This is a genomic window from Acinetobacter sp. 2JN-4 (assembly GCF_003687745.1).
In the GTDB taxonomy this organism is placed as follows: domain Bacteria; phylum Pseudomonadota; class Gammaproteobacteria; order Pseudomonadales; family Moraxellaceae; genus Acinetobacter; species Acinetobacter halotolerans.
In genome coordinates this window covers 460,890-518,560 of the sequence record NZ_RDNY01000001.1, presented here as the reverse complement: position 1 = coordinate 518,560, position 57,671 = coordinate 460,890, and the positions used below count along the sequence as shown (strand labels likewise).

The following is a 57,671-nucleotide window of genomic DNA, read 5'->3' as shown; positions in this document are numbered from 1 at the left end:
GGGTGGAACTTTTGTTCATAACTCTCCGAATGCATGGGCACCACTTGCCTATGATGCAAAACTCGATATCGTTTATGTACCGACAGGTGTGGGTACGCCTGATATTTGGGGCGGAGATCGTACTGAGTTAAAAGAGCGTTATGCCAACTCAATGTTAGCAATTAACGCAACCACAGGTAAGTTGGTCTGGCATTTCCAAACCACACATCATGATTTGTGGGATATGGATGTACCGTCGCAACCTTCACTTGCTGATATTCAAGATAAATCTGGTCAAACCGTGCCTGCGATTTATGTCTTGACTAAAACAGGGAATGCCTTTGTTTTAGACCGTCGTACTGGTGAAGCGATTGTTCCAATTAATGAGAAACCAGTACCGCAAACGGTGAAATGGGGTCCACAAACCAAGGGTGAGTTCTACTCAAAAACTCAGCCATTCTCTGACTTTAATTTAGCACCGAAAGACAAATTAACAGATAAAGACATGTGGGGTGCCACGATGTTTGACCAGTTAATGTGTCGTGTGAAATTTAAACGTCTGAATTACGAAGGTATTTATACGCCGCCTTCTGAAAACGGCACTCTAGTTTTCCCAGGTAACTTGGGTGTATTTGAGTGGGGCGGTATGTCTGTGAATGCAGATCGTCAGGTTGCAGTCATGAATCCAATTGGCTTGCCATTTGTCAGTCGTTTAATACCAGCAGACCCAAATCGTCAAGCAGTTGCACGTGGTGCAGGTACAGAGCATGGTGTGCAACCAATGTATGGCACACCATATGGTGTTGATATTAGCCCGTTCCTCTCACCATTTGGTTTGCCATGTAAGCAACCAGCTTGGGGCTTTGTCGCTGGTGTCGACCTGAAGACCCATGATGTGGTTTGGAAGAAACGTATCGGTACGATTCGTGATAGTTTGCCAACGTTATTCCAATTACCACCTGTAAAAATTGGTGTACCGGGACTAGGCGGTCCAATGTCGACTGCGGGTAATGTGATGTTCGTTGCAGCGACACAAGATAATTACATTCGCGCATTTAATGTCAGTAATGGTGATAAGTTATGGGAAGCGCGTTTACCTGCGGGTGGACAAGCAACACCAATGACTTATGAAATTAATGGCAAACAATACGTGGTGATTATGGCTGGTGGACATGGTTCATTTGGTACAAAAATGGGTGATTACCTCGTTGCGTACGCATTGCCAGAGAAAAAATAACTTCTTTCAGAAATAATGTAGGAAAGCCCAGATTCATCTGGGCTTTTTTTTGAGTCGTGATATAGGCTTATCAATAAAACAGTTATTAAATATGCAAAAAAAGCATTTTGTTGATGAAGGAAAGCTGGTTATGCTAGTCGCCTTTATCATGAATTTACTAGCCGTACGCCATGTATTTATATACTGATTTCGATCAACAATTGATTAATCAACGTGTTGCTCAGTTCCGTGATCAAACAGAACGCTATTTAGCGGGAAAATTGACTGAAGATGAGTACCGTCCATTACGTTTGCAAAATGGTTTATATGTGCAACGCTATGCGCCAATGCTGCGTATCGCTGTGCCGTATGGCTTAATGAATTCTAAACAGTTACGTAAACTTGCAGAAATTGCGACTGAATATGATCGTGGTTATGCTCACGTATCAACACGTCAAAATATCCAGTTGAACTGGCCTGCATTAGAAAATGTGCCTGATATTCTTGCTGAACTTGCAACTGTGCAAATGCATGCTGTTCAAACCTCTGGTAACTGTATCCGTAATACCACAACTGACCAATTTGCAGGTGTGGTTGCAGGTGAGGTAGCTGATCCACGTCCGACCTGTGAATTAATTCGCCAGTGGAGTACTTTCCATCCTGAGTTTGCCTTTTTACCTCGTAAATTCAAGATCGCTGTTTCTGCTTTAGAAGAAAAAGATCGCGCGGCAACTGCATTCCACGATATTGGTATTTATCTGGTACATAATGAAGCTGGCGAAATGGGTTATAAAATCATGGTTGGTGGTGGTTTAGGTCGTACACCAATTATTGGTAATGTCATTCGTGAATTTTTACCACGTGAAGATTTGATTGCTTATTTAGAGGCAACCTTACGTGTCTACAACTTACATGGTCGACGTGATAACAAATACAAAGCGCGTATTAAAATTTTAGTTAAAGCATTAACGCCTGAAGTATTTGCACAAAAAGTTGAAGCTGAATTTGAACACACCCGTGACGCATTAAAGATTCAACCTGAAATCTTGAAAAAGTTAGATCAAGAATTCACGCCATTTGATTATCAAGATTTAGAAGACCAAGATTTTACTGCATTGTTTGCTGAGTATCCAAAATTCAAACAATGGTTTAACGTCAACACCAATGCTCATAAGGTTAAAGGTTATCGTATCGTGACGATTTCTTTGAAACGGGCAGGTGTTGCACCAGGTGATGTGACTTCTGAAGAAATGAACTTAATCGCAGATTTAGCGGATAAGTATACTTTTGGTGAGTTCCGTACCACACACGAACAGAATATTTCACTGGTCGATGTTCCCCAAAAAGATTTATTCCAATTGTGGCAAACACTTGACCAAAACGATATGGCGCGTGCGCATATTGGTTTTATTACGGACATTATTTGCTGTCCGGGTGGTGATTTTTGTTCATTGGCTAATGCCAAATCGATTCCAATTTCAGAAGCAATCACACGCCGTTTTGAAGACCTAGATACTGTCTATAATTTAGGTGAGTTGGATCTGAATATTTCGGGCTGTATGAATGCCTGTGGTCATCACCATGTCGGTAATATCGGAATCCTCGGTGTCGATAAAAAAGGTGCAGAATTCTATCAAATCACTTTAGGTGGGCATGCGGATCATGATGCATCGATTGGTGATATTTTAGGACCATCATTCGCTGCTGACGTTGTACCTGATGTGATTGAAGAGATTTTGAATACTTATCTTGATCTACGTACAGAAGGTGAGCGTTTTATCGATACCTATCGCCGTGTTGGGATTCAACCATTTAAGGAGCGTGCTTATGCTTAATACAATGCTACAAGTGCTTTCTAAAGATGGCACGATTGCCGACAATACTTATCAAGTCATCACTGAAGATGGTGTGATTCCTCAAGGTGATGTGGTTGTAACAACTGCGCAAATCGATCATTTGGAAAATGTGCAAGGTAAAAAAGCACTTTATTTGACCGTGAATGATTCTCCTGAAACGCATCAATTTCCATTAAATGACTTTGATGCCATTTTCATTGAGTTTGCTGGCTTTAACGATGGTCGTGGTTATTCATTTGCTGCGTTATTGCGTCGTCAAGGTTACCAAGGTGAATTACGTGCGGTGGGCGATATCTTTAAGGATGTTTTAAATTATTTAAAACGCTCTGGATTTGATACCTTTGTGGTGAAAGAGGGTAAAGATATTCATGAAGCAGCAGCTGGGCTTCAAGATTTTACCAATCCTTATCAAGCTTCGACGGCTGTACCACAAGCAAGTTATCAGACTGGTGCATAAGTCGTCTGAAAAATAAAAAAGCTGAACTACGGTTCAGCTTTTTTTATGGATGGGGATTTTCCATATAGCAATTATTGATTTGACTGGGTTGAATAGGGGTTATTCAATATTTAAATGTGGTTTTTTATGCAAGCAAGGGTGACAGCGATTTTAGAGTTTGTTATAAAAAATATAACACTTGAATCAGAATGAAAATGTTTAAATTCCTTAAAAAGATATTTGGGTATCCTGAACCTTATCGAGATACAGCAGAAATATTGGCAGAACGCCAAGCATTGGATGAGCAAATATGCATAGCAAGTATGCCTACACCAAAAATTGTAGAAATTCCATTTATAACAAAGAGTTTAGATGAGTTGCTATGGTCATTGCGATCTTATGATGGTTACACACGACAACGTACATTAGAGCATTTAAAGGATTGCTATGACCAAACATTATTTCCTGCTTTACTCTTTCGTTTAAGTGATTATGTGGAAATCAATCGAAACTTAGCGGCACAACATATTCAGCGTTGGAGTCAACATCCTGAATTTTCTCAACTGTGTCTCAGTTATTTTTTAGAGATTGCAGCAGTACAACAACGGGTGCGCACTGTTCCTGACATTGAAAATTTGTTACTTAATGAAGTCGCAAAAAATCAAGAGTATTTACAGCGCATATTAATTTCTGAACAAGGTCAGTTGCCTAGAGTATTGTTGGCTTATATTAAAAGATATCAATGGATTGAATCACAACAGTTACTTGAGTTATGCAAAAATGCCAAAGATCAACTGGTGCGCAAATTTTGGTTAGCTCATATTATTAAAAATGAATCGGAGCAAACGTTAGTTTTTGAATTAAAACACAGCAAATTTAGAGAGGTGAAATATCATTTATTTGATGTTCTATATCAACGACAAATTCTGAATTCTGAAGATGTGATTGAACTATGGCATAGTCGTTTTTTATCCGTGATGGATTATGCTTATTTTGTACTTAGACAACAGAAATTTGATTTTCAAGAATATTTTAATCAGCATCCAATTGAGTTGCTTAACTCGCAACAGGCAAAAATTCGAGCCTATCAATGGATCTTATTTAAAGGGGATCAAGCCCAATTTTTTAAGATCATTTCAAAAATTGAAACTCAACAAATTACCAATGCTTTGGTTTTATATGCAGTCAAACAGAAGTTTATTCAGTTTGATCAATATCTATCCTATTTACAATCAACTCAACAAAAGTTATTGCCCTATCAGTTTTTTAAAGCAAAAATATATAGTGGAACGCAACCCACTTTAGATGATTTAGTACAATATATTCAATTGCTTAAAGAGAATATATCACTTGAGCAAAGGTTAAGTTTGACCCAAAATTATGATTTATGGGATCAGGTTTACTGGTTTGTGACACAAGAACCATATATACAAAGTGAACGAGAACAGCAGAACTTTGATTATGAAGTCAAATGCCGTTTACAGTTTTTGCACTATGAAACCTATCCGCCAAGATGGACAGTGGGACAGAAAGGTGAGATGAAACAACATCTGCCGCTCTTTGTGCAAAAGTACCCTGAAATTTTTGAAGAAATGGGCGTAAAGAAAGTACTAGAGAAATATTTAAGTTGATCAAAGAAAAATGATGCAATATGGGGCATATTGCATCAAAAGTTTGGGAAGCCTTAAATGGTTGAGTCAAGTTGACAGTTCACCATCCATTTCACGCCAAATTGATCGGTAAAAGCACCATACAGTGCGCCCCAAAAGGTCTGTTCTAGCGGCATTTCAATTTGGCCATTGACAGAAAGTGCATCAAATAAACGTTTAGCTTCATCCATTTCATCAGCATCTAAATTGATGGATATATAGTGATTATTCCCTTGCGTAAATACACTGTTTGGGGCACAAAATTGATCATTTGTATCTGAAGCCATAAGTACCGTGAAGTCATTGATCGGTAAAGAGACATGGAGAATGGAGTTTTTTTCTTCTTCGGTGAACGTCACACCTTCTTCCGGTGGTAAGTCACCATAGCGGCTGATCATTGCAAATTCACCACCAAAAACTGATTTGTAAAAGTTAAATGCTTGTTCGGTTTGTCCTTGAAAATTTAAATAATGATTCAGTTGCATGGGATAGCTCCACTGTTGTTTTTTTATACAATGCATAACATAGCGGGAATTTAACGATTGGTTGATTATTATTTTGTAATTCTGAAAATAAAAGATCCTGCATTAAGCAGGATCTTTTTTATTGAATCGCTTAGAGCTTAGATCAATTCGATCGCTACAGCCGTTGCTTCACCACCACCGATACACAGTGCCGCAACACCTTTCTTACCGCCAGTGCGTTTAAGCGCATAGATCAGTGTCAGCATGATACGCGAACCTGTAGAACCTACAGGGTGACCAAGTGCACATGCACCACCATTGATATTTACTTTTTCTGCGTCGAGTTTGAAATCATCGATTGGGCACATGGTGACCATCGCAAACGCTTCATTGATTTCCCAAAGGTCAACTTCTTGTGCATCCCAACCTGCCTTTTTCAAGACTTTTTCGATTGCTCCAACTGGCGCAATGGTAAATTCAGATGGATGTTGAGAGTTTGAAGCCGTTGCTACAATTTTTGCTAAAGGTTGTAAACCACGCTGAGCGGCAACATCACTTGATGTTAATACTAAAGCAGATGCGCCATCAGAAATTGAGCTGGCATTTGCTGCTGTGATCGTTCCATCTTTTGCAAAAGCAGGCTTTAAACTTGGAATTTTATCAATTTTTGCATTTAATGGTTGTTCATCTTGATCAACCACAACATCACCTTTGCGGCTCGATACGGTGACTGCAACGATTTCGTCTTTGAAATAGCCTTCAGTAATGGCTTTTTGTGCACGCTTCAATGAACGGATGGCAAAGTCATCCATTTGCTCACGTGTATAACTGCGTTTGTTTGCCATATCTTGCGCAAATGAACCCATCAAACGACCAGTTTCAGCGTCTTCTAAACCATCTAAGAACATGTGATCTTTAATTTCACCATGTCCCATGCGATAACCCGCACGCGCTTTCGGTAAAACATACGGTGCATTGGTCATTGATTCCATACCACCTGCAACCACGATTTCCGCACTGCCAGCTTTAATCATATCGGCTGCTTGCATAACCGCTTTCATGCCAGAACCACACAGCTTATTAATGGTTACTGCACCTGTAGAGTCTGGCAGACCCGCTTTACGCATTGCTTGGCGAGCAGGACCTTGTTTTAAGCCTGCAGGTAAAACACAGCCCATGATGACTTCTTCTACATCAGTGGGTTGTAGGCCTGAGCGAGCAATCGCTTCTTTAATTGTGATTGCACCTAATTCAGGTGCAGTTGCGCTTGATAATGCACCTTGGAAGCCGCCCATTGCTGTACGAGCGCCGTTGACAATTACGATGTCAGTCATTATGTGTCTCCAGACTTTATAGTTTGTAGCAAATAATTCGTTTGCAGAGAATGTTCAAAACCTATGCAGTATAGTAAAAAAAAGCAATGAAGAAAGTGTTTTACATCGCTTAAGCTAGACTGAACAGTTCTTAGCAAGTGGCTAGAGGTTCAGGGGTAATTTGACCCATTTGGCTTAATTTTATTCGCGTATGATATTTGGGTGAATTTGCACAATAAAAGAAACTGCCATTTGAACCTCTCGGTAACCCACTATCGCCTTGGAAAGTAATCGAATTGATTCTTAGTGTACCTCTCCAGTCTAAGCTTCCATATTTATAGTTGAGCGGTGTGGCATAGAGGAGGGGCTCACTGGGATCACGTTGTCGATTGTTATTTGTATCAATGAAGCTTATAAATCCTTTATTCCAATCCTGATCACAGGTCAATAAATCTTGACTTGCGCACAGCGTCACATTTCTTCGATAGGTTTGTGCATCAGATTTTGATTTTTGTATATGAATTGTGAGTGTTCTTTTGAGTTGAATGGCTTCATTTGACATCATTAAGTCATTAAAATGGGGTAGACTGAGACACACTAAAATTGCAAAAATTGCGATACAGGTAATTAATTCACTGATTGTGAGACCTAAAATTTTAAACATTGTTTGACCCATATAATATTTCTGTAATTTTTTTATTAACAAAGTGTTAAGTAACGGCTGTATTTATTCGGTTAAGTTTAGTATGTTAGACAAACTAATGATTACTTCGTACTGCAAAGACTGCTAAAATTAAAGACAGTGAACAATAAGCTATTCTCGCTATCGCTTTGAATTAAAAATTACTGAACTACAACGGAAATTGTAAGAAAATTTGTCAATAATTTACGAGGTTAAGGTTATCAAGCACTTGGAAAATTCATCAAGTGTTTGTATGATTCAAAGTGAAGTGAATAGCTTAAAAAAAATACTGTAGAACATACCTTGTTCTCAGGGGCCAAAAATCATAGGCTGAGCTTGAACAACAAACAATTGTTATCTCTGGAGGATATCCATGAAATTGAGTCGTATCGCACTTGCTATGCTTGTTGCTGCTCCCTTAGCTGCTGCTAATGCGGGCGTAACAATTACTCCATTATTGCTTGGTTACACATTCCAAGACACTAAACACAACAATGGTGGTGATCATTTAACTACTAGCGGTGAATTACAAGACGATTTATTCGTTGGTGCTGCTATCGGTGTGGAATTAACACCTTGGTTAGGTTTTGAAGTTGAATATAACCAAGTTAAAGGCGACGTAGATAGCGCTGCTGCTAACGCTGAATATAAGCAACAACAAATCAACGGTAACTTCTATGTTACTTCTGATTTGATCACTAAAAACTATGACAGCAAAATCAAACCTTATGTTTTATTAGGTGCTGGTCATTATAAATATTCGTTCACTGACGCTAATGAAGCTGAGATTGGTCGTGTTGGACGTGGTATGAAAGAAGAAGGTACTTTGGGTAATGCTGGTATCGGTGCTTTCTGGCGCTTGAACGATGCTTTATCTCTTCGTACTGAAGCTCGTGGTACTTATAACATCGATGAAGACTTCTGGAACTATACAGCACTTGCTGGTTTGAACGTAGTTCTTGGTGGTCACTTGAAGCCTGCTGCGCCAGTCGTAGAAGTTGCTCCAGTTGAACCAACTCCAGTTGCTCCACAGCCACAAGAGTTGACTGAAGATCTTAACATGGAACTTCGTGTATTCTTTGATACAAACAAATCAGACATCAAGCCACAATACAAGTCTGAAATTGCTAAAGTAGCAGAGAAATTAGCTGAGTACCCGAATGCGACAGCTCGTATTGAAGGTCACACAGATAACACCGGTCCACGTGCATTAAACGAACGTTTATCATTGGCTCGTGCTAACTCTGTTAAATCATCACTTGTAAATGAATACAACGTTGATGCATCTCGTTTGTCTACTCAAGGTTTCGCTTGGGATCAACCGATTGCTGACAACAAAACTAAAGAAGGTCGTGCTATGAACCGTCGCGTATTCGCTGCGATTTCTGGTAGCCGTACTGTTTTAGTTCAACCAGGTCAATAATTTCAAGTCATTGAAATTATAAAAAAGCGACTCATTTGAGTCGCTTTTTTTTATTATCAATACGCTGTAAATATTCATTTTATTTCTCCTCAGTTTTAGTCATTTGATCAAAAAATGTGTCTACCAAACACCTTTATTCAACTGTTGTTTCACTTGTTGACGATCACGACGATGTTGTGCGCGTGGCTTTTCTGTTTCGTGAATCCCTCCTTTTGTAAGTAAAGGGGATAAAGCCACTGGATTGCGAACTTTGATTTTTGGCATCTCTTTTAATTTCATTTGGTTATCCTTTGATACATAGAATTTGTTTAAGTGTATGCACGATTTCGATCAGTGCTGATTGGTTTGCCATCACTTGATCAATATCTTTATATGCGCTTGGGATTTCATCAATCACTCCCGCATCTTTACGGCATTCAATGCCTTGGGTTTGTTGAATAAGGTCCTGTTGGCTAAACAGTAACTTCGCTTTATTGCGACTCATTTTTCGTCCAGCACCATGGGAACATGAACAGAATGATTCAGGATTGGCCTTGCCTTTGACAATATAAGAGCGTGCTCCCATCGAACCAGGGATAATGCCTAATTCATCTAAACCTGCTCGAATTGCACCTTTTCGAGTAATGAATAGATCTTCACCAAAGTGATTTTCCCGACTGACGTAGTTGTGGTGGCAATTAATCGCTTCCTTTGTCATTTGAAAGGGTGGTAGAAGCGGACGAATTGCTTCTAAAATCAATCGCATCATTTCGCGACGATTTTCATAAGCGTATTCTTGCGCCCATTGCACAGCTTCTACATAGTCATCAAAGCTATTGGAACCTTCGGCAAAGTAACTCAAATCTTTGTCTGGAACATGACCAAAACGATGCTGAGCTTCTTTCTTCGCCAGTTCAATAAAGTATGTGCCAATCACATTACCTAAACCTCGGCTTCCAGAATGTAACATTACCCAGACGTCCTGATTTTCATCTAAGCACAGTTCAATAAAGTGATTACCTCCACCTAAAGTACCGAGTTGTTTCTGCCACGTCGCGTCAAACTTTCTTAACATCCGCACCAAGCCTGGATGTTTTTTGATAATAGGCTGTAAGCGTTTTTCTAAGGGAATAATACTAGACGCTTTGGCTTTGATTTGTTTGTGTAACTCAAAACCGACAGGAACTTTTCGTTCAATCGCATGTCGTAAGGGTGCAAGATTGTCTGGAAGTTGGGATGCTTTCAAGTTGAGTCGAATCGCATTCATACCGCAGCCAATATCCACTCCGACTGCCGCAGGAATAATGGCGTGCTTGGTTGGAATTACACTGCCCACAGTCGCGCCTTTACCGACATGTACATCTGGCATGACGGCAATATGTGAATACACAAATTGCAGTTGTGCCATTTTTTTCAGTTGGTCAATGCTTTCACTATCAATGTCGTCAGTGAAGATTTTCACTGGAACGCCATATAGAGCATCAGCATTCAGTATTTTTTGTATGCCCATTTTTTTATCTCGGTCAATTTAAATGTTTGTCCGAATAGGCATAAAAAAACCTAGCGAATGCTAGGTTTAAATAGACATTCGGACAAGTGATCATGAAGATGTGCCACTTGTCCGTGAGGTGACAGTGCCAAATCTTACAATGTGTTTCCTAGTTGTAATGGCATGTGTCGTCCTCCTATATAATTGTGCCGTTGAAAATATGAGCAGAGATTCTACTCATATTTAGATTTTGGTCAAGTATAAATGAATTTTTTATTCACCCGCTTTCACGTTCATGTCTTTATAAGCGATCAACTTGCTCTTGTGTTTCCACTTATAACCGAGCCAGATTGCCAAAAATAGGGGAATACTGATATAGGTGGATAAAATTCCAAGCCAATCAATTTTTCCACCCAGAACAGCTTCATAATTTTGACCGAGGATGATGATTGAGCAAAGAATAAATGCAAACCACGGCGCAAATGGAAAGAACTTGGCGCGATAGGCGAGGTCTTCCAGCTTGTAGCCTTGTAAAATATATCCTTTACGAAAACGATAGTGTGAAATTGCAATCCCTAACCAGACAATAAAGCCACACATACCTGACATATTGAGCAACCAGTTAAAGACTTGCTTTTCGCCCATAAAGGTTGTCAAGAAACAAAGTGCAGCAACAGCAGTTGTCGCATACAGCGCATTCATTGGTACGCCACGACGATCCAGTTTGGAGAAAAGTTTAGGGGCACGACCTTCACATGCCATATTCCATAACATACGGGTCGAAGAATACATGCCTGAGTTACCTGCAGACAAAATCGCACTCAGAATGACCGCATTCATCAAACTGGCTGCAAAAGCAAAGCCTGCTTTTTCATACAGTAAGGTGAAAGGTGATAAGGCAATATCTTCACTTGCGGCAGCTTTTAATAGCATTGGATCATCGTAGCTGACCAGTGTACCAATGATGAAAATACATAGAATATAGAATAACAGGATACGCCAAAAAATCTGTTTGATTGCCAAAGGAATGGTTTTCTTCGGATCTTTTGATTCACCCGCAGCGACCCCGACCATTTCTGTACCTTGGAAAGAGAATCCCGCAATCATTGCTACACCAATCATGGCTTGCAGACCACCGACAAAGGGCGCGTCTTGATAGGTCCAATTGGAGAAAGCGGAAACATTTGGCGTGAGCATTATTTTAACAATCATAGCAATACCAATGATAATAAATACGATGATTGCAATCACTTTGATCATGGAGAACCAGAACTCGCTCTCACCAAAGCCTTTGACGGTTAACGAGTTGATCCCAAAAATAATCGCAAGGAAAATCGCACTCCAGTAAAAACCAGGAAGATCTGGGAACCAAAATTTCATGATGAACTGTACAGCGACGAGTTCGAAAGCAACGGTAATGGCCCAGTTATACCAGTAATTCCAACCTAAGGCGAAACCAAAGCCATGCTCAACATAACGACTACCATAAGTGAAAAATGCACCTGATGTTGGGGTGTGTGTTGCCAATTCGCCTAAACTGGTCATCAAGAAATAAATCATCAGACCAATCAGAGCATAAGCCAGCAATGCACCACCAGGGCCAGCATTTGCAATGGTAGAGCCTGAAGCAAGGAATAAGCCAGTACCAATTGATCCACCAATGGCAATCATATTGAGGTGGCGAGCGCCGAGCTTACGCTGAAGGTGTTGGGGAGCAGATGTCTCGCTCATAAAAATTCCTTAAACTTTATATTTCGCACTGGCATACAGCACCTTGAATCCTTGTTGGTCAGTTTTGATGACACATTGACCAAAGCTTTGTTCAATAAGCGGCTGATAATTCAAAAAACGATTTGCGACGATCCACAATTCACCTGAACGTTTTAGGTGTGATTTTGCAAGCTTGCATAGCGTTTCACTGGCATCGTAATCGGTATGAATTCCCTGATGAAAAGGTGGATTGCTAACAATCGCAGCCAAATCTTTGGGTGCATCACCAAAGCCCGTTACAGGCTGAAGGTGTAACTGATCTAAATTCAGCCCATTTCGCTGAAAAGTCATCTCAGTTGATCGCAATGCAAATGCATCAATATCAAGCGCAAAAATTTGTTGCTGTGGATTTAGTTTGGCCAAATACGCACTAATAATCCCAGCACCGCAGCCAAAGTCGGCAATCTTACCTGATTTTACTTGATCGAGGTAAGGGACTAATACGGCCGTTCCAATATCCAAATGATCTTGGCTAAACACACCAGGCAGCGCGCAAACTTCTAAACGATCTTGATTCACTTGCACGGTATAGGTTTTTAACCAGTGATCTAACGGTTTCAATTGTTCAGTTTTTTCAATTTTCATGTGCCAAAGTTGACAGTGACGGGCACTATCCAATTTCTGTGTTTGGCCATACTGTTGTAATTGTTTTGCTGCACGTTCAACCCCACCTTTTTTCTCACCAACGAGAAAAACGTGCTGACCTTGCTCTAAATGGCTCACCACCACATGCAAAATATAGTTCAACAATTCCTTTGATTTAGGCACAAAAATAATGACTTGTTCAAAGACAGCTTGAGGAAATTCAACTGAGAAATGTGATGAAATTCCAGCATTTAAAAAGCCTTGATGCTCAGCAAAGTTCCAAGTCCATACAGAGGCTTGTGCTTGGCTGGGTAGTTCTTTGGCGAGTTGATCATTCGGGGCATTAATCAATAAGATATGCCCATTTAAATAATCTTGTTGACGTAAGACGACTTCACTACGTGGATCCATATTGATCTCTCATCAAAACAAAACCCAGTCGTGAAACTGGGTATTTGTTGTGGTTGGATGATTATTTATGCGTTTCAGGTAAAACAATATTTAAAATTAACGCGGCAATACCGCCTGTTGCGACACCAGAGCTAAAAATATTTTTAAATAATTCAGGTAAGTGTTCAAGAATCTGTGGAACTTGTGCAACCCCTAGACCCAAGGCTAGAGAAATTGAAATGATCAATAGTGCACGACGATCCAAATGAATCCCTGACAGGATGTTGATGCCAGAAGCCGCCACAGCACCGAACATGACCATCACAGCGCCGCCTAAAACGGCTTGAGGAACTGCTTGGATCACAGCCGAAACAGCAGGGAATAGACCTAAAATCACCAGCAGGGCAGCAATCCAAAGACCGACATAGCGACTGGCTACACCTGTGAGCTGAATTACCCCGTTATTTTGGGCAAAGACTGAACTTGGGAAGGTATTGAAGATACCTGCTAAAAATGAATTTGCACCATTGACCAGTACGCCACCTTTAATTCGTTGCATCCAAATCGGGCCATCAACAGATTGATTTGAAATTTTACTGGTTGCAGTGACATCACCAATCGCTTCAAGTGAAGTGACTAAATAGATAAATGCCATTGGAATAAATAAGCTCCAAGAAAAGCTTAAACCAAAATGCATAGGGGTAGGAACTTGCACAAGCGGTGCATCATTTAAAACAGAAAAATCTAAATGCCCCATAAATCCTGCAAGAATATAACCGATCACCAATGCGATCAAAATTGCTGAACTTTTCACCCAAATAATACGAATACGATTCAGCAAAATAATGATGCCAAGTACGGTACATGACATAATTAAATTATCAGCATTGGCAAAAGTTTGATTCTGCATTGCGGTATAACCACCACCCATGCTAATCAAACCCTCTTTGATCAGAGTCAAACCAATCAGGAGCACCACGATACCTGTGACCAAGGGTGTAATTAGTTTTTTGACCCAAGGTAAAATACGTGAAACGCCCATTTCAATAAATGAACCTGCAATCACAACTCCGAAAATGGCAGCCATCACTTGTTCAACAGGCGTGCCAGCAGCGACCATTGCACTACCAATACCGATAATAGGACCAATAAAATTAAAACTTGTCCCCTGAACAATTAATAATCCCGCACCGAAAGGTCCTACTTTTTTACACTGTAAAAAAGTCGCAATGCCTGAAATGATAAGAGACATTGATAAAATCATATTGGTGTCTTCACGAGAGACACCAAGTGCGAGACAGATCAGTAATCCAGGAGTAATAATCGGGACTAAAATGGCTAAAAGATGTTGCAAGGCGGCTAAAAATGCAACAAAAGGTTTCGGGCGATCATTCAGCCCGTAAACAAGATCGAGCTGTTGCTGAGGTAGGGGTTTCGACATGGGAGCATAAAAAAGCGATAAGCATTAGTGGAATATTCTAATAGAGTTGGACTGTTTTACCAACGATTCGATTGCAATTCGTCAGAAAAAAAGTTGTCTGTCAATAAACTGTCACTACTAAAGCGTAATATTTTTCTGTATAATTTGCCCTCAAATTTAAAGCGTATTGAATTATACATGTCAGATATTAAAACTCTCCGTAACATTGCCATTATTGCGCACGTCGATCATGGTAAAACGACTCTTGTAGACAAACTTTTACAACAATCAGGTGCTCTTGGTGATCGCGCAGGCGAGATTGAACGTGTTATGGATTCTAACGCGCTTGAGTCTGAACGTGGTATTACCATTCTTGCAAAAAATACTGCAATCAAATGGTTAGATGCACGCACAAACACCGAGTACCGCATCAACATCGTTGATACCCCGGGACACGCCGATTTCGGTGGAGAAGTAGAACGTGTTTTGTCGATGGTCGATTGCGTATTACTTTTGGTTGATGCACAAGAAGGTCCAATGCCACAAACTCGTTTTGTGACACAAAAAGCCTTTGCGCGTGGTTTGAAGCCAATCGTGATTATCAACAAAGTTGACAAGCCAAGCGCACGTTGTGACTGGGTTATTGATCAAGTTTTTGATTTATTTGATAACCTTGGTGGTTCTGACGAACAGTTAGACTTCCCAATCGTTTATGCATCAGGTCTTCGTGGTGTTGCTGGTCCTTCACCTGAAGAACTTGCTGACGATATGACGCCATTGTTCCAAACCGTTGTAGATATCGTTGAGCCACCAGCAGTAGATGTTGATGGTCCATTCCAAATGCAGATTTCTTCACTTGACTATAACAGTTTTGTTGGTGTAATCGGTGTTGGTCGTATTCAACGTGGTTCAGTTAAATTGAACACACAAGTAACTGTAATTGATAAAGAAGGTAAGACGCGTAATGGTCGTATCTTAAAAATTATGGGTTACCATGGTTTAGAACGTGTTGATATTACCGAAGCAAACGCTGGTGACATCGTTTGTGTAACTGGTATCGATGCACTTAATATTTCTGACACCATTTGTGATCCGAAAGCTGTTGAAGCTTTACCGCCATTGTCTGTCGATGAACCGACTGTTTCGATGACATTCCAAGTAAACAACTCACCGTTTGCTGGTAAAGAAGGTAAGTTTGTAACATCACGTAACATTCGTGAGCGTCTTGATCGTGAATTGATTCATAACGTTGCACTTCGTGTAGAAGATACTGATAGTCCAGACCGTTTTAAAGTGTCTGGTCGTGGTGAGCTTCATCTTTCAGTATTGATTGAAAATATGCGTCGTGAAGGCTTTGAAATGGGCGTATCACGTCCACAAGTGATCATGAAAGAAATCGATGGTGTGAAACAAGAGCCATTCGAAAACGTGACATTTGACGTTGAAGAACAGCATCAAGGTTTCGTTATGGAACAAATGGGTTTCCGTAAAGGCGAAATGACCAATATGGAAGTTGACGGCAAAGGTCGTATGCGTATTGAGGCAACTGTTCCTTCACGCGGTTTGATTGGTTTCCGTTCAGAATACCTAACAATGACTTCTGGTACGGGTATCATGACGTCAAGCTTCTCGCATTATGGCCCTGCAAAACAAGGTACTGTTGCACAACGTCAAAACGGTGTTCTAGTTTCTATGGTTCAAGGCGTATGCTTGGGCTATGCATTGTTCACATTGCAAGATCGTGGTCGTTTATTCGCTAAACCACAGTTAGAAGTCTATGAAGGTATGATCGTAGGTATTAACTCACGTTCTGACGACATGGCTGTTAACCCGACTAAAGCGAAACAGTTAACCAACGTACGTGCATCTGGTACAGACGAAGCGTTAACGTTAGTTCCTGCAATTGAATTCACGCTTGAACAGGCACTTGAATTCATTGAAGATGATGAATTAGTCGAAGTAACACCTAAATCTATTCGTATTCGTAAACGTTATCTTACTGAAGGTGAACGTAAGCGTAACCGTGGTAAATAATTTTTCTTAATTGAAAAGTGAAAAACCGCTAAATTTATTTTAGCGGTTTTTTTATTGCAAAAAATAAAACAACGATCGTGCTTAAATTCATCTTTTTATTAAAATAAAATATGTTGTTAAAGTGTGAAATGACTTTCATTTTTTTGAAAAAATATTAAATTATCAACTATATGGCTAGTCGCTTCGTCTGTGTAATAAACAATGCAAAAACAGAACGCGACAAAATTCAACTCTGGAGAGTTATAGATGAGTATTATTCAAGAATTTAAAGAATTTGCAGTAAAAGGTAACGTGATGGATCTCGCCATTGGTGTGATCATCGGTGGGGCTTTTGGTAAAATCATTGACTCATTAGTGAAAGATATTTTAATGCCAATCATTAACTTTGTGATTGGTGGCGAAGTCAATTTCAGTAATAAATTTATTGTATTACGTGGTGAATCAGAAAATATTACGACCTTGGTTCAGGCTCAAGAAGCAGGACTCACTGTACTATCTTATGGTAATTTTTTAACGATTCTGATTAATTTCTTAATCTTGGCATGGGTGGTTTTCTTATTAGTGAAGGTAATGAACCGTCTACGCAAACAAGAAGAAGCTGCACCAGCAGAGCCAGCTCCAACACCAGAAGATGTTCAATTGTTACGTGAAATTCGTGATGAGCTAAAAAAACAGGGCTAAATTAGCTTTAAATAAAAAACGGCACTTAAGATGCCGTTTTTTATGGCTAATCGTTTCGGGGAGAGCTGGCGATATAGATTTGATGGTCATTTAAGCATCTAGGAAAATAGCCAACTTCATTCTAAGATGCTATGCAAATATGAGGGAAAAAAGCATCAAAATGAATCGATTATTCGTCTATGGCACACTTTGCCCAAACCGAGAAAATGCGCATATTTTAGGTGGAATTGGGGGAGACTGGCAGAAAGCTTTTGTGCGTGGCACAGTACATATTTTAGACTGGGGACCAGATAAAGGCTTACCAGCAATCGTATTAAACCAAAAAGATGCCTTGGTGGAAGGTTACTTATTTAGCACTGAAAAATTACAAGAAAATTGGCAAATGCTAGATGATTTTGAAGGTTTTCAATACCAACGGGTGCAGACTGAAGTACATTTGGATTCGGGTGAAAAAATACTGGCATGGACCTATGTAATGAAAGAACAAGACTGAAAAGTATTTCAGTCTAAGCACAACGAAAAATTATTTCAGTTTCTGGGCGCTTAAATTTAAGCCCAATTCTGATTACCTCACCCCATCCATACGGAATTTAATTTCGATCAAGTGGAAACCAAACTGACTTTTAATCGGACCATGTAAGACGCGTTCAGCAGCACTGAAAACCAGTTTGTCTATAACAGGAACAAGCTGTCCTTTTTTGACTTCGCCTAACTCGCCACCACGTTTGGCTGAATTACAGGTTGAATATTGCTTCGCAATTTTTGAAAAATCAGCACCAGAATGGATACGTTTTTTCAATTGTTCAGCCATGTCTTTATCTTTGACTAAGATATGTCGAACAATAGCAGTTTTCATGCGTTGTTCTCCTTTAAAAAAACTATGCTTTTTTCAGTTTCAATGGTTGGCATTGTGGGCAAAAAACACTCGCACGCTGTCCCAGTTTTAGGTTCTCTAAGGTCGTCTCACAGTTAACACACATCTCGCCAGCTCGACCATATGCCAAAAGGGTTTGTTGAAAATAACCATTTTCACCCATCGCATTGCTATAGTCACGTAAAGTCGAACCACCTAAATCAATGGCTTGTTGCAAGATTCGTTTGACTTCAATCACCAACTTTTCCACTTGAATTTTGGTTAAGGTTGACGCAGGTTGTGCTGGATGAACGCCGATATTAAATAGGCTTTCAGTCGCATAAATATTGCCTACACCGACCACGATATGATTATCCATTAAAGCAATTTTAATGCCGACATTTTTTTTGCTTAGTTTTTCTAAAAGATATGACGAATTAAAATCATCACTTAACGGCTCGGGGCCGAGTGTATCAATCAGCTTAGTTTGATGATTTTGATCAAGCCAAAGTATACAACCAAAGCGACGTGGGTCATGATAGCGGAGCTGATAATCTTCAAAATCAATCACTAGATGGTCGTGTTTTCTCAATTCATCGCTAGGCTGACACAAACGAAAACTTCCAGACATACCGAGATGCCAAAGCATTTGATCATGTTCAAACTCAGCTAAAATATACTTGGAGCGCCGTGAAAGGTGCGTTAGGCGTTGACCAACAAGCTTATCAATATCATCAGGTATCGCCCAACGTAAACTGGCATTCCAGACTTTCACTGCTTGGACGCGCTGTTCCAATAAAGGTAACAGGCTGGTTTTGGTGGTTTCAACTTCAGGAAGTTCGGGCATAATAAGATCAAGTTGTTTCAACAACAATACAATGAGGGTAAATGTTTAACTTACAATTATGTCGATATTTAATTTTATTTGCCAATATAGATCAGTAATAACTTTGACTGATTTAGCTAAAAATTAATGATTTCAGATAATTATAAAATAAATAGCGGCTTACTTTTAAAAATCATCGTTTCAATTTTTTGAGAAATAAGGAATCTTCATGCCTTTCTGGAAAATTAACCTGTTATACGGTTGTGTCGCAATGAGTATGGGGCTAAACAGTTCCTTACTATGGGCCGCTGAATCGAATGAGCAGCCTATACAACTCCCAACGATTAAAGTTGAAGCGACGCGTACAGATACAAGCTATCTACAGACACCCGCTTCGGTATTTCGCGTTGATGCACCTGAGCAAATACAGTCTGCACAGGTTAATCTAACTGAACTTGTGAAAGGAATTCCAAGCTTACAGCTAAATAACCGTGAGAACTATGCGCAAGATTTACAGCTATCAATGCGTGGATTTGGTGCACGTTCTACTTTTGGCGTGCGAGGAATTCGTCTTTATGTCGATGGTATTCCCGCAACCATGCCAGATGGACAGGGACAAACCTCAAATATTGATTTAAGTAGCTTGGATCACCTTGAAGTTTTGACAGGACCATTTTCCTCCCTTTATGGGAACTCCTCTGGTGGGACGATCTTGACAACGACCAAAGAGGGGCAGGGTAAAGATTCAATAGAAATGAGCTATGTGGGTGGTAGTCACAATAAAAATCGTGCAGGTTTAGTTCTCCAAGGCGGTTCAGAACATGCCAATGAACCAAGTTACGTGATTAGCTCATCGTATTTTGATACCGATGGCTATCGTGAACATAGTGATGCACGTAAGGTGCTCAACAATGCCAAACTAACATGGAATCTTGAAGATGGTTCGAAGATTAATTGGATGACTAATTACGTCAAAATCAATGCAAATGACCCTCAAGGTTTAACGCGTGAACTATGGGATGAAAATCCTAAGCAACAAGTTCCATTTCTTAAGCAATTTGATGTACGTAAAAATATTGAACAAACTCAAACTGGAGTGACATGGTCGAAGCCAATTAATGATCAGCATGAGTTATATATGATGGGGTATTGGGGCAATCGTCAGGTAACACAATATCAGTCTATACCTGCATCAGCTCAAGCCAATCCACGTCATGCCGGTGGGGTGATTGATTTCGATCGTAATTATTATGGTGCTGATTTTCGTTGGACTGGAAAAGAGTTGCTACCAAATACGAGCATCAGTCTTGGAGTTGCACTTGATAGCATGGATGAAGATCGTAAAGGCTATGAAAACTTTGTCTTAATGAGTAATCAACCAAGTTATGGCGTGAAAGGTAATTTACGTCGTAACGAAGACAATAGCTTATGGAATATCGATCCTTATTTACAAGCATCATGGCAGTTTTTACCGACATGGCGAGTAGATACGGGGCTTCGTTATAGTAATGTACATTACAAATCTAAAGACCATTACATTTCAGGTGTAAACGGTGATGATAGTGGCAAACATGATTATTCTAAATTCTTGCCATCTGTGGCGCTGAGCTGGCAAGTTGTTCCCGAACTTTTGGCTTATGTCAGTTATGCCAAAGGTTTTGAAACTCCAACCTTCACTGAAATGGCTTATCGCCCTGATGGTGTAGGCGGTTTTAATTTTGATCTTGATGCATCGAGCAGTGATACCTATGAGCTTGGCTTGAAATCACAAAATCAACTTGGTGATTTTACTTTGGCTGTTTTCCAAACCAAGACCAAAGATGACATTGTCTCTGCAGGCGCAAGCAATGGACGCACGACCTTTCGTAACGCAGATAAAACCTTGCGTGAAGGGGTTGAGTTGACATGGAACAAAGCACTTTGGCGTGATCTAGTCGTGAATGCCAGTTATGGTTATTTAGATGCAACTTTTGATTCAACTGTTCCCGCTATTGGCTCTGTAGCAGAAATTTCCTCAGGTAACCTGATTCCAGGGATCGCAAAACAACGAGCCTATGCCGCAGTAGCATGGAAACCAAACACTGGTTTTTATGGTGGGGTTGATGCTCAATATAATGACAAAATCTACGTGAATGATACCAACACTGAAGCAGCGCCAAGTTATACCACTGTTTCAGCCTACACGGGTTATCTCTGGACAATGGATGACTGGAGCGTGAATGCGTATGCGCGTGTCGACAATATGTTGGATAAAAATTACGTCGGTTCAGTGATTGTAAATGACGGCAATGGACGCTTCTATGAACCTGCGGATGGGCGCAATTGGGGTGCTGGGATTAAAGTCACTAAACAGTTTTAATCTGTTGACCACCACCAAATATCTGCTAGAAAAGTTGATATTTGGTGGTTACGGGTAAAATAAAATACTACGGTTTTGAAGCTTTGGCTTGTTGTTCTTTGGCTTTTATAATCTGTTCTACTTTTGCCAAAGATTCTTTGGCTTGAGGGATATCCTGTCTCGCCAGTTCTGTAAAAATCTTTTTCGCCTCTGGTAAGTTCTGTCGAAGAATATCACCATTCGCCAACATATTACCTAATGCCATCAATGATGGTGCATAGCCTTTTTCTGCAAGGGATTGAATCATTTTGATTGCTTGTTGACGCATCGCAGGATTCTTATTTTTAACGCTTTGTGCTAAATCATACAAAGCCCTAATGTGCATAGCAGGATAGTAGTTTTTTTGAATCAATGGTCTGAGTTGGCGAATCGCAATTTGGTCTGTTTCAGGTTTGCCTTGAGCAAATAATAATGTTGCGATTTCCACGATTGCTTCGTCAGAACCTTGTTTTGATGCTCGATCTAAATACTCTTTGAATTTTGGCGTATTCGGTGTAATACCTAATCCACCATGACGATAAAGTTGCGCTAGGGTAAAACTGGCTTTGCCATAGCCTTTATTTGAGGCATCTTGGTAATATTGCAAAGCTCTTTTTTCGTCTTTAGTTGTCCCTTGTCCATTTTGGGTCATGTAGCCAAGATTGTAGATGGCTTGAGCATTCCCTGACTCTGCGAGACGTTGCATTTCTGCGAATGCAGCAGGGTAGTTTTTTGCTTCATAGAGTTGGGTTGCTTTTGCAAAAACATCTGTTTTGGCTGAAGCTTTGCTGTCTGCTGCTAGTGTGGCGTGGCTTGCAACAATCATTAAACTGGCTATAAGCAACTTTTTCATTTTTCTTTCCCTTCGCATCGATCTGCTTTAATCCGTTGTATAGCAGAATATTTCGTTGATGTGCACATCATAAAAGTTTGGTAAAAAATGTAAATGATGATTTTGTATATATGATGCTGGAATAATGTCTTTAATTTCTGATTGTTTTTAAATAAAGACTCGTTAAAACAATTGGTTATGATTATCTTTTGTGGAATTATTGTGGAGGATTTATGGAGGGAAAGTGAATGCGGAAATAAACGCTAACGTTATGTTATATAACGCTGCATCGTGAGTTGTAGTAATTTAATTAGATCAGAATCCATATATTGATAATTATCAGGGATATCTAAAACAAACACTTTCTTATTCATGAGCTGTTTAGAGAATTTCTCTTTAATTTGTTGCTTATGTCGTATTTCCATCACAAAGATTTGATCAGCCCAAAGTATATCTTTGAGCGAAATTGTATGTTTAGCGTGGCGGCTGGTACCAGCTGATCGGGTATGGAGACCATACCCTTGTGCAAAGATGCGTTCAGCAGTTGGACTACGCCATTGATTACGACTACAGATGAATAAAAAGTTCAGAGTTATAGTGTCCAATAATTAAAACGAGCTTCAATTAAGTTCTTTATTTTAGAAACTCGAGGATATTCGATTCCTAATTTTTTTGAGCGAGCGAGTTTAGCTTGACGGGTACATAAGTACTTCCATTTTTTCTGGGGTTTCCACAAAAGAGAAGTGTGCCGACAGTCTCGACCTCTGAAAAGAAGCTTTTTCTTGCGTCTCCAAGCTCGCGTGCGTTGTTGCGGTAAATCATCCATTATTAAAAAACTCATAAGTTAATCGGGTTCAGCAGCCGCGATAACACATGAGTTTTGAATTTTAACTTACAGTCTAGTTTTTAACAACAGATTAGCTTGGTCTCGCCACATCACCACTTAGTGCTTCTGGCAAGTCCAACACTGTCAAATCAAGCTCTTCTAGAGCAGTTGGTTTTGCTACCACAAGTGCGATATAGCCATCTTCAATGGCGACACTATTGACCACTTCTATATCTTTACTCAGTTGAGTTGTAGGAGAGGGAACTTCACCTTTTCCTTGAATTAAATGTAACCAGTGTTTAGGTTTGGCTTTAAACCAAAGACGTGCCACGATTTCCTGCCCCAAGTAGCAACCCTTATCAAAATGTACGCCGTCACGTTGATGTAGGCGTAATTCTTGTGGTTGAAACACATGTTCTGTTGTCTGAGTAATCCAAGCTTGTCCAGACTGAATGGCCTGTAATTGCCAAGTCTTTACATCGGTTTCTGTCTGAGAGAACTCAGTTTGATGTCCAACAATATTTGGAAAAACTTGACCAATTTCTTCTAATTTCATTTTTGAAAAAGCACCAAACTTTTTGATATGTTTGGAAAACTCTTCTGCTTGATCTTGTGTGGTGACAAGTTCAAAACTTTCTGGATTTAATTTTTTAATCCATAAACCAAAATGAATACGCCCTTTTAAATCACAAATAGCAGTGTATCGACTTTCATTTTCTGGCAAACGCTCAGTGTGAACAGTTACCTGACCTTGTAAAAATTTTTGTGCATCTACACCATTTAAGCTAAAAGCAGTAAAAGCAAGCTGACTCATAGATCGATCCTAAAGCTGCGTTTTGGTCACTAGGGGGCTGTTATTTTGCGCCATTTTTCACAAAAAAGCAGCTTTTGATTGTTGATATTCATGTTGAAATAAAGAGATTGGAAAGATCACAATGATGATTAAATTGTGATGCTCAATCCATAAATAAAAGAATAGTCTCAAGGGAGAATAACAATGCCAGGTACAGTACGATTACATCGCGTATTCAATGCGCCCCCTGAACGTGTTTTTAAAGCCTTCTTAGATCCAGATGCGTTAGTCAAATGGATGTCACCTCATGGGTTTACTGCTAAAGTTCATCATTTAGACTCGCAAGTAGGCGGTACTTATAAAATGTCGTTTACGAATTTTTCTACAGGGAGCACGCACTCATTTAGTGGGAAATATATCGAAATTGTTCCAAATGAACTGCTTCGCTATACGGATCAGTTCGATGATCCTCATCTGACGGGTGAGATCCAAATGACCATCCAACTCAAGCCTGTGCTTGTGGGTACAGAGGTGAATATTACCCAAGAGGGGCTACCAGATGTGATCCCTGTTGAAGCTTGTTATTTAGGGTGGCAAGAGTCACTTTATTTGTTGGGTTTGCTGATTCAAGCTGAAATCCCTGATCAATAAGCGGATTAATTTTGAAAAACGGCTTCTATCGATCATAATAAGGCTTTTGAGATTTTTATGTCTTTTCCAAACTGCCCACAATGCCAATCAGAATATACTTACCAAGATGGCGAACTCCTTATTTGTCCTGAATGTTCACATGAGTGGAAAGAAGGTGATAGTTTAGCTTCAGAAGCACAAGAAATTATTAAAGATGCCAACGGTAATGTTTTAGTTGACGGTGATAGCGTTACGGTAATTAAAGATTTAAAAATCAAAGGTTCTTCATCCGTTGTTAAAGTTGGTACAAAGGTTAAATCAATTCGTTTGGTCGCTGACGCGAGTGATGGTCATAACATTGATTGTAAAATTGATGGTATTGGTCAGATGAAACTCAAATCTGAGTTTGTGAAAAAAGTTTAATTCCAAGCATTTTATTGAGGAGCATGCACATGCTCCTTTTTTATATCTGTAATAAATTCTAAGCTACCAAAAGCGAACAAAAAACAATCTACTTAAACTATTGTGGCTGATTTATATTATTAGAGACACAAAACAATATGAATTCCAATAATAGAGGTATTTTATGGCTGGATGGTACGAGGTGAATCGAGCAAGCGATGGTCAATATCGCTTTGTATTGAAAGCAGGTAATGGGGAAGTCATTTTAAATAGTGAATTATACAAGACCAAGGCATCAGCAATGAATGGGATTGCCTCAGTGCAAAAGAACAGTCCAGATGATGTTCGTTATGAGCGATTAATGTCAAAAAATGATAAAGCATATTTTAATCTAAAGGCTGCAAACCATCAGGTGATTGGCACCAGTCAGCTTTATGCCAGTGTACAGTCTCGTGATAAAGGTATTGAATCCGTACAAAATAATGGTTCATCGGAAACAATTAAAGATCAGACTGTTTAATTTTACAATAAAAAAGCCGTTTCATTGAAACGGCTTTTTTATTGTATGTGCGAATACTAGCGTACAAGCTTCATTAATAATTCATCTTTACTAAGGTTGCTTGCTTCTGCATCACGACGGCCTTTGTACTCGAAAGTACCTGCATCTAAGCCTTTCTCGCCAATCACGATACGATGAGGGATACCCATCAACTCAAGGTCAGAGAATTTAACCCCAGGACGTTCATTACGATCATCAAGGAGTACATCATAACCTTGTGCTTGGAACTCTGCATAAAGTGCTTCAGCAGCTTCTACGGTGCGTGGTGATTTATGTGCATTCATTGGCACAATTGCAATGTCAAAAGGTGCAATCGTTTGAGGCCAAATGATGCCTTTGTCATCGTAATTCTGTTCAATAGCAGCAGCAATAACACGTGTAACCCCTATGCCATAACAACCCATGGTGACGGTAAATGGTTTGCCATCTTCACCAAGTACTTTACAGCCCAAAGCTTCTGAATATTTTGTACCGAGCTGGAAGATATGGCCGACTTCAATACCACGTTTGATTTGCAGCGTCCCTTTACCATCTGGAGACGGATCACCTTCAACCACATTACGTAAGTCAAATACTTCAGTGAATTTCGCGTCACGATCCCAGTTCACGCCAGTGGCATGTTTATCCACTTCATTTGCACCAGCAACAAAGTCAGCCAGTATTGATGCAGCACGATCTACAATCACCGTTAAACCTTTTTCAACTAAGCCTTGAGGACCACAGAAACCTGCGATTAAACCGTGTTGCTGTAGTTGTTCGTCAGTTGCAAATGTCAAAGGTGCAGCAATAAGTGGATGCTTTTCAGCCTTAATATCATTTAGTTCGTGATCGCCACGTAAGAACAAGGCAACAACAGGCGAGTTGCCTTTCTCATCTGCAATCCCTTGTACCAGTAATGCTTTTACTGATTGTTTCGCATCAGCATTTAAAAATGCACACACATCGGCAATGGTTTTTTGATCTGGTGTATCGACCAATGCAAAAGCTTGCGTAGCAGGTGCGCGTTCGCCAACTAAAACAGCTTCGGCCATTTCTACGTTTGCTGCATAGTCTGACTCAGTTGAGAATGCAATATCGTCCTCACCGCTGGCTGCAAGTACATGGAATTCATGAGATGCTGAGCCACCAATCGAACCAGTATCCGCTTGTACTGGACGGAAGTCCAAACCAAGACGAGTGAAGATGCGACTATAGGTGTCATACATCACGTCATACGTTTCTTGTAAAGATGCTTGATTCGCATGGAAAGAATAAGCATCTTTCATGATGAATTCACGTGAACGCATCACACCGAAACGTGGACGAATTTCATCACGGAATTTGGTTTGAATTTGATAAAAATTCAGCGGCAATTGCTTATAACTTTTTAATTCATTTCGCGCTAAGTCGGTGATGACTTCTTCATGTGTAGGACCTAAAACAAAATCATTGTTATGGCGATCTTTGAAACGTAATAATTCTGGGCCGTATTGTTCAAAGCGACCTGATTCTTCCCAAAGTGCGGCAGGTTGCGTCACAGGCATATAAACTTCTAATGCGCCTGAGCGATTCATTTCTTCACGAACAATCGCATCGACTTTCTTTAGTACACGCGTTCCCATGGGCAACCAAGAGTATAAACCAGAAGCTAATTTACGAATCATCCCCGCACGTAACATGAGCTGGTGTGAAATGACTTCAGCATCATTTGGGGTTTCTCTTAACGTTGCAAATAAAAAGCGGCTTGCGCGCATGGAAACTGTCCTAAAGTTAAGTGTTATAAAAAAGCCAATAAGAATGGATGAAATAATACACCCACTTTTCAGCCGTTTGGCATTATGACATGAATCATTCAATTTGGCGCAGTATAACCTATTGTAGAAGGCTTAAATATTGAAGAAATATAAAAGTTAGCCTGCAGTTTTATCGAGATGTAGTGCTGCTTAAATAATTTTTTACATTGATTTTATTCAAGTTTTTTTAAGCGTTGGATGATGTCTGTATATTCGGCTTCGGTTTTTTGATAAGCGTTGCGTAGACTTTCAACCGTTCTTTTGACGTTATCAATATTTTGGGTATTGTTTGCAAGATTGCTTTTGAGCTGTGCTGGAATCGCTTGTCCTTTGCGATGATATTCCATTTCTTGGCGTTTAAATCTGATTTTATCCGTTTGTAATTGTTGTAATTGTTCCTGTTGATAGCTGAGTTGTTTTTTTAGGTTTGCTAAAATTTGATCCCTTTTTACGGTTGCAATCTGAACACTGCCATAAGCGCGTTTCAAGCGCAAATCTTGTTCACGTTGACGTGCGAGTGATTCTCGTTGGGAAGATTGTTGTGCATCTGCTAGAGCGTTGAAAGGTCGATTCCGTTTAATGACTTGCATATTTCGATCAAGCGCTTCATAACCGTAACGGATATGGTCAGGAGACACAGAGGTACTGACGTTGGCAATCCCATTTTTATCATAGTAGCGATACCAAACCGCCTTTGCTTGTTCGGCTGCTGCGAAAGATGAAGCGTAAGGGGATAACAATAAAAAAAATGAGCAAATGTAAATGCGTGCAATCGTCTTAAAGTGTCTAACGCGGAAACCGCACTTTAACGAATCAGTCATTACATCTCCCGTAAAAAGTCAACTAAATCACTTATTTTTAAATAATAATCAATTGTATATTAGTGGTTATTTATACAATTAAAAATAGTCGGCATGCAAAAAAAATATGAATTTAATTAAAAGTGTGAGCTAATAGCGGTTGTTTTGAAAAACTGATAGATCGGTTCAAAAAACTTCATTGATAATGCAAGTAAAGATATGTTAAAAATATCAAACTGTATAAAATAAATTAAACCAACCATATAGTGTGTATTGATTGAATGGGGCGGAACAATTAAATGGAAGATAAATTTCAAAACTTAAAGGTGATGGTGATTGACGATTCAAAAACAATTCGTCGTACAGCAGAGACCTTATTGCAACGGGAAGGTTGTGAGGTAATTACTGCGGTTGACGGTTTTGAGGCATTATCAAAAATTGCTGAAGCCAATCCAGATATCGTTTTTGTTGACATTATGATGCCACGTTTAGACGGTTATCAAACCTGTGCATTGATCAAGAATTCATTAAACTATCAAAATATTCCTGTGATTATGCTTTCAAGCAAAGATGGTTTGTTTGATCAGGCGAAAGGGCGTGTCGTGGGGTCTGACGAATATTTGACTAAGCCGTTTAGTAAGGATGAGCTGTTAAGTGCGATCCGTAACCATGTTAGCGCATAAAATTTAAAAATTGAGGACAAAATGGCTCGTATACTTATTGTAGATGATTCACCTACTGAAACATTTCGCTTTAGAGAAATTTTAACGAAGCACGGTTATGATGTATTAGAAGCAACCAATGGTGCGGATGGGGTTACGATGGCACAAGCAGAATTGCCTGACTTGGTGCTTATGGACGTTGTTATGCCAGGGATGAATGGCTTTCAAGCAACACGCCAGATTAGCAAAGCGAAAGAAACACAGCATATTCCTGTTGTGATTGTCAGCACCAAAGATCAAGCAACAGATCGAGTGTGGGGAAAGCGTCAAGGTGCAAGCGATTATTTGACGAAGCCAGTTGATGAACAACAACTTATAGACGTAATCAAAGAATTATTAAGTTAATTGATTGTTGTTCAATATGGTCTTCGCATTACTCCGCTTTTCATGACTCAATATGGGATAGAGTATGGCAGCAAATGGATTTATCGAGTTGCTTCGCTTATCCAAGCGAGGCAATAAACAATATACTTCAAGTCAAAATGAAGTCAGCCGTTGGTCTGGTATCGCATTTGAAATGTTCGGGCAATATTTTGTTGCACCATTGGGGGAAATTTCTGAGGTGATTTATCCTCCGAAATATACGCCGGTACCAAATACTCAAGCATGGGTGCGTGGCCTAGCAAATATCCGCGGACGCTTGCTTTCAGTTTCTGATTTAACTCATTTTATTTCGGGTCAACGAAGTCAATTCTCTCCAATGCAAAAAGTGATTTGTATTAGTCATCAAGACCATTATGTGGGGTTGGTCGTAGATCAGGTCTTGGGAATTCAGCACTTCAATAAAAAGAGTTTTTTCTCTCAAACGGATGAGCTAGACAATAAATTAAAAGACTATTGTCAGGGGTATTTTCACCAACATAATCAGCAATGGCATGTGTTCTTACTGAGTCGATTATTAAAAAATCCGCAGTACATGAATGCATCAATAAAGTTTATAAACTAATTTAATACGCTGTGGAAAATTAACAGGTATTTCGGGGAGAAGCTGGTATGGGCTTTAAACTTAAAAAGAAGAATGGTAGTGATAGTGCGGGATTGAAAAGGGGCGGAACTTTTGTAGAAAAAATTCGGACTCAAGTGGATCAGTTTTCTCGTTTATTTGGTGAGACTGAGAAATCAAAACCAATTATCTATCGTTCCTTAATTGCTCTGGTCCTTGCAGTTATCCTCTTAATCTATTTATTCGTGAGTCTGCCGCGTTCTAATCAGTTGACTCGAAGTTTAGGTGAGTTGCGTTTGTTGTCGCAGATGATTTCGCGTCAAGCAACTGAGGCAACCGCATCAGGCACATCAGAATCAATGAAAAGTCTGGTTGAGTCTGAAAAGCGATTTGCTGAAAATCTTGAAATTGTGGGTAATCGCTATAACACCAATTCGGATGAATATCAAAAAGTTGACCAGCTTTGGGGGAATGTCGCAAAACATATTGATTTGATTGTGTCTCAAGAAGACGTTATTAATCAACTCTATGAAACCAACATTTCCATCAGTGAAACAATTCCTGAGATTCAGGCTGAATATAACCTGATGGTTGATCAAATGGTTCGTGAAAACATGCCAAGTAGTCAGGTAATTATCACTAAAAACCAAGTATTCATTGCGGAACGTATTTTACGTTCAATTAACTCCGTGTTAGTGGGTACAGACAACTCAAATGCTTCTGCTAATGACTTTGGTGCAGATATTGATACCTTTGGTATTTATTTAAATGCGCAATTAAATGGTAGTTCTGAGCTTGGTGTGGATCGTATTAGTTCTTCTGATTTACGTGAGTCAGTTGATAGCATCAAATCAGACTATGATTCAGTTTTAAGATTAGCTGCAGATACAGTCTTGAAAAATGCCAATCAGATTGTGCATGTACGTCAAGCATCTTCTGAAATTTTCACTCAATCTGACTCACTTCTTTCATCCCTAAATACTTTATCGGATAAAGCTGAAAGTGGTTGGGGCAATGTACTTGCAGGTATTGCTTTAATTTTGGCTTTAGGTGTCTTGGTTTTCTCTGCATTACAGCTACTTGCTTTACGTAGTAATACCGATAAAGAACGTGTGACACGCTTACAAGATGAGTATGACCGTAACCAAAATGCGATTTTGCGTTTACTCGATGAAATTGCTGATTTGGCGGACGGTGACTTACGCTCTTATGCGACGGTATCTGAAGACTTTACAGGGGCAATTGCGGACTCGATTAACTTTGCGATCGATCAGTTACGCGACCTTGTATCTCGAATTACAGACACCTCGCAAGAAGTAGCACGATATACGCAGAATACGCAGAATATTACCAATCAATTGGCAGAAGCGTCTGAACATCAAGCACAAGAAATCGCAGGTGCTTCAGCGGCGATGAACGAAATGGCATTGTCGATCGACCAAGTATCAGCCAATGCATCCGAATCAGCTGAGGTTGCACACCGTTCTGTGAAAATTGCGACCAATGGTGCACATGTTGTAAACCGTTCGATTCAAGGTATGGATCATATCCGTGAGCAGATTCAGGAAACCTCAAAACGTATTAAACGGTTGGGTGAATCATCTCAGGAGATTGGTAACATCGTCTCGTTGATTAATGATATTGCCGATCAAACCAACATTTTGGCATTGAATGCTGCGATTCAAGCATCAATGGCAGGAGAAGCAGGTCGTGGTTTCGCCGTTGTAGCAGATGAGGTACAGCGTCTTGCAGAACGTTCTGCATCAGCGACCAAGCAGATTGAAAGCTTAGTAAAAACCATTCAAACAGATACCAATGAAGCCGTGATTTCAATGGAACAAACAACTTCTGAGGTTGTGCGTGGTGCGAACTTGGCCAAAGATGCGGGGATTGCACTGGATGAGATTCAGACCGTATCTGGTGATTTGGCGAAACTGATTGCGAGCATTTCTGATGCTGCGAAGCTTCAGTCTGCTTCAGCAAGCCATATTGCGACGACGATGAATGTTGTACAGGAAATTACGTCACAAACAACAACAGCAACGTTTGATACAGCGCGTTCAGTTTCTGAATTGGCAAACATGGCTGAATCTTTACGTGAATCGGTAACTGACTTTAAGTTGCCGGATTAAGCCGGATTGGAAAGACAGATGGGGGTGTCTGTCTTTCCATTTTTTTAGAGATGTAGGATATCTCAACAAGGTGATGGCAAAATGGAACGACATCTTGTGTGATAGATACACGTATTTTTTAGCCACAACTGGTGGATAAAAACGAAAGAAGCCGCTATGAAACAAATATTAAAAACGTTAGTTGAAACGATGACGCTTCCTGAAGACAGTTATCTTGAACAAGATGCAGAAATTCTTGAGATTTTTATTGAAGAATTAGATGAGATCTTTGTTGAGTTAGAGCCATTATTAGTTCAATGGATTGAACAGTCGAGTCAACAGAATGTGCTCACGGATATTCGTCGACATTTCCATACCCTTAAAGGTTCTGGAAGAATGGTCGGGGCAAAATCTTCTGGGGAGTTAGGTTGGACGGTTGAAGACCTTCTTAATCGTGTCTTAGCTGGAACGATTCCGTTCGATACGGAAATCCAACGTTATGTACAGGCCATTTTTAATGTTTATCGCTTTAAGCTTATTCATGACTTTAAAGCGGTGAAAGCGCATATTATCGATTTAAGACCACTGGTTTTACTCGGTCAACAATTGCAACAACAGAAAAAACCTGACCCTGTATTGACTGAGTTATTGAATCTTGCCAATCAATTAAAGCATGATGATGATCTTACAGGCCTAGAATTGCTTGATGATCCAGTGAGTGATAATGTACTGGCATTAGAACAGCGAGAATCAGATGCTGAGCTGGTATTCACCAAAGCTGAAACGGAATCAGCCGAAGATGAGATGCTAGCCAAAGAGACATTAGCAATTTTCTTGGAAGAAGCGGAAGAGCATCTGGCGACTATTGATCACTTTTTGCAGGATGATCGCCAAACCAATGAGCAATACAATACTTTGATTCGAGCTTTACATACGCTTCGTGGTAGCTCTGCGATGGCGCATGTGGATCACATTTTTGAAGCAAGCTCGAAAGTTGAAAATCTATTTAAAACATTATTACAAGATGAGCTAGATTCAAGTTCAAATGAAACTGCTTTACTAACGCATTATGCTCAATTCGTTCGTGATTATTTGCATAGTTTAAGACAACAAGATACACAGCAGAAATCTGATGAAATCTATGCCACATTCAATGCGGCATGGGATAGCTATGACTTCCAATTAGAAGAACAACACAATGGATCGGTACGACCACAAGGTCTGGTTTCTCAGTTGTTGGAACTCAATATCCATGATTTACTTGATGTGGAATCTGATTTTGAGAAACGAGCACGTGCAGAATTTCCTCAATATCTACAGTTGCTTAGTCAACAAGCTGAAATATTATTGCAACATACCCATCATCACGCAACGATTGGGATGTATCAATATACAAGTTTGTTGCGTTCAAGCTATCAAGATTTAATTTTTAAGCCAAACTTACTTCATTTAGATTATGCATTTGAGTTATATCACCAAGTCCATCAACAGTTTACTCAATTGTTTGATACCTTGGCGGCGGGGCAACGTGTCACTTTAACCAAAGTGCATGAACGTGTTTTAAATGAGCTTAGTTCGTTTACCCAACAGAATGTTGAGTCGCTAGATCAGCCTGTTTTAGACATATCTGAAGACTCACCACTCGCGCTAACTAATGATGATAAAGACAATTTACCTACGCAGGTGGCTACAACAGATTTAACGGCTCAATTTGCTTTAGATAAACAGCAATTACAATCTGCTGAAGCAAATCGCGACTTTGATCCTGATCTCTTGGATATTTTCTTAGAAGAAGCGGATGAGTTATTGGCTGGGATCGATACAGATCTCAATACTTGGGCAGCAGATGGTCAAAATCTCAATGCTTTAAAAAATCTGATGCGTTATTTGCACACCTTGAAAGGTGGCGCAAATATGATTCAAGCCCCTCATATTGGGCTGATTGCGCATGAGCTAGAAACAATTTATGAAAAGCTTATTAATCAGCAACTCCAAGCAACATCAACCTTAGTCGCGATTGTTCGTTCAGTCCAAGATGATCTTTCAGATCGTATTCAAACGATTCGAGATCAGCAAATAGATTATCCTTCGACCCATGTCGTAGGTGCTTTAGTACAGTTAACAGCATCGACAGCGATGACTGATGCTGAAAGCAAAGTAGCCACAATCGTTAGCGAACCGAGTGCCGATGAAGAAACAACAGTGCCTGCTACAGATGTTGCTGTTCAGACAGTAGCTACTCATGATGCTGTCGATGTAACCGATCTCGCTGCTCAACTGGTACTGGATAAACAACAATTACAATCCGCAGCATCCAATCGAAACTTTGATCCAGATTTACTAGATATCTTCTTAGAAGAAGCGGATGAGTTATTGGTGGGGATCGATGCTGATCTAAATACATGGACAGTTGATCATCAAAATCTAAACGCACTGAAAAATTTGATGCGCTATTTGCACACCTTAAAAGGGGGGGCAAATATGATTCAAGCCCCTTATATTGGTTTGATTGCGCATGAATTAGAAACGATTTATGAAAAACTCATCAACCAACAACTACTAGCAACACCTCAACTGATTGCATTGATTCGTTTGGTACAAGATGATATTTCAGATCGTATTCAGACGATTCGAGATCAACAGGTTGACTACCCATCAACGCATGTTGTGCAGTTACTCCAGCAAGCAGAGCAATCTGCTGGCGACCTAAGTCATGCGCCAAGCGTTGACACGGCTGAATCTGTAGTTCAAGTTGAAGACAGTGGAGTCGAAATGCTGTCTGATACACATGAGACCATTGAACAGCAGTCTGTGACAGACGACATTGAGCGAACAACTGAAGAATTAAGTTCAGTTGAGACAGAAGTTGCTGTTGAAGCGGAGTTGCCTGATCAAATCGTAGCGTTGGTTGATGAAGAAACTGCCGAGGATGATGTTCGTTCACTGGTGGAACAGACCTTCCTTGAAGAAGCAGAAGAGTTGTTAGAACAGGCTCAACAGTTATTAAAACAATGGTTCGAGCAACGTAGTAATCGTAGTGTGTTATTACAGCTACAACGTAATGCCCATAGTTTAAAGGGCGGCGCGCGGATGGCCGAGTTGGATGCAGTTGCCGTCATTGCCTATCATTTAGAAAATGCGTTTGAACAATTTGGTGTGCATCATTTTAATTCAAATGTATACGACAACTTACTCAATACAGCGCTTGCATGGCTCAATGATGCTGTCTTTAAACGTCAATATGCGAATTTTGATGGTTTAAAACATAATTTAGAAAAAATGGACTTTGTTGACGTTTCAGCACAATTACCACAAAAGCTGTCTGCACGGGATATTTTTACACCTGAATACACCATGGAGTTTGTTCAGGGTGATGGCACTGAGCCACCATCTATGCAAGGTGAGTGGGAGTCAACTGAGCGCGTAGAACAGAACAATGAAATGATTCGTGTTTCTGCTGAGGTCATCGAGAAGATGATTGATTTGTCAGGAGAAAATGCGATTAACCGTTCACGTATCGAGATGGACTTAGGTCAGTTGGGCGGTACGTTGACGGAAATGGAACTTGCAATCAAGCGTTTGGCAGACCAATTACGTCGAATGGAAGGTGAGTTAGAGAGTCAAATTATTGCACGACATGGTGGCGAAGATGCACGTTATGCTGATTTTGACCCATTAGAGATGGATCAATACTCATCTTTAAATCAGTTGTCAAAATCTCTCGCAGAATCGGCCTCTGACTTGGTTGACTTTAAAACGACTCTTTCAGAGAAGATTCGTGATACAGAAGGTCTATTGTTACAACAGTCACGTATCCAAGCAGAAATTCAAGAAAGTTTGATGCGTACCCGTTTGGTTCCATTTTCACGGCTGTTGCCACGTTTACAACGTATTGTTCGCCAAACGGCATCTACTTTGAACCGACCAACGGAACTGGTTGTGAACAATACCGAAGGTGAATTAGACCGTAGTATTTTGGAGCGTCTAGTCTCACCATTTGAGCATATGTTGCGAAATGCGATTGATCATGGTATCGAAGACCGTGAGCAACGCTTACAAGCGAAAAAGCCTGAAACAGGACATATTGTTTTAAATATCGGTCGTCAAGGTACAGATGTTGTTGTTAGCTTTAGTGATGATGGTAAAGGGATTGATGTAAATCGTATTAAAGATAAGGCGATTCAAACGGGGTTAATGACCAAAGAACAAAAACTTGATCAAGATGAGATTTTACAGTTTATCTTCCATCCTGGTTTTAGTACCGCGGCGCAAGTGACTCAGATTTCTGGGCGTGGTGTTGGTCTAGACGTTGTACAAAGTGATATTAAAGCTCTGGGTGGTCATGTCAGTGTCAGTTCTATTTTTGGTAAAGGCACAACCTTTACCATTCGAGTACCGACGACAGTGGCTGTCAGCGATGCACTTATGGTGAAAGCGGGCGACCAACAATTTGCTTTCCCACTGGCACAAATTGATCGTATCGTACGTATTTCCCCGATGGCGTTAGAGCAATACTTTGATAGCCAAGAAGACTACTTCGATATTGATCAAGAGCGCTATCGTTTGCGTTATTTATCCGAGTTTGTGGCAGGGCAGCCGATTCCACGCTTAAGCGGTATCGTACATTCTTTACCTGTATTGTTGATTAAAGGGGCGCAAGGTCAGACAACCGCATTGCTGATCGACCAGCTCATTGGTTCACGTGGTCAAATTGTTGTAAAACCAGTTGGGCAACAATTCTCCAGTATTGGCGTGATTGCAGGGGCAACCATTCTCGGTGATGGTCAGGTCTGCTTGATTTTAGATGGTCAAAATATTGCTCGCCAAGCTCAGTCAACGCCACGTGCGAAACAAGCAGATGAAACATACACCAAGCAGCGTTATGACGAACGTCGTTTGATTATGATTGTGGATGACTCAATCACCGTACGTAAGGTCACGTCACGCCTGCTAGAACGTCAGGGCTATGATGTGGTGACTGCGAAAGACGGTGTAGATGCGATAGAGCAACTGGAAACCATTAAACCTGATTTAATGTTGCTGGATATCGAAATGCCGCGAATGGATGGTTTCGAAGTCACAAATCTTGTTCGACATCATGAAATCCATCGAAATCTACCGATCATAATGATTACCTCGCGGACAGGTGAGAAGCACCGTGAACGTGCCCTATCATTAGGTGTAAACCAATACATGGGTAAACCATTCCAAGAAGAAACACTTTTGGAAAATATAGATAGCTTACTTGTTGTGCGCTGAGGAGTGAATAATAATGGTGAAGAAAGGCGCAAGCTCTGTATTAGGTCAAATTGATCAGCAAGAGTTGCAGCATTTAATTACGGTTTCGACAGGATTTATTGACGCATACATTATCGAATGTCATCAAAAAGTTCCAATGCTGTTACCGCAAAATATCGTGCTATCTGCGATGGATACACAGACGCAGGTTGATCATATTGAATGGCATGATCTAAAACTACCGATTTATGCGGTAAATGATCCAACTCAGAAACAGGGCGTTGCATTGGTGGTTGAGGGGGATGATGTTTCAGAACGCTTTGCCTTGATCTGTAATGAAATGCCTTCATCGATTCGTTTACGTATCTCAGAGATCGTTGATGATGAAGGTGAAATTGATGATGCCAATGTTTTTAAGTATGTGAAAATTGGGGGCAATACATTTTATGTTCCCAATTTGCAGAATATACAGACCCAATTGGGTTTATAAAGAACAAAAAAAGGAGGAACTCAGTCGATGATTGAGTTCCTCCTTTTTTGTCTATGTCGTTATCACTTTGCTAGCAGTTGTTCTAGAATCTGTTCGTAGATCTCTGCCAAAGGCTCAAGATCCGCAACGTTTACATGCTCATTAATTTGATGAATCGTCGCATTTAACACACCGAGCTCTAATACTTGAGCGCCAGTCGGGGCAATAAAGCGTCCGTCAGATGTTCCGCCACTGGTTGAAAGTTTGGTTTCTACACCCGTTACATTTTTAATGGCGACTTTTGCGGCATTGACCAATTCCCCGACTGGGGTTAGGAATGGTAAGCCTGAAAAGGTCCAATCAATGCTGTAATTTAGTTGATGCTTATCCAATATGTCGAGAACACGTTGTTGAAGGATTTCAGCAGTAACTTCTGTGGAATAACGGAAGTTAAATGTCACTTTCAATGAACCAGGGATGACATTGGTCGCGCCTGTACCTGCTTGGATATTTGAAATTTGAAAAGAAGTCGCAGGGAAGTATTCATTGCCATTGTCCCAAACTGTTTCGCATAACTCATTGAGCGCTTTAGATGAGGAGTGAATTGGGTTTTCTGCAAGATGAGGGTAGGCAACATGCCCTTGCTTCCCATGAACGGTTAAAACAGCATTTAATGAACCACGACGTCCATTTTTTACAATATCACCCAGTTGATGGGTACTCGAAGGTTCGCCAACCAAACACCATGTCATTTTCTCTTGACGTGCTTCTAGGGTTTCCACAACTTTAACTGTACCGTTAATCGATGGACCTTCTTCATCAGAGGTAATCAAAAAGGCAATAGAACCTTTATGATTAGGATGTTTTGCAACAAAACGTTCAGAGGCAACTACCATTGCGGCTAAAGCTGTTTTCATATCCGCAGTACCACGACCATATAACTTACCGTCGCGGATCGATGGTAAAAATGGATCTGAATTCCATGCATCTAATTGTCCAGTAGGAACAACATCTGTATGTCCTGCAAAACAAAAAACGGGACTTTCCGTGCCACGACGAGCCCACAAGTTATCGACATCTTCAAAACGTAAGTTTTCGATATTAAAACCAATCTTTGCCAATCGCTCAGCCATGATATTTTGGCAATCATGGTCAACAGGGGTAACAGACGGTTGGCGGAGGAGTTGTAAACTAAGTTCAAGCGTATCGGAATGGTTCATGCGAGATGTAGATAAATCTGGTGAAATTTGAACCGATATAATAGGGGAATATTGCCAAGAAAGGTATGTTAAAAAAAACCTTATCTTTTCAAAGATAAGGTTTTATGGTCTATTTTTTACAAATTACATTTTATCTTGGGTTTTTTCAGCAGACTGCGTTACTTTTTCTCCAGCTTTAGATACATCTTTACCGAAACCTTTGAAGGTATTACAGCCAGTTAAAACAAAAGTGGCCATGATAGACGCAACTAAGATTTTTTTCATGCTTGTCTCCGACTCAATTTAATTATGGTGTATGTAAGAGGCTAAAGAAATAAGATGAAAATGAACATAATTGTTTGACGGTAGAAGTGTTATAAAGTGTTACTTACTGAAATTTAATGAAATCAGTATCGCTTAAATAACAAAGAAGGCTGGCGAAACATATAAAAGGAGGGTTCGGCTGTAGTATTGTAGTACAGGCCATCGGTCCACCAATCCGCTGCTGATGAAGATGCAAGTTGGTTTGGGCAAAGCCATTCTTGGCGCAGTAAACGGTAATAAGCCAATTCGGGAATATGAGTTCCCCATTGTCCTAAACGACGAGAAGCATTCACCCATGTTGGGAGTGTTAATTCATCTTGTGAGCTAGGCAAAAAAAGCTGCCCTTTCATCACTGCAAATTTACGCTGGATTTGAATATTATTCGCTTCTGAAAACTGAAATTGACGCTCGGTAAAATGCTTTAATTTTCGATGTAAGGTATCTTCTCGATTCAGTCCGAACCATTGTGACAAACTTAATTCGCTCTCACCAAGATAATATTTGAGAGCAACTTCCCAATGTTCAACTTCCTGCGTTTGTTGATTGAGCACAAGAAAATCGATTTCGCCTAAAGTGATTGCCCCTGAAATTTTTTGGATACTATGTCCAAGCAATTGATAAGGGTGGTAAGAATCATCCAACAGCCAAAACCACAATAAATTTTCAAAACGTAAGCCTAAACGAGTGCTTTTAAGGCGTGCGAGAAAATCAAGTAGAGGTTGTGGTTGTTGATCAAGTTGTTTCAAGCGTGGTTCATATTGCTGGTACAACGTCTGCCAAGTCTGGTCATCGTGAATGGTGAACTCATTTTTCAGGTTTAGTTCATTTGGGATTTGAGCCAAAATATTGGGACTGGCAATGGAAAAAGCCAACTGTCGTACAATAGGATGCTTAAACTGTAACCACGGTTCAAATAAAGCGGGGCGGGTCATTATTTTAAGCATGAAGCAAACTCAATCATGGAAATAATACGCTAAGTTTAAGAAACGACAATGAAAACACTTTATACTAGCACGGTTGTTTTGACGCGTTGGTTAAATACGAAATGAAAATATTGTTTTGGCGTAGTTTAGTCATCATTTTTATTACCTTAGGGATAATTGGTGCGATTCTACCGGGTATGCCAACGACGGTATTTTTGATTATCGCGGCGTGGGCAGCATCGAAAGGATGGCCGCAAATGGATGCATGGTTACTCAATCATCCTAAATATGGCCCAACATTGCGTAACTGGCGTGAAAATGGCACGGTTCCGCGTAAGGCAAAATGGCTTGCCAGTATCATGATGTTGATTAGCGGTATCATCATGCTCTTTACCAATGCGCCATTTTTAGTCAAAGTTTTTACCAATGTCACCATGTTTACGGTCGCTGTTTGGCTGTGGCTCCGCCCTGAACCTGAGCGAGGATAAGCAAAGCAACGCTTTGCCCGAGCGCAAGACGAGAGCTACGCTCGAGTGGTGAGTTAATAAAAGCGAAGTTCTTGCGGAATATATTCCTCATGCGCAAGACCTTGCGGAACATTGTTCCTCATACACTCGAGTGGCGAGTTAAGCAAACTTAAAGCACCGCTTTAAGGCTTTGCCCGAGCGCAAGACCTTACGGAACATTGTTCCTCATACGCTCGAGTGACGAGTTAATAAAAGCAACGCTTTACCCTGAGAAGCGTTTAAAGCTTCGTAAGAAGAGCAATTAAAGTAATAAAGTAACTCGATGAATAGATCATGGTAAGCCCTCGAAAAATTGATAAGCCACTTCTAATACAAATCAAAACTACAGAAATCTCAGCTTTTTTATGTTGAAATACAATTGTTCTATCATTGCTCGAGATAAAAAATGCCCTATACACTTGAACAGGCTGATATTTTAATTGATTTGGCACAACAAACTTTACGACTGCCAAAACATAACAAGTTTTATGTCATTTCTTCAGGCAAGAATGGTATCGGTGAACAAGAAAATAGTGGCAAAACGCCAAGAGGGTGGCATCAAGTCGCGCAAAAGATTGGTGCTGATGCAGAAAGAAATACGGTATTTATTGGTAGACAGCCGACAGGTGAAGTCTATGATCAACAACTTGCACAACAATTCCCACAACGAGATTGGATTTTATCGCGAATCTTATGGCTGGATGGTTTAGAAGCTGGATTTAATCAGGGGGAGGGTTGCGATACGTTTAAGCGTTATATTTATATTCATGGCACACCTGAGACAGAACCGATGGGCATTCCGATGTCGCATGGTTGTATCCGAATGAAGAATGATGAAATTATCGAGCTTTTTGAACTAATTTCAGAACAAGCTTTGGTTTATATTTCAGAACAGGCTTTGAAAGATTCATACTGAAAATGTGAATAAGTGTTTAAATAAAATACGAAAATACCGCATTTATCAAAGAATTACTTATTTTTTAATCACTCACACGGTTTTTTCGGAAAAGTGTGTCAAAAGCGTTTGACACTCTGTAAAGATTCTCTATAATGCACCTCACAAACGATTAAAGACGTTAAGGGCGCTTAGCTCAGTTGGTAGAGCGTCTGCCTTACAAGCAGAATGTCGGCGGTTCGATCCCGTCAGCGCCCACCAAGCCTTTACGTTAAAACTTCAAGTGCAGCGGTAGTTCAGTTGGTTAGAATATCGGCCTGTCACGCCGAGGGTCGCGGGTTCGAGCCCCGTCCGCTGCGCCACTTAAGTTTTAACATCGTTTTACCCATAATTGCGAAATTATAGTGCAGCGGTAGTTCAGTTGGTTAGAATATCGGCCTGTCACGCCGAGGGTCGCGGGTTCGAGTCCCGTCCGCTGCGCCACTTTAATTTTGTGAGATTGGGAACACCTTTGGATACAAGACTACGCACTTTGTTTGTCTTGCGTCATAAAATTGATTTTCAATCAATTTTATTCCTCAGGGCGCTTAGCTCAGTTGGTAGAGCGTCTGCCTTACAAGCAGAATGTCGGCGGTTCGATCCCGTCAGCGCCCACCATAGTTTGTGATACTTACTTCGTAAAGAAGTATACCGATGCAGCGGTAGTTCAGTTGGTTAGAATATCGGCCTGTCACGCCGAGGGTCGCGGGTTCGAGCCCCGTCCGCTGCGCCATTCTCTTGATATCGTTTTGAGAAAATGACTGTTTTGACAAGTATCTTTATACTTGATCTCTGAAACGAGAGTTAACTAGAAAAATCAAAGATTTTTCTCTTACACTCGGACAAAGCTTCGCTTTGTTTATCCTCGTTCAGGGCGCTTAGCTCAGTTGGTAGAGCGTCTGCCTTACAAGCAGAATGTCGGCGGTTCGATCCCGTCAGCGCCCACCATATCTCCTTTCTAGATACTCAAATCATTGTAATCAATATCAAATTATTTTATGATTAGCCTCAATAATGATTCTAATATTGAAGCAATTTATGAGAAATCCTTATCAACGTAAGGCCGCGTCGAAATCTCAAACAACAACATCTAACTCTTCATCCAAAGACGCTTATCGCCAATTTATTCAAAATATTATTTTGCAACGTGAAGTGGTTGCGCTATATCACGATGGTTGGGCTTTGTGTTCTACACCTTCAGGCCAGCATGCGCTGTCGGTTTGGCAGAATAAAGGTCTAGCAAAATTATTAATTAAAGACAATTGGGCGCAATATAATATTCAAGAAGTGTCGTTAAAAGATTTTATTGAAAAGATGATTCCATTTCTAAAAGAAAATAATACGATTTTATCTTTAGATTTAACCCCTGAGGGAAATAATCTGTTGGTGACGCCAGATACATTATTATTAGATATCAAGAACTTTTTATATCAAATCTATTTGCAACGTCCTGATATTTTTGAAGAGCTAAAGTTGCCATTACCGCGTGATATTCGAATCCATCAATAAGTAGGGTCTAGTGACATTTCATAGACCCTGTCTTATGTGATATTGACTGAGTTAACTTTAATTAATACTCATTGAGTAGCCAACCACTGACATAAGCAAAATATTCTCTTAACCATGCGTTATATCGCGTGGCTAATGGTGTTGTTGAGCCGACCATCGTAAAATTTGTGTAGCCTTGTTTTTTCGCAATTGCTGCTGCACGTAGTGTATGGAAATCACTTGTGACAATAATAATTGGCTGTTGGATCATAATACCCTGTGCTTTTAACAGCGGTTGGCTATTTTTAAGATTCAGTTCAGTACTGGTGCTCTGATCTTCCAATATAATTTGTGTGGCGGGAATTTGATAGGTCTGTTGCAAATAACGTGACATGACCACGGCTTCACTTTCAGTTTCACCAAAATCCACTCCACCAGAAACAATTAATTTCGCATTGGGTTGAGCTAAAGCAACTGGCGCTGCACGATCTAAGCGTTTGGCGAGTGTGGCAGACGGTTGTCCATTCTCAACACCACTACCTAAAACAATGATTGCGGCGACAGGCGATGTATCTTGTATGCTCGTAGTGTTGTTTGCAAGATAATGGAAAAAATAGCCTAAGCTGATTAACCAGACCCAAAAACATAACCAGCCGAATCGCCAGATTGAATGTAAGCGGAAATGATAAAAAAAGAAGCGTTCAATATGGTAATAGAAGATTGAATAGAAACAGAAAAAAAGACCAAGTAACAGTGGAAGCACTGTTCCAATATGAATTTTTTTAAGCGCGATCAGTATTGCACCATCTAAAAAGAGTACAAGACCAATAACGGCAAAAAAAATACGGAGCCATAAACTGAGTTGCATAATTTGAATCGAAGTCGATTTGAATCTGCTCAGTGTATGTAAAATGAATTGAAAGGCAAACTTTTTTAATCATTGTAAAAAAACGAGTGATTTCTCACTCGTTTCTGGGTGTCTTACATGGGATTAGTAAACATCCCGACGATAACGTCCAGTTTGACGTAATTCATCCACTTGAGCTTCACCCAATATGTCGATGAGGGCTTGATCTACACCTGCTGCCATACCATTAATGCTACCGCAGACGTAAATCACGGCCCCTTGCTTGATCCAGTTGATTAACTCGTCAGCATTGTCGCGCAAGATATCTTGTACATAGATCCTTTGTTCTTGATCTCTAGAAAAGGCGAGGTCAAGGCGTTGTAGTGTGCCCATGTTTTTCCAGGCTTGAATGGTTTCTTGGTAAAAGAAATCATGGTCGCGCTGACGTTCGCCAAAAATAAGCCAATTCGCTGAATAATCTTGACGATTGCGCTGCTGTAATAAGCTCATTAAACCTGCGATACCCGTACCGTTGCCGATACAAATAATCGGGCGGTTGTCATCAATGAGATGGAACGATTCGTTGGTACGGATGCGCAAAGCAATATCTTGTTTAAGCTGTGCAAATGTCGTTAACCAACCCGAGCCTAGACCTAACTGACCCTGTTCATCTAACTGCTGACGCACCACAAGTCTTAATACTTGTTGCGATGGAATACTGGCAATTGAGTATTCACGAGTCGGTAGGGTGGGTAATTGTTCTAACAATTGTTCGAGATCACTAAAAGGCTGAATTTCAACCCGCAAGTTTTTATCCCAAAGTGCGTGCTCGATATTTTGATTACGTGATTTTATGACTGCTTGTGCTGGAATTTGATGTTTGACTAGAAATGCTTGAATCTCATCTAAGCTATTTGCGGGTTGAATCTCTGCAATATCACCTGCATGCCAAGTCATATCATGTGTTGCAGTGAGCTCTATATTGTAAGCAGTTTGTCCTAAGCTATTTGGGTTGAGGGCTTGGCGATGGTTTAGGGTCCATCGATCAAAGGTTTTTTCGATATTCATTGCATGTAGTTCATGCTTGGCCACAACCGATAAAGCTTGATTCCAGCGTTGAATATCATGGGGATTTGCATTATCCACTTCGATCAATTCAAACAATGGTTGTGCTTTGCATTGTTTTAACCAAGTATCTACTGCGTGACCAAAGCTGCAATAGCTGTCCGCATATTCTTTAGAGCCAAGTGCGAGAACTGCATACTGCATATGATTGAGATCAAAGAGTTGTTGCATCAGCTTCTTGTTAAAGCCTGACGCTAAATCTGGTGCGTCACCCGTACCGTAGGTACTCACAACAAATAAAACCTGTTGAGCTTGTTGCAGATCTTGTTCTGTCAGTTGCTGAATGGGTTTAACAGTTGTTGGTTGTCGTGCTTCTTGTAAGCTAGTTGCAGTGCGCCAAGCCAGTTGTTCAGCCACGCCCGTTTGTGAGGCATAGGTGATCAGCCAAGGTATTGCATTTGGATCAATCTGTTGGCCGATCAGAGATTGGCGAGCTGCGAGTGTTAATCTCTTTTGTTTACGACGTTTAAGATATAGCATCCATCCGGTCACAAAGAATAATGGCATTGCAAGTGAAGCAAGCAGTGCAATGAATTGATAGGTTGAACCAAAGAAACTGCCACGATGTACAGGCAGCATACTGCTCATGATCTTTTCATTGAGCTTCTTATCTTCGTATAATTCAAACTTTTCGAATTTGTTCTCTTGGTAGTTGTATACCGCTTGGTTACGTGCGCGTTCATGTTGTGCAATCACATCAACAAATGTTAACTCGACTTTTTGATCATCCTGTTTCGGTATATTTAGCGTCAAACTCGAGTATTCGCGTCCGATGTTGGCGTTCACTCCAGTCCAAGTTTGGGCCAGAATCATGCCGACTTGTTGGTTGGATAAATCTAGTCCTTTATTTTTGCTTTTTTCATCGTTGTGTTGATTACGTTGCGGTTGTTCGACGCCCATCACTTTGAACATCCCAGCACGCCACCAGTCATAAGACCAGTACAAACCAGTACATGCAAACAAGAGGTAAAACACAATCACCCATGTACCCACGACGGCATGTAAGTCCCAAATAAAATTACGACCTTTCAACTTGGGTTTGATCAAGAACCATTGCTTGAAGGTATGTTTCTTTGGAAAGCGTAGATAAATACCGCTCAATACAAAGAAAATGAGCATCAGTGTTGATGCACCCGTGATTTGTGCCCCATATTCGCCAGCCGTTAAATTACGATGTAATCGCTGGATAAACTGAAAAAACTCACGGCCCTTTACTTCAGGTAGTACTTCTGCTGTATAGGGATTCACCATCATGTTATAGCCACGACGTGCGCCTTCTTTTTTTATATTGACGGTTGAAGATGCAGATGGGTCTGAAGCAATGGTAATGCTATTAATTTCAATCTCAGGTTGCTGTTGATTGAAATATAAATAGAGCTGAGCAGGCGTTAATTTAGGTGTAGCCGCAACTTCTACCACATAGCTATCGTGGTTGATCCATTTCAGGATTTGTTGATCATAAGAGTAGATCGCACCTGTAACTCCCATCAGTGAGAGAATTAAGCCTGCGGTAATCCCTAAAAACCAATGGATTTGAAAGAAAACTTTTTTAAACATAGTTTTGACTTGATGCAGATGGGAGAGCAAATATCGGCGAATTATAGCGGAAGACATTTGTTTTGATAAGAATAATATTGATTTTTATTCTCATTTGTATTGTTGCGGACGTAAAAAACCTCTCATAAAGAGAGGTTGGTTACATCGATATTCATATTAAATAGGTTTTGCCGCACCAACAGTTTCATTCAAGTGTTTACGGATTGTCTTGAATGCGAAGTTCTTAGAGTCCATACGTTTTGGCAGGATATAAGCACCTTGTTGTTGTTCACCTTTTGGTGTTTTCACTTTGAAATTTACAAGGATAAAGTCTGGTGAGTTATACCACTCGTAAATATCTTTCCAACCAATCGTAGCAGTACCTTCTTGCAGGCCTACTTTTTGACGCATCACGATACCGTGAGGCTGTACACCTAAACGGATTCCTTTAATATCTTGGACAGGGAACTCTTTCATTTTACGTTTTACGTACCATTCAAGACCGAATCTTTTAATGATGTAGAAAAGCGCAACCCCGATAATCACAACCCAACAAATTACTGTTGAGTATGTAGAATAATATTTGATGAGTCCTGCAGAAACTAAAGAAAGTACCACAAGTGCGATCATGATGATCCATGCTTTGCGGCTGAACTTGTTGGTACTGCGCCAAATCATAAGTTGAGCTTGACGTTGTTCAACTTCAGAAACTTCGTAAGGAACAGGTTGTAGCGTATAAGCGTATAAATTTTTGGCGGTCATAGTTTAAAAATTGAGTCTAGAACTGGATTAAGTTTAGCATTAATTAGAGCGTGTTGGCACGACATAAACGCTCTCAATCAAAGATATATGGACGTAATAGGCGATTAGTATTACCCCACACTTTGTTACAGTGAAGCAAACTCAGTGCCGTCTTCATTAGGCTCGTGCCGTAGACTTTGTTTAAGCATGCTTAAACGCGTCAATATACTGAACATGAGCGAGAGTTGTTGCAAAATAATTAATGATTTTGGATCATTCTCTTCATCACGACTTAAGCGTTGTCGGATGTTTTGCAGCATATTTTGTGCTGATAAATCAGGCACTTCATCTCTGAGTAGCGCACCTTGAATATCATCAAGAGCTTGATCAAGCAGCGTTAAAATCTCTTGATCCTGAATTTGTTCGCGGTGTGCGCCCAACGCGGCGATATAGCTCAAAAAGGTATGGCTCAGGCATAAAAACTCAAATGCTTGATTTTTGTGTGTGCTATCAATATTTGGTTCTGTGGCGAGCGTAGAAATCAATGAGGCGACTTCTGCATCGGTATTGTGTGCAGTACGTCGAACCACACGATAGTTCAATGCGTTATTGCGACCTTGATGATATTGTTGAACCACTTCGGCTAAATATTTACATTGTGCTTGTAAAGAACGTTGAATTGAGCGGGGTAATCTACGAAACTTCCAATCTGGCCAAATGAAGCTGACCCCAAACCATGCTAAGGCACAACCAATAATGGTATCAATCAAGCGTGGTAGTCCTGCGGCAAATGCAGAGCCATCTAAGTTAAAGTTGATTAACGCCAGAATCGTAATGAATGCGGTAGCTTGGGCATACTGTTTACTTCGCAGCTCGAAAAATAAGATCCCGCTGAGTATGAGCATGACCAACTGACCTTCGATTGAAGGAATAAAATAGATGATTGCTAGACCAACAATAATCCCCACCAATGTTCCCACAATCCGCAAATATAACCGTCGTTTAGTGGCATTAAAGTTGGGTTGGCAGACAAATAGGGCGGTCATCAGAATCCAATAACCATATTCAATGTTGGTGAGTTGAATAAATAGATAACCAATAAAGAGCACAATCGATAAGCGTACAGCATGCCGGAACAAAACAGATTCAGGACTTAGATGCTGTTTTACACGCACGACCATGTCATTTATCCCTTTAAGGTCATCATCTTTGAGTTGGTTTTCGAGTTGTTGGGTATTGTCTAATTGAAGATTTCGTTCTGTCTCTAGATTTTGTAATTGTGCATCAATCGATTTAAGATTTTGATAAAGCGCAAATAAGGCATTAATCCGTACCTGATCATAAATGCCATCTTCACGCATTTTTTCTAAGGATAGTCTCAAGTTTTCAAAGCTATGTTTAAAGCGTTTGTTATGTACATAACGTGTGCGGCTTAAAATAGATTGTGCCAAGTCCTGACAAGCCTTACCTTGGATCGACAAAATCCGTTGGAAGCGGAACAAGATATCGCTGTGTTGGAAAACTTTTGCCAGTTTTTGATAGTCAATGTGGGCGGAGTCTGCACGTTCGTGAATATCTTGAACCACAAAATAATACTGTAGACTGCGCCGCGTATCTTTTTGCCCTCGGTCACCTTTGAGCCGAGTCAGTAATGCCACGCGTAAATTATTAAAAATCGCAATCAGTTTGCTATTTTCCATCGACAAATCAATCATGCTTTGCTGATAACTCGAAGGTGTCATATCGACATCAAACAAATTTGATTTGGCATATAAGAAACTCCCTAATGCGCTATATGAGGCTGAGAGCTGATCTTGTAATTGTCGAACGGGAAATAACAGAAAACTAATTGTTGAAATGAGACCATACCAAGCCGCGCCAGCCACTAATAAAGCGGGCTGTAGATACCATTGCTCAAATAGATGCACTCCTAACATGGTGTATACGGAAATAACCAAACATCCGTAAGCAATCGTGGCATAACGACGACCGAGCGAACCCAACAGAATCCAGCCAATGCATGAGGCAATGAGCCCAATGGCAAAAACCATTGGATAGGGGAATAACAATTGAACCGAGGCAGCGGTGATAAAGAAACCGATATAGGTATATATCAGATTCATGATGCGGACGGAAAAGCGATCATCAATGTCACTAATTCCCGCCGCAACCACACCTAAAGTCAATGGAATCGTGGCGAGTTGGTAACCCATCAAATAAGGAACAAATGCTGTTCCCGTAAAAGCGATTAACATACGCACGTTATACATAAACGTGGTGTTATAGGTTGCTTGTTTTAAACGTTTGAACCAAGGATTCAAGAGCTGTCCTTTTTGTATTGTGCCGTCGATTTTATTCTTCATATTATGCACAAATTAAGGTGAGGATGCTAAGCTTACAATCTCAATAAACTTGAAAAGTACAGCATTATGCAGGCGGAGCAATCTCAAAAGCGTCAGTATTCCACAGCATGGATTGTGTTACTTGCCCTTTTAACGGCATTGGGCCCGCTTTCGATCGACATGTATTTACCTGCATTGCCGCAAATGGCAGACGAGTTCGGGGTCAGCACGCAAATGGTGGCCAACAGTTTGCCAGCATATTTCTTGGGGCTTGCCATCGGTCAACTTTTTTATGGACCGATCAGTGATCGTATCGGGCGTAAGACACCGCTATATTTTGGGCTGGCTTTATATGCGATTGCCAGTTTAGCTTGCGTTTTTGTCACCAATGAATGGACCTTAATAGCCGCACGTATTTTTCAAGCTTTAGGTGGTTGCGTGGGGGTGGTGATTGCTAGAGCAGCGATTCGAGATCGTTTGGATGTCACAGGTTCTGCACAGGCTTTTTCTAGCATGATGATCGTAATGGGGCTGGCACCGATTTTGTCACCGATCTTTGGTGCTTGGATTTTAATTTTCTTTCCTTGGCAGGTTATTTTTGTCTGCTTAGCCATCATTGGTGTGATCTGTTGGTTGTGCGTACACTTTTTCTTTACAGAATCGTTGCCTGTGGAGCGTCGTTTAAAACTATCGTTTTATCAAGTCACCACGCTCTATGCTGCGATTTTAAAAGATGAAAGTTTTAGAGTGCCGATGTTGGCAGGTTGTCTAACAGGCGCTGCATTATTTTGTTATATCAGCTCAGCTTCTGCTGTTTTTATGGGCCAATATGGACTGTCTCAGCAGCAATTTTCTTACGCATTTGCACTGAATGCGGCGGGCATTATGTTAATGTCGTCATTGAATAAGCATTTGAATACGCGAATGGGTATTTTTTCGCGCTTACGTTTAGGTGGTTCTATTCAATGCTTTGGTGCTTTGATTGTGGTGAGTGCAGGCTTGATGGCAAATGCACCTTTGTGGTTTTTAATGATTGGCTTGTTCTTAGTGGTATCAGGTATTGGTTTAACAGGTCCAAATGCGATGGCACTGGCAATGTCTCAGCAAGGTGCGCGAGCGGGAACTGCGAGCGCAATCATGGGCAGTACCCAGTTTGCATTTGGTTTACTCGGTGGCGTGATTCTCAATTTCTTGATTTGGAAAGCATCGCTTAATATGGGCTTGATGATGTTGATGTTTACCAGTGTTGGATTGTTGATGATTTTTAAAGTTGGTAAACAGCAAAACAGTATCTCCGTTTAGAGATACTGTTGAAATTTTGGATTATTCATCTACGAATACAGTGAAGTTTTCTACGGGTTCACGCGGTGTAATAAAAGTATTCACGATATGGTCTGGGTCGGCATAGCCCAATGCGACGGCACAGACCAAATCTTCATCTTCAGGTGCGCCAAGCACTTCTAAAACGATGGGGTGAAAATGGTTCCAAGCCGCTTGTGGACATGTATCTAATCCACGTGCTTTTGCTGCAATCATGACATTTTGGATCATCATGGAAATATCCATTTTTGCACCGATGCCCATGATTTTATTTACAGTAAAGTATAAAGCGACGGGCGCATCAAATAATTGAAAGTTCCGTAATTGTTGTGCAGCCATTCGGTCTTTTTCACCTTTTTGAATGCCAAGTAAGCCATACAGTCCCCAGCCATTTTCACGGCGACGATCAATAAAAGGGGAAATCCATGTTTCAGGATAGTAAGCAAAAGTCTCTTGATAGTGTTGTGCCAGCTCTGGTTTTTGAAAAAGCTCAACTTGCGCCGTACAAACACGGTCAATCATTTCCGCTCGTTTTTTTCCTGTGACCACATAGACTTTCCATGGTTGTGTGTTTGTGCCAGAGGGGGCACGACTGGCTACAGAGAGAATGTCTTTAATGGTTTGGGTATCAACAGGGGTGTCCAAAAATGCACGTACTGAATGACGTGACGTAATGGCGTCATCAACGTAGCGGACTTGATCCATGTTCATAAAATTTCCTCATGTTTCTTTGATCTTTCTCATATGATGAGACTATAAAGCAATCATGACCTTTTGCGGATGATTTTTAAACCACCAATCAGGATTTGTTTGAAAAATAATCGACTGTGTTTGGGTTGGTGAAAATAGAATCAGTTTTTTTCTATTTGATTTCTTTTTGTGAAAAAGAAATTTATTTATAACACAATGAAATAGAAATAATATTTAGAGAGGTATGTTCAAAGTATTCTTGTTCTTCCCATAAAAAAATACACACAATATTCTAAATTTATGCATAATACGCCCTTTTTAAAAATTGATTAGGCTTTCCTTGCTGATAAAGGTGAGGGGGATTTTCCAGGTTAAGTGTATTAAATTTACCCAATTTTATGCTTATGGAAAATGTTGAAATATACACCAGACAAAGGAGCTTCTTATGAGTTTAACTCTCATCCGCAAGCCGTTCGCAATGCAAGGTTTGGCAATGATCATTGCAGCTTTGATGATGAACAATGCACACGCAAGCAGCGAGCAAGAACAGATTCAACAGCTTCGCGCTGAAATAACTGAGTTAAGGGCTTTATTAGAACAATACCTGCCCCAAATAAAACAACAAAATGATGCCCCCAAAGCTATAGAAATGTCGTCGGCTACAGTGGTAGCAAATAATGATAATGCCAATACCGTAACAACAGAGGCGAACCAGAAACCTCCCTTAAGCTTCAACACCGCTTCCGGAGCTCAAGTTCAACTTTATGGTTTCTTACGTGGTGATGCTACCTATCAAGTAAAAGGTGGCGATGGCATATTCAACCGTATTAACAAAGTTGATTTGGAAGGCCAAGAAAAAAATAGCGATCGTTTTTATAGCACAGCTACCGTGACTCGACTGGGTCTTGATTTCAAAGCACCCGTTGAAGATGCCGAGGTCGCTGCTAAGTTAGAAGTCGATTTTCGTGGTGGTAGTAGTAATGATACGATACGGATTCGGCATGCTTATTTGACTTATAACGACTGGTTATTTGGTCAAACCACTTCAACGTTTTTGGCAACTGATGTACAGCCAGAAATGTTAGATTTTAACTCACCATTGGGTATAGGAACCTTCCGTACCCCGATGGTACGCTACAGCGGTAAATTGGATTCAGATATAAGTTATGCCATTGCTTTGGAAAAAGGTAATGATGATAATCGAGTACCCGCATTCACTTCTAAACTGAAATATGATTTTGCAGAAGGTAAAGGTACCAGCTCAGCACGTGTTTTATTGACTGAAGTACGCAGCAAGGCCGCTTTTGACAAAGATCATAAACAAATCAGTGCCAATGATTCAGACTTGGGTTGGGGTGTTGCTGTTGGTGCAAAATACAAACTTACTGATGCTTTACAGGCAATGATTGACTTTTCACATGTCAAAGGTGACAGCAAGTTTTTGCTGTACAGTAACAATGCCTTTAATGTAAATCCAAATAATTTGGATATATATCTCAATGAGTTTGATGCATTTACAGCGGGTGCTAGCTATCAAATTACGCCGAAACTGCGTAGTACTTTAGCTTATGGCGCAATGTTTGCAGATGATAGCAATGACTTTGCTAAACAGGCTGTGACAGATGCAACACAAAACAAAACTTTGCAACAAGGTTGGTGGAACGTCATGTATTCACCAGTAACACCAATTACGTTTGGCCTAGAGTATATCTATGGTGAACGTAAGACCTTTGATGGACAAAAAGGTAAGGATAGCCGTGTAGGAGCGATGGCGCGCTATAACTTCTAACCTATCCTGCGGTGTAATCATCCGTGAAAATGAGTTGATTTGATAGGCGTAGGGTTCTTACAAAGAACTGTATGTTTTTTATTAAGTTGGTTGAGTTTTCACTCATTTTGAGAGTTACTATTTCATTGTTTTATTAGATGGAAAAACGTCGAAAAAACGAATGAAATAAACGGAAGAAGATATGGAATTTACTTTTAATGGTTTTTATACCTTAATTTCGGCGGTTATCGTTTTGTTATTAGGGCGTCTGCTCGTTAATAAAATTGATTTTTTAAGACGTTATAATATTCCAGAGCCAGTCGCTGGTGGTTTGGTTGCAGCAGTATTGTCATTACTGGTTCATACTTTTTTAGGATACAGTATTATTTTTAGTAGCCAATTACAGACCAGCTTTATGTTGATCTTCTTTGCTTCGATTGGTTTAAGTGCCAACTTTATGAAGTTAAAAGAAGGCGGTATTGGACTGGTGTTGTTCTTAGGCTGTATCGCTGCTTATATCGTCGTTCAAAATGCCGTGGGTATGAGCTTGGCTTCATTGCTCGGTGTTGATCCTTTGATTGGCTTAATTGCAGGTTCCGTGACCTTGACAGGCGGGCATGGTACTGCAGGTGCTTGGGGTGAAATCCTAGAAACTCAATATGGTATTCAAGGCGCATTGACCTTAGGTATGGCAAGTGCGACTTTCGGTTTGATTATCGGTGGGGTCATCGGTGGTCCGTTAGCCAAGCTATTGATCAACCGTCATAGTTTGGCACGTGCTAAAACACCAGCTCAAATCCAAGATCGTGATACCCATCCAGATCCGCACCCTGATGACTTAGCGCCATTTGAAAATCCACATCAAGTTCGTTTGATTACTGCAGACAACGCGATTACGACGTTGGGTATGTTTGCGGCTTGTCTTGCATTTGCAGAATTTATGACAGGGTATAGCAAAGGCACATGGTTTGAGTTGCCAACGTTCGTATGGGCGCTTGGCGGCGGTGTGATCTTACGTAATATCTTAGAAAGTGTGTTGAAGGTCGATATCTTTGATCGTGCAATCGATGTATTTGGTAATGCATCGCTTTCGTTATATTTAGCAATGGCACTGTTATCACTGAAACTGTGGCAATTGGCAGATTTGGCTGGTCCATTGGTTATCATTTTAACCGCGCAAACATTGGTTATGGCATTGTATGCTGCATTTATCACCTTCCGCGTCATGGGTAAAAGCTATGATGCTGCGGTATTGGCAGCGGGTCATTGTGGCTTCGGTATGGGGGCAACACCAACTGCTGTTGCAAACATGCAGGCCATTACCAATATGTATGGACCGTCACATAAAGCATTCTTAATTGTTCCTTTGTGTGGTGCGTTCTTTGTTGATTTAATTAACGCAACAGTGATTCAAGTTATCTTGAAATTCTTTGCCTAAGTCGAATTAAAAAGCCCCTTGTGGGGCTTTTTTGATTTATCCATTGTTAATCGGCTATGTCCATTGATACATAGCATCTGCAAAAGCGAATAAGTGATGAATGAAAAATTAAATGCCACGCTGATGTCGTGGGTACAATTCTTGAATGATCCACTTTGGAATTTCTTGGTTATTTTACTAGTTGCTGTTGGACTGTTTTACACCCTGATTACAGGGGCAGTTCAGTTACGGTTATTCTTGCAAAGTATCCGCGTGATGAAAGGAAGCCGTAAAGAGTGCATAGATGATCATGGAATTACCCCTTTTCAGGCTTTTGTAACTGGACTCGCCAGTCGTGTTGGTGTGGGTAATATTGCGGGTGTTGCGATTGCGATTGCGATTGGTGGGCCAGGTGCCGTTTTTTGGATGTGGTTGACTGCCTTCTTGGGGATGAGTTCAGCATTTGTTGAGTCATCTTTGGCCCAGCTGTTCAAAGTCAGAGATCATCAAAACAAGCAATTCCGTGGTGGCCCCGCTTACTATATTACTCAGGGTTTAAAGCAAAAATGGCTCGGGGTGGTGTTTGCGCTTTCACTTATTCTCGCTTATGGCTTTGTCTTTAATGCTGTTCAAGCAAATGCAATTATTGGTGCGACTTCCCACGCTTGGGGATGGGATAAAGCCAATGTTATCTTGGGTTTAGGTGGTCTTGATTTAGAGGTTTCTTGGCTCGGGATCGTGCTGGTTATCATGACTGCGCTGGTGATTTTTGGTGGTATTAAGCGTATTGCGAAGGTTGCAGAAAAGATTGTGCCTTTCATGGCACTTTTATACATCGGGGTTGCTTTGTACATCGCAATGATTAATTTCCCAATGCTACCTGAAATTTTTAAATTGATTTTCACCAAAGCATTCGAGTTTGAAGCAGCGGCAGGTGGTTTCTTTGGTGCCATGATCTCTATGGCGATGATGTTGGGAATTAAACGAGGTTTGTTCTCAAACGAAGCAGGTATGGGGTCTGCACCAAATGCAGCAGCTGCATCTGATGTGAAACACCCTGTAAACCAAGGCTTGGTGCAAATGCTCGGTGTATTTGTTGATACCTTTGTGGTCTGCTCATGTACAGCGATTATTATTATGGTTTCAGGCTTGTATCATGAAGCTGGTTTTGAAGGCGTGACCTTAACTCAAAAAGCCCTAGAAAGTCAGATCGGTAATTGGGGTGGTGGTTTCCTTGCAGTTTTACTTTTCTTGTTTGCCTTCTCATCAATCATTGGTAACTATGCTTATGCAGAAAGTAACGTCAGATTTATTAATAATAATGCAAAACTGATGTTTATTTTCCGTGTCATGGTCTTAATGATGGTCTATTTTGGCGCAATCACCAGTGTACCGTTAGTTTGGTCAATGGCAGATTTGTCGATGGGCTTGATGGCTACCATTAACTTAATTGCGATTCTATTATTAACGCCAATCTTATTGATCTTATTGAAAGATTATACTGCTCAACTTAAAAAAGGTGTTAAAGAGCCTGAGTTTAAGATTGATAATTATCCTGAGTTGAAGAAAAAAGTTGATTCAGATATTTGGTAATTTTCTAAGCACAAATGGCCCCCTTACGAGGGGCTTTTTTATAAAGTTTTGCTGAAAAAATACAAAAAAATGCTACATCTTTTTTTAAATGCAGTCGTTAGAATCCGAGCAGAAATTAAATAAATATGGCAAATGTCGCGTATGAAACAGCTTGTGTTATGGATACTTGGACTTTCAGTCATGGTTTTAATGGGCTGTCAAACCACCAAACATCTATCTCCAATTGTTGAAGATGCTCAGGCGCATGTGGTCAGTCAACCCTTCGCTCAGATCAAAAAGCAAAAACGGCCCGTTATTGCACTGGTGCTGGGGAGTGGTGGCGCACGTGGCTATGCGCATATTGGTGTGATTGAAGTTCTAGAACAGCAGGGTATTCGTCCCGATTTTATCGTGGGCACAAGTGCTGGGAGTATTGTTGGTTCAATCTATGCCAGTGGAAAAAGTGCAGCTGAATTGCGTGATATTGCTTTAAAGTTGAAAGCCAATGATGTACGCGATGTCAGTGTCAGCCTAAAGGGTTTTTTTGATGGGAAAAAGGTCGAAGATTATGTCAATGAGCAAGTGCATAATACCCCGCTTCAAAAACTTAAGATTCCAATGTATGTGGTTGCAACAGAATTAAAAGAAGGCGGTAAGACGGTCTTTAATTATGGCAATACAGGTCAAGCAGTACGAGCGTCAGCTTCGATTCCAAGTATGTTTGTCCCGATCAAAATTGGTCAAAGTGAATACGTCGATGGGGGACTAGTCAGTCCAGTGCCTGTACAGGTTGCACGTGATTTGGGTGCCGATGTGGTGATTGCCGTTGATATTTTGGCGCAACCTGTTCATACCGAAACCACCAATGTTTGGGGTTTATTCAATCAAAACATTAATATTATGCAAGGACGTTTGGCGGAAGAAGAACTAAAATATGCGGATATCGTAATCCAGCCTGATCTCCGTGAAAAGATGCATATCTTTGATGTCAAAGGTCGTGAAATGACCATGCAGGCAGGCGCGGATGCGGCCAAAGAAAAGCTCTCAGATATTCAGCTAGCGATTCAAACCAAGATGCGTCCTGGTTCTAAAACTCAGCAAAACCTCACTTTAAAGTTGAATGACTTAGCGCCATAACTTTGATTGTTTTTTAGCAAAGGATTGCTTTTATATAAACAAATTAAAAATGTCTTACAAAATGCTATGAAAATTTTGAAAAAACAGGTAAATAACTACATTAGCAATCCATCAGACTAATTTAAGTTTGAGGTTATAGCATACAACCATCCGTCTATTGCAGTACCACAAGGATCGTTCAGTACGATGTTTAAATCTTTTTTTCCAAACCCACGCCTATTTTTTATCTCAGTGATCATTTGGATCACCATGAATACCTTGGCTTGGTTTTTAGGTGGGAATA

50 protein-coding genes, 6 tRNA genes and 3 pseudogenes (2 of these 59 cut by a window edge) are annotated in these 57,671 nt (G+C 40.4%); 35 read left to right on the top strand and 24 right to left on the bottom strand.

The annotated features are described in order from the left end of the window. The 4 genes from EAH57_RS02540 to EAH57_RS02525 all read left to right on the top strand — a co-directional run. A protein-coding gene (locus EAH57_RS02540; protein WP_121928771.1) for a glucose/quinate/shikimate family membrane-bound PQQ-dependent dehydrogenase crosses the window boundary here: on the top strand, nt 1-1,216 show its 3' portion. It extends 1,190 nt beyond the left edge of the window; the window shows 1,216 of its 2,406 coding nt (coding positions 1,191-2,406); the start codon falls outside the window, past its left edge; the stop codon is at nt 1,214-1,216. A 170-nt stretch (nt 1,217-1,386) separates the two neighbouring features. Further along, nucleotides 1,387-3,030 (top strand): nitrite/sulfite reductase, encoded by a 1,644-nt coding sequence (locus EAH57_RS02535; protein ID WP_121928697.1) that lies wholly within the window; start codon nt 1,387-1,389, stop codon nt 3,028-3,030. Beyond that, a complete protein-coding gene (locus tag EAH57_RS02530) occupies nt 3,023-3,508 on the top strand; it encodes a DUF934 domain-containing protein (RefSeq protein WP_121928696.1) in 486 nt (161 codons plus the stop codon). Before EAH57_RS02535 ends, EAH57_RS02530 begins: the two co-directional genes overlap by 8 nt. Before the next feature lie 188 nt (nt 3,509-3,696). Next, nucleotides 3,697-5,118 (top strand): hypothetical protein, encoded by a 1,422-nt coding sequence (locus EAH57_RS02525; protein WP_228200029.1) that lies wholly within the window; start codon nt 3,697-3,699, stop codon nt 5,116-5,118. A 53-nt stretch (nt 5,119-5,171) separates the two neighbouring features. On the opposite strand, the gene EAH57_RS02520 is transcribed toward EAH57_RS02525, so the two are convergent. The 3 genes from EAH57_RS02520 to EAH57_RS02510 form a co-directional block, all read right to left on the bottom strand. Continuing rightward, nucleotides 5,172-5,621, bottom strand: a complete 450-nt coding sequence (locus EAH57_RS02520; protein ID WP_121928695.1) for a VOC family protein — start codon at nt 5,619-5,621, stop codon at nt 5,172-5,174. 137 nt (nt 5,622-5,758) lie between these two features. After that, nucleotides 5,759-6,934 (bottom strand): thiolase family protein, encoded by a 1,176-nt coding sequence (locus tag EAH57_RS02515; RefSeq protein WP_121928694.1) that lies wholly within the window; start codon nt 6,932-6,934, stop codon nt 5,759-5,761. Nucleotides 6,935-7,064: 130 nt separating this feature from the next. Next, nucleotides 7,065-7,577 (bottom strand): GspH/FimT family pseudopilin, encoded by a 513-nt coding sequence (locus EAH57_RS02510; RefSeq protein ID WP_171407347.1) that lies wholly within the window; start codon nt 7,575-7,577, stop codon nt 7,065-7,067. 391 nt (nt 7,578-7,968) lie between these two features. On the opposite strand from EAH57_RS02510, the gene omp38 reads away from it, so the two are divergent. Beyond that, nucleotides 7,969-9,018: an outer membrane protein Omp38 gene (gene omp38 / locus EAH57_RS02505; RefSeq protein WP_121928692.1), complete on the top strand. Its 1,050-nt coding sequence runs from the start codon at nt 7,969-7,971 to the stop codon at nt 9,016-9,018. Between the two features lie 120 nt (nt 9,019-9,138). On the opposite strand, the gene EAH57_RS15915 is transcribed toward omp38, so the two are convergent. The 5 genes from EAH57_RS15915 to EAH57_RS02485 all read right to left on the bottom strand — a co-directional run bounded on the left by EAH57_RS15915 (nt 9,139) and on the right by EAH57_RS02485 (nt 14,672). Beyond that, nucleotides 9,139-9,297, bottom strand: coding sequence for a hypothetical protein (locus tag EAH57_RS15915; protein WP_171407346.1), 159 nt, complete (start codon nt 9,295-9,297; stop codon nt 9,139-9,141). Nucleotides 9,298-9,301: 4 nt separating this feature from the next. After that, nucleotides 9,302-10,507, bottom strand: a complete 1,206-nt coding sequence (locus tag EAH57_RS02500) for an RtcB family protein (protein ID WP_121928691.1) — start codon at nt 10,505-10,507, stop codon at nt 9,302-9,304. Between the two features lie 252 nt (nt 10,508-10,759). Beyond that, nucleotides 10,760-12,217: an amino acid permease gene (locus tag EAH57_RS02495; protein WP_121928690.1), complete on the bottom strand. Its 1,458-nt coding sequence runs from the start codon at nt 12,215-12,217 to the stop codon at nt 10,760-10,762. A 9-nt stretch (nt 12,218-12,226) separates the two neighbouring features. Beyond that, nucleotides 12,227-13,252, bottom strand: a complete 1,026-nt coding sequence (locus EAH57_RS02490; RefSeq protein WP_121928689.1) for a methyltransferase — start codon at nt 13,250-13,252, stop codon at nt 12,227-12,229. A gap of 61 nt (nt 13,253-13,313) precedes the next feature. Next, nucleotides 13,314-14,672 carry a uracil-xanthine permease family protein gene (locus EAH57_RS02485; protein ID WP_121928688.1) on the bottom strand — a complete coding sequence of 453 codons (1,359 nt, stop codon included), beginning with the start codon at nt 14,670-14,672 and terminating at the stop codon, nt 13,314-13,316. A gap of 177 nt (nt 14,673-14,849) precedes the next feature. Between EAH57_RS02485 and typA the strand changes: the two genes are divergently transcribed. The 3 genes from typA (at nt 14,850) to EAH57_RS02470 (ending at nt 17,859) form a co-directional block, all read left to right on the top strand. Next, nucleotides 14,850-16,685, top strand: a complete 1,836-nt coding sequence (gene typA / locus EAH57_RS02480) for a translational GTPase TypA (protein ID WP_121928687.1) — start codon at nt 14,850-14,852, stop codon at nt 16,683-16,685. A 246-nt stretch (nt 16,686-16,931) separates the two neighbouring features. After that, a complete protein-coding gene (gene mscL, locus EAH57_RS02475) occupies nt 16,932-17,366 on the top strand; it encodes a large conductance mechanosensitive channel protein MscL (protein WP_004669460.1) in 435 nt (144 codons plus the stop codon). A gap of 160 nt (nt 17,367-17,526) precedes the next feature. After that, complete coding sequence (locus tag EAH57_RS02470) at nt 17,527-17,859, top strand: gamma-glutamylcyclotransferase family protein (RefSeq protein ID WP_121928686.1); 333 nt, start codon at nt 17,527-17,529, stop codon at nt 17,857-17,859. 72 nt (nt 17,860-17,931) lie between these two features. Here the strand turns inward: EAH57_RS02470 and EAH57_RS02465 are convergent, their stop codons facing one another. Together EAH57_RS02465 and mutM are read right to left on the bottom strand one after the other, a co-directional pair. After that, nucleotides 17,932-18,222 (bottom strand): peptidylprolyl isomerase, encoded by a 291-nt coding sequence (locus tag EAH57_RS02465; protein WP_121928685.1) that lies wholly within the window; start codon nt 18,220-18,222, stop codon nt 17,932-17,934. A gap of 22 nt (nt 18,223-18,244) precedes the next feature. Beyond that, the gene (mutM, locus tag EAH57_RS02460; RefSeq protein WP_121928684.1) at nt 18,245-19,066 is read right to left on the bottom strand and encodes a bifunctional DNA-formamidopyrimidine glycosylase/DNA-(apurinic or apyrimidinic site) lyase; all 822 of its coding nucleotides are present in this window, start codon (nt 19,064-19,066) and stop codon (nt 18,245-18,247) included. 208 nt (nt 19,067-19,274) lie between these two features. Between mutM and EAH57_RS02455 the strand changes: the two genes are divergently transcribed. Then, nucleotides 19,275-21,404, top strand: a complete 2,130-nt coding sequence (locus EAH57_RS02455; RefSeq protein WP_213071135.1) for a TonB-dependent receptor — start codon at nt 19,275-19,277, stop codon at nt 21,402-21,404. Nucleotides 21,405-21,471: 67 nt separating this feature from the next. On the opposite strand, the gene EAH57_RS02450 is transcribed toward EAH57_RS02455, so the two are convergent. The 4 genes from EAH57_RS02450 to EAH57_RS02435 all read right to left on the bottom strand — a co-directional run bounded on the left by EAH57_RS02450 (nt 21,472) and on the right by EAH57_RS02435 (nt 23,894). Then, a complete protein-coding gene (locus EAH57_RS02450; protein ID WP_121928683.1) occupies nt 21,472-22,275 on the bottom strand; it encodes a tetratricopeptide repeat protein in 804 nt (267 codons plus the stop codon). A 248-nt stretch (nt 22,276-22,523) separates the two neighbouring features. After that, complete coding sequence (locus EAH57_RS02445; protein WP_121928768.1) at nt 22,524-22,844, bottom strand: low molecular weight protein tyrosine phosphatase family protein; 321 nt, start codon at nt 22,842-22,844, stop codon at nt 22,524-22,526. A 2-nt stretch (nt 22,845-22,846) separates the two neighbouring features. Then, a complete protein-coding gene (locus EAH57_RS16085) occupies nt 22,847-23,080 on the bottom strand; it encodes a hypothetical protein (protein ID WP_121928682.1) in 234 nt (77 codons plus the stop codon). A 91-nt stretch (nt 23,081-23,171) separates the two neighbouring features. Further along, nucleotides 23,172-23,894, bottom strand: a complete 723-nt coding sequence (locus EAH57_RS02435) for a YgfZ/GcvT domain-containing protein (RefSeq protein ID WP_121928681.1) — start codon at nt 23,892-23,894, stop codon at nt 23,172-23,174. Between the two features lie 177 nt (nt 23,895-24,071). On the opposite strand from EAH57_RS02435, the gene EAH57_RS02430 reads away from it, so the two are divergent. From EAH57_RS02430 to EAH57_RS02420, 3 genes are all read left to right on the top strand, one after another. Then, nucleotides 24,072-24,524 (top strand): SRPBCC family protein, encoded by a 453-nt coding sequence (locus EAH57_RS02430; RefSeq protein ID WP_171407361.1) that lies wholly within the window; start codon nt 24,072-24,074, stop codon nt 24,522-24,524. A 57-nt stretch (nt 24,525-24,581) separates the two neighbouring features. Continuing rightward, complete coding sequence (locus EAH57_RS02425) at nt 24,582-24,926, top strand: zinc ribbon domain-containing protein YjdM (protein ID WP_121928679.1); 345 nt, start codon at nt 24,582-24,584, stop codon at nt 24,924-24,926. A 163-nt stretch (nt 24,927-25,089) separates the two neighbouring features. Continuing rightward, a complete protein-coding gene (locus EAH57_RS02420) occupies nt 25,090-25,425 on the top strand; it encodes a YegP family protein (RefSeq protein ID WP_121928678.1) in 336 nt (111 codons plus the stop codon). A 56-nt stretch (nt 25,426-25,481) separates the two neighbouring features. Here the strand turns inward: EAH57_RS02420 and EAH57_RS02415 are convergent, their stop codons facing one another. Together EAH57_RS02415 and EAH57_RS02410 are read right to left on the bottom strand one after the other, a co-directional pair. After that, on the bottom strand, nt 25,482-27,197 hold the full coding sequence (locus EAH57_RS02415) for a proline--tRNA ligase (protein WP_121928677.1): 1,716 nt from the start codon (nt 27,195-27,197) through the stop codon (nt 25,482-25,484). 212 nt (nt 27,198-27,409) lie between these two features. Next, a complete protein-coding gene (locus EAH57_RS02410; protein ID WP_121928676.1) occupies nt 27,410-28,057 on the bottom strand; it encodes a hypothetical protein in 648 nt (215 codons plus the stop codon). A 278-nt stretch (nt 28,058-28,335) separates the two neighbouring features. Between EAH57_RS02410 and pilG the strand changes: the two genes are divergently transcribed. The 8 genes and pseudogenes from pilG to EAH57_RS02380 all read left to right on the top strand — a co-directional run bounded on the left by pilG (nt 28,336) and on the right by EAH57_RS02380 (nt 37,540). After that, a complete protein-coding gene (gene pilG / locus EAH57_RS02405; RefSeq protein WP_004640629.1) occupies nt 28,336-28,719 on the top strand; it encodes a twitching motility response regulator PilG in 384 nt (127 codons plus the stop codon). A gap of 21 nt (nt 28,720-28,740) precedes the next feature. Beyond that, nucleotides 28,741-29,103 (top strand): response regulator, encoded by a 363-nt coding sequence (locus tag EAH57_RS02400; protein ID WP_004669429.1) that lies wholly within the window; start codon nt 28,741-28,743, stop codon nt 29,101-29,103. A 64-nt stretch (nt 29,104-29,167) separates the two neighbouring features. Next, complete coding sequence (locus tag EAH57_RS02395; protein ID WP_004669427.1) at nt 29,168-29,704, top strand: chemotaxis protein CheW; 537 nt, start codon at nt 29,168-29,170, stop codon at nt 29,702-29,704. Between the two features lie 47 nt (nt 29,705-29,751). Beyond that, nucleotides 29,752-31,833, top strand: coding sequence for a methyl-accepting chemotaxis protein (locus EAH57_RS02390; protein WP_121928675.1), 2,082 nt, complete (start codon nt 29,752-29,754; stop codon nt 31,831-31,833). 156 nt (nt 31,834-31,989) lie between these two features. Beyond that, nucleotides 31,990-32,520 (top strand): annotated as a pseudogene (locus EAH57_RS16265) (Hpt domain-containing protein); the annotation flags it as partial. A 90-nt stretch (nt 32,521-32,610) separates the two neighbouring features. After that, nucleotides 32,611-34,507: pseudogene (locus EAH57_RS16260) on the top strand (Hpt domain-containing protein); the annotation flags it as partial. Between the two features lie 224 nt (nt 34,508-34,731). After that, nucleotides 34,732-37,071 (top strand): annotated as a pseudogene (locus EAH57_RS16255) (response regulator); the annotation flags it as partial. Between the two features lie 13 nt (nt 37,072-37,084). Further along, nucleotides 37,085-37,540 carry a hypothetical protein gene (locus tag EAH57_RS02380; RefSeq protein ID WP_121928673.1) on the top strand — a complete coding sequence of 152 codons (456 nt, stop codon included), beginning with the start codon at nt 37,085-37,087 and terminating at the stop codon, nt 37,538-37,540. 62 nt (nt 37,541-37,602) lie between these two features. On the opposite strand, the gene dapE is transcribed toward EAH57_RS02380, so the two are convergent. The 3 genes from dapE to EAH57_RS02365 all read right to left on the bottom strand — a co-directional run bounded on the left by dapE (nt 37,603) and on the right by EAH57_RS02365 (nt 39,986). Further along, nucleotides 37,603-38,739, bottom strand: coding sequence for a succinyl-diaminopimelate desuccinylase (dapE, locus tag EAH57_RS02375; protein WP_121928672.1), 1,137 nt, complete (start codon nt 38,737-38,739; stop codon nt 37,603-37,605). Nucleotides 38,740-38,862: 123 nt separating this feature from the next. Next, a complete protein-coding gene (locus EAH57_RS02370; protein WP_004669417.1) occupies nt 38,863-39,003 on the bottom strand; it encodes an entericidin A/B family lipoprotein in 141 nt (46 codons plus the stop codon). A gap of 122 nt (nt 39,004-39,125) precedes the next feature. Then, nucleotides 39,126-39,986 (bottom strand): DUF1853 family protein, encoded by an 861-nt coding sequence (locus EAH57_RS02365; RefSeq protein ID WP_121928671.1) that lies wholly within the window; start codon nt 39,984-39,986, stop codon nt 39,126-39,128. A gap of 101 nt (nt 39,987-40,087) precedes the next feature. Between EAH57_RS02365 and EAH57_RS02360 the strand changes: the two genes are divergently transcribed. The 9 genes from EAH57_RS02360 (at nt 40,088) to EAH57_RS02320 (ending at nt 42,914) form a co-directional block, all read left to right on the top strand. Beyond that, nucleotides 40,088-40,453 (top strand): YbaN family protein, encoded by a 366-nt coding sequence (locus tag EAH57_RS02360; RefSeq protein WP_121928670.1) that lies wholly within the window; start codon nt 40,088-40,090, stop codon nt 40,451-40,453. Between the two features lie 424 nt (nt 40,454-40,877). Beyond that, a complete protein-coding gene (elsL, locus tag EAH57_RS02355) occupies nt 40,878-41,387 on the top strand; it encodes a cell wall-recycling L,D-carboxypeptidase ElsL (protein ID WP_121928669.1) in 510 nt (169 codons plus the stop codon). A 164-nt stretch (nt 41,388-41,551) separates the two neighbouring features. Further along, a tRNA-Val gene (locus tag EAH57_RS02350) sits at nt 41,552-41,627 on the top strand. A 24-nt stretch (nt 41,628-41,651) separates the two neighbouring features. Continuing rightward, nucleotides 41,652-41,728: transfer RNA gene (locus EAH57_RS02345), tRNA-Asp, on the top strand. 44 nt (nt 41,729-41,772) lie between these two features. Then, nucleotides 41,773-41,849: transfer RNA gene (locus tag EAH57_RS02340), tRNA-Asp, on the top strand. A 98-nt stretch (nt 41,850-41,947) separates the two neighbouring features. Further along, a tRNA-Val gene (locus EAH57_RS02335) sits at nt 41,948-42,023 on the top strand. 38 nt (nt 42,024-42,061) lie between these two features. Further along, nucleotides 42,062-42,138: transfer RNA gene (locus tag EAH57_RS02330), tRNA-Asp, on the top strand. 139 nt (nt 42,139-42,277) lie between these two features. Beyond that, nucleotides 42,278-42,353 (top strand) — tRNA-Val (locus EAH57_RS02325). A gap of 90 nt (nt 42,354-42,443) precedes the next feature. Continuing rightward, nucleotides 42,444-42,914, top strand: coding sequence for a DUF2750 domain-containing protein (locus EAH57_RS02320; RefSeq protein ID WP_121928668.1), 471 nt, complete (start codon nt 42,444-42,446; stop codon nt 42,912-42,914). 61 nt (nt 42,915-42,975) lie between these two features. Here EAH57_RS02320 and EAH57_RS02315 read toward each other — a convergent pair whose 3' ends face one another. The 4 genes from EAH57_RS02315 to yccS all read right to left on the bottom strand — a co-directional run bounded on the left by EAH57_RS02315 (nt 42,976) and on the right by yccS (nt 49,463). After that, nucleotides 42,976-43,761, bottom strand: coding sequence for a YdcF family protein (locus tag EAH57_RS02315; RefSeq protein WP_121928667.1), 786 nt, complete (start codon nt 43,759-43,761; stop codon nt 42,976-42,978). 123 nt (nt 43,762-43,884) lie between these two features. After that, nucleotides 43,885-46,422 carry a PepSY domain-containing protein gene (locus EAH57_RS02310; RefSeq protein WP_121928666.1) on the bottom strand — a complete coding sequence of 846 codons (2,538 nt, stop codon included), beginning with the start codon at nt 46,420-46,422 and terminating at the stop codon, nt 43,885-43,887. A gap of 156 nt (nt 46,423-46,578) precedes the next feature. Beyond that, nucleotides 46,579-47,163: a YcxB family protein gene (locus EAH57_RS02305; protein ID WP_004669402.1), complete on the bottom strand. Its 585-nt coding sequence runs from the start codon at nt 47,161-47,163 to the stop codon at nt 46,579-46,581. 125 nt (nt 47,164-47,288) lie between these two features. Next, nucleotides 47,289-49,463, bottom strand: coding sequence for a YccS family putative transporter (gene yccS / locus EAH57_RS02300; protein WP_121928767.1), 2,175 nt, complete (start codon nt 49,461-49,463; stop codon nt 47,289-47,291). Between the two features lie 108 nt (nt 49,464-49,571). On the opposite strand from yccS, the gene EAH57_RS02295 reads away from it, so the two are divergent. Further along, a complete protein-coding gene (locus EAH57_RS02295) occupies nt 49,572-50,786 on the top strand; it encodes a multidrug effflux MFS transporter (RefSeq protein ID WP_121928665.1) in 1,215 nt (404 codons plus the stop codon). A 21-nt stretch (nt 50,787-50,807) separates the two neighbouring features. Here the strand turns inward: EAH57_RS02295 and EAH57_RS02290 are convergent, their stop codons facing one another. After that, nucleotides 50,808-51,515, bottom strand: coding sequence for a nitroreductase (locus EAH57_RS02290; RefSeq protein ID WP_121928664.1), 708 nt, complete (start codon nt 51,513-51,515; stop codon nt 50,808-50,810). Nucleotides 51,516-51,939: 424 nt separating this feature from the next. Between EAH57_RS02290 and EAH57_RS02285 the strand changes: the two genes are divergently transcribed. The 5 genes from EAH57_RS02285 to sbmA form a co-directional block, all read left to right on the top strand. After that, a complete protein-coding gene (locus tag EAH57_RS02285) occupies nt 51,940-53,283 on the top strand; it encodes a DcaP family trimeric outer membrane transporter (RefSeq protein WP_121928663.1) in 1,344 nt (447 codons plus the stop codon). Nucleotides 53,284-53,464: 181 nt separating this feature from the next. After that, nucleotides 53,465-54,700: a sodium/glutamate symporter gene (gene gltS, locus EAH57_RS02280; protein ID WP_121928662.1), complete on the top strand. Its 1,236-nt coding sequence runs from the start codon at nt 53,465-53,467 to the stop codon at nt 54,698-54,700. Nucleotides 54,701-54,796: 96 nt separating this feature from the next. Continuing rightward, a complete protein-coding gene (locus tag EAH57_RS02275) occupies nt 54,797-56,272 on the top strand; it encodes an alanine/glycine:cation symporter family protein (protein ID WP_121928661.1) in 1,476 nt (491 codons plus the stop codon). A gap of 141 nt (nt 56,273-56,413) precedes the next feature. Continuing rightward, nucleotides 56,414-57,388, top strand: a complete 975-nt coding sequence (locus EAH57_RS02270) for a patatin-like phospholipase family protein (RefSeq protein WP_213071134.1) — start codon at nt 56,414-56,416, stop codon at nt 57,386-57,388. A gap of 186 nt (nt 57,389-57,574) precedes the next feature. Continuing rightward, nucleotides 57,575-57,671, top strand: partial view of a peptide antibiotic transporter SbmA gene (sbmA, locus tag EAH57_RS02265; RefSeq protein WP_121928660.1) — the 5' end (the start) only. It continues 1,100 nt past the right edge of the window; the window shows 97 of its 1,197 coding nt (coding positions 1-97); the start codon lies at nt 57,575-57,577; the stop codon falls past the right edge of the window.

What these genes read in the sequence shown, in the direction of transcription:
- EAH57_RS02490 (WP_121928689.1), bottom strand. Translation starts at nt 13,252, where the DNA reads ATGGATCCACGTAGTGAAGTCGTCTTACGTCAACAAGATTATTTAAAT.
- EAH57_RS02270 (WP_213071134.1), top strand. Translation starts at nt 56,414, where the DNA reads ATGAAACAGCTTGTGTTATGGATACTTGGACTTTCAGTCATGGTTTTA.
- EAH57_RS02410 (WP_121928676.1), bottom strand. Translation starts at nt 28,057, where the DNA reads ATGACTGATTCGTTAAAGTGCGGTTTCCGCGTTAGACACTTTAAGACG.
- typA (WP_121928687.1), top strand. Translation starts at nt 14,850, where the DNA reads ATGTCAGATATTAAAACTCTCCGTAACATTGCCATTATTGCGCACGTC.
- EAH57_RS02380 (WP_121928673.1), top strand. Translation starts at nt 37,085, where the DNA reads ATGGTGAAGAAAGGCGCAAGCTCTGTATTAGGTCAAATTGATCAGCAA.
- omp38 (WP_121928692.1), top strand. Translation starts at nt 7,969, where the DNA reads ATGAAATTGAGTCGTATCGCACTTGCTATGCTTGTTGCTGCTCCCTTA.
- EAH57_RS02525 (WP_228200029.1), top strand. Translation starts at nt 3,697, where the DNA reads ATGAAAATGTTTAAATTCCTTAAAAAGATATTTGGGTATCCTGAACCT.
- EAH57_RS02500 (WP_121928691.1), bottom strand. Translation starts at nt 10,507, where the DNA reads ATGGGCATACAAAAAATACTGAATGCTGATGCTCTATATGGCGTTCCA.
- EAH57_RS02310 (WP_121928666.1), bottom strand. Translation starts at nt 46,422, where the DNA reads ATGTTTAAAAAAGTTTTCTTTCAAATCCATTGGTTTTTAGGGATTACC.
- EAH57_RS02395 (WP_004669427.1), top strand. Translation starts at nt 29,168, where the DNA reads ATGGCAGCAAATGGATTTATCGAGTTGCTTCGCTTATCCAAGCGAGGC.
- EAH57_RS02305 (WP_004669402.1), bottom strand. Translation starts at nt 47,163, where the DNA reads ATGACCGCCAAAAATTTATACGCTTATACGCTACAACCTGTTCCTTAC.
- EAH57_RS02515 (WP_121928694.1), bottom strand. Translation starts at nt 6,934, where the DNA reads ATGACTGACATCGTAATTGTCAACGGCGCTCGTACAGCAATGGGCGGC.
- EAH57_RS02450 (WP_121928683.1), bottom strand. Translation starts at nt 22,275, where the DNA reads ATGAAAAAGTTGCTTATAGCCAGTTTAATGATTGTTGCAAGCCACGCC.
- EAH57_RS02495 (WP_121928690.1), bottom strand. Translation starts at nt 12,217, where the DNA reads ATGAGCGAGACATCTGCTCCCCAACACCTTCAGCGTAAGCTCGGCGCT.
- EAH57_RS02535 (WP_121928697.1), top strand. Translation starts at nt 1,387, where the DNA reads ATGTATTTATATACTGATTTCGATCAACAATTGATTAATCAACGTGTT.
- mscL (WP_004669460.1), top strand. Translation starts at nt 16,932, where the DNA reads ATGAGTATTATTCAAGAATTTAAAGAATTTGCAGTAAAAGGTAACGTG.
- EAH57_RS15915 (WP_171407346.1), bottom strand. Translation starts at nt 9,297, where the DNA reads ATGAAATTAAAAGAGATGCCAAAAATCAAAGTTCGCAATCCAGTGGCT.
- EAH57_RS16085 (WP_121928682.1), bottom strand. Translation starts at nt 23,080, where the DNA reads ATGGATGATTTACCGCAACAACGCACGCGAGCTTGGAGACGCAAGAAA.
- EAH57_RS02295 (WP_121928665.1), top strand. Translation starts at nt 49,572, where the DNA reads ATGCAGGCGGAGCAATCTCAAAAGCGTCAGTATTCCACAGCATGGATT.
- EAH57_RS02435 (WP_121928681.1), bottom strand. Translation starts at nt 23,894, where the DNA reads ATGAGTCAGCTTGCTTTTACTGCTTTTAGCTTAAATGGTGTAGATGCA.
- EAH57_RS02420 (WP_121928678.1), top strand. Translation starts at nt 25,090, where the DNA reads ATGGCTGGATGGTACGAGGTGAATCGAGCAAGCGATGGTCAATATCGC.
- EAH57_RS02510 (WP_171407347.1), bottom strand. Translation starts at nt 7,577, where the DNA reads ATGTTTAAAATTTTAGGTCTCACAATCAGTGAATTAATTACCTGTATC.
- elsL (WP_121928669.1), top strand. Translation starts at nt 40,878, where the DNA reads ATGCCCTATACACTTGAACAGGCTGATATTTTAATTGATTTGGCACAA.
- EAH57_RS02360 (WP_121928670.1), top strand. Translation starts at nt 40,088, where the DNA reads ATGAAAATATTGTTTTGGCGTAGTTTAGTCATCATTTTTATTACCTTA.
- EAH57_RS02425 (WP_121928679.1), top strand. Translation starts at nt 24,582, where the DNA reads ATGTCTTTTCCAAACTGCCCACAATGCCAATCAGAATATACTTACCAA.
- EAH57_RS02470 (WP_121928686.1), top strand. Translation starts at nt 17,527, where the DNA reads ATGAATCGATTATTCGTCTATGGCACACTTTGCCCAAACCGAGAAAAT.
- EAH57_RS02455 (WP_213071135.1), top strand. Translation starts at nt 19,275, where the DNA reads ATGCCTTTCTGGAAAATTAACCTGTTATACGGTTGTGTCGCAATGAGT.
- EAH57_RS02315 (WP_121928667.1), bottom strand. Translation starts at nt 43,761, where the DNA reads ATGCAACTCAGTTTATGGCTCCGTATTTTTTTTGCCGTTATTGGTCTT.
- EAH57_RS02530 (WP_121928696.1), top strand. Translation starts at nt 3,023, where the DNA reads ATGCTTAATACAATGCTACAAGTGCTTTCTAAAGATGGCACGATTGCC.
- EAH57_RS02520 (WP_121928695.1), bottom strand. Translation starts at nt 5,621, where the DNA reads ATGCAACTGAATCATTATTTAAATTTTCAAGGACAAACCGAACAAGCA.
- pilG (WP_004640629.1), top strand. Translation starts at nt 28,336, where the DNA reads ATGGAAGATAAATTTCAAAACTTAAAGGTGATGGTGATTGACGATTCA.
- EAH57_RS02275 (WP_121928661.1), top strand. Translation starts at nt 54,797, where the DNA reads ATGAATGAAAAATTAAATGCCACGCTGATGTCGTGGGTACAATTCTTG.
- EAH57_RS02365 (WP_121928671.1), bottom strand. Translation starts at nt 39,986, where the DNA reads ATGCTTAAAATAATGACCCGCCCCGCTTTATTTGAACCGTGGTTACAG.
- EAH57_RS02320 (WP_121928668.1), top strand. Translation starts at nt 42,444, where the DNA reads ATGAGAAATCCTTATCAACGTAAGGCCGCGTCGAAATCTCAAACAACA.
- EAH57_RS02390 (WP_121928675.1), top strand. Translation starts at nt 29,752, where the DNA reads ATGGGCTTTAAACTTAAAAAGAAGAATGGTAGTGATAGTGCGGGATTG.
- EAH57_RS02400 (WP_004669429.1), top strand. Translation starts at nt 28,741, where the DNA reads ATGGCTCGTATACTTATTGTAGATGATTCACCTACTGAAACATTTCGC.
- EAH57_RS02290 (WP_121928664.1), bottom strand. Translation starts at nt 51,515, where the DNA reads ATGAACATGGATCAAGTCCGCTACGTTGATGACGCCATTACGTCACGT.
- dapE (WP_121928672.1), bottom strand. Translation starts at nt 38,739, where the DNA reads ATGAACCATTCCGATACGCTTGAACTTAGTTTACAACTCCTCCGCCAA.
- EAH57_RS02285 (WP_121928663.1), top strand. Translation starts at nt 51,940, where the DNA reads ATGAGTTTAACTCTCATCCGCAAGCCGTTCGCAATGCAAGGTTTGGCA.
- EAH57_RS02415 (WP_121928677.1), bottom strand. Translation starts at nt 27,197, where the DNA reads ATGCGCGCAAGCCGCTTTTTATTTGCAACGTTAAGAGAAACCCCAAAT.
- EAH57_RS02370 (WP_004669417.1), bottom strand. Translation starts at nt 39,003, where the DNA reads ATGAAAAAAATCTTAGTTGCGTCTATCATGGCCACTTTTGTTTTAACT.
- EAH57_RS02485 (WP_121928688.1), bottom strand. Translation starts at nt 14,672, where the DNA reads ATGTCGAAACCCCTACCTCAGCAACAGCTCGATCTTGTTTACGGGCTG.
- mutM (WP_121928684.1), bottom strand. Translation starts at nt 19,066, where the DNA reads ATGCCCGAACTTCCTGAAGTTGAAACCACCAAAACCAGCCTGTTACCT.
- gltS (WP_121928662.1), top strand. Translation starts at nt 53,465, where the DNA reads ATGGAATTTACTTTTAATGGTTTTTATACCTTAATTTCGGCGGTTATC.
- EAH57_RS02465 (WP_121928685.1), bottom strand. Translation starts at nt 18,222, where the DNA reads ATGAAAACTGCTATTGTTCGACATATCTTAGTCAAAGATAAAGACATG.